The following is a 57671-nucleotide window of genomic DNA, read 5'->3' as shown; positions in this document are numbered from 1 at the left end:
AGCGGCTTGTTTTTGAAGCTTAACAATTCTGTAGGCTCTTTCCTGAATTTCGATATTATTCTTTACAATCTGAAGTTGATTATCTAAAGCCAATAATTCGTAATAAGAATTAGCAATTTCAGCAATAAGATTGGTTACCATAAAGTTTCTACCTTCAATACTCGATAAGTATCGCATAACGGCAGACTTTTTGGCATTGTGCAACTTGTTCCAGATATCTACTTCCCATTGCGCATTCAAGCCAATAGTATATTCGGGTAATGGATCAGGAAAATTTCGCCCTTCTTTTATTTCTAGGTTTTCTTCTACCGCTCCTTCACGGGTATATTTTCCAACTTTATCGATTCCTGCCCCAGCTTTTAGTCCTATAGAAGGTAAATATTCACCTTTTCTAGCCTGAACTTCGCTTTTTGCAATTTGTAATTCCTGAAGCGTAATATTAAGTTCTTGATTATTTTCTAATGCCGTATCGATTAATGCAGACAGATGAGGATCGTTAAAAAAAGACTTCCAATCCATCAAAGCTGAACTTGAAGTATCTGTTTCATTAAAGGTTTTGCTAGCCAGAGAATCCTGGGAATTATGATAATCCCCGGGAACCTCTTTACTAACTGCTTTCTCTGATAATGAAGGTACACACGACGAAACAGTAAGTATAATTCCTGCTGCTGCGCCCAGATAAGAGCAACGTTTATATTTATTTATATTATTCATCATATTCAAAATCTTCAGTTAATGGATTTTCATCTTCGAATTTAATTAGGGATTTTCCTTCGGCTAAACTTCCAAAGATGTAATAAAGGCCAGGAACAATTAACACTCCGAATAAGGTCCCGAAGAGCATACCGCCCAAGGCTGATGCTCCCAGTGTTCTATTTCCTATCGCTCCTGCTCCACTAGCTAGAATTAAAGGAATAAGCCCGGCGATAAAAGCAAACGACGTCATTAAGATTGGTCTAAATCGTACTTTGGCTCCTTCGATAGCAGCATCTAAAATCGACAATCCTTCATGATGCTTCATTACGGCAAATTCGACAATTAACACGGCATTTTTACCCAGCAGACCAACCAGCATAATCAAACCAATTTGTGCATAGATATCATTTTGAAGTCCCATAAACTTCAATAACATAAACGATCCAAACACACCTACGGGCAGAGAAAGTATAACAGATAATGGTATGATAAAACTTTCATATTGCGCTGATAGTACAAAGTATACGAATACCAATACGATAGCGAATATGTAAATAGATTCGTTACCACGTCGTGCCTCATCGTAAGATAATCCTTCCCATGCGATATCGTAGTTTTTAGGAAGAGTTTCTTTGGCCACTTCTTTAATCGCTCCAATAGCTTCTGCAGTGGTATAACCTTCAGCCGGTAATCCACGAATCGCAGCAGAATTATACATATTGAAACGGGTAACCTCGTTAGGACCTTGCAACTTTTTCAGCTTCATAAAAGCCGAATAAGGCACCATTTCTCCGTGATCGTTCTTCACGTACATATTAAGAACATCAGAAGGCAACCTTCTAAATTTAGGATCTGATTGTACATAAACTTTGAAGAATCTGTTATACTTAATAAATCCTTGCTCGTATGTACTACCAATTAGAATATTCAGGTTTTCCATAGCATCGCCGATAGAAACGCCTTTTTGCATCGCAAGCTCGTTATTGAACTCTAATTCGTATTGAGGATAATTTGCAGCGAAGAATGTAAACAGTCCTTTGAGCTCTGGACGCTCTCTTAAATTCTCCATGAATTCCTGATTGATCTTATCGAAATCCTGATAATCGGTCTCTGTATTTTCATCTAACAAACGCATGGAAAAACCTCCTGAAGAACCAAAACCAGGAATTGCTGGCGGCTCAAAGAATTCGATAACTGCACCTAGATCTTTGGATTTCTCTTCCAATTCTTCCATAATTTCAGTTACCGTATGATCACGATCAGACCATTCTTTAAGGTTAATTAAACAGGTACCAGCATTGGATCCTCTACCTTCTGTCATGATCTCGTAACCAGCTAAAGAAGCTACAGATTCGATACCATCTACTTCTTCACAAATCGCCTGAAGTTTCTTAGAAACCTCGTTCGTTCTTTCTAATGTTGCTCCCGGAGGAGTTTGAATAATCGCATAGATCGTTCCCTGATCTTCACTAGGTACAAAACCTGAAGGAAGCACCTGACTTTCTAAAAATATACCGGCACAAAACGCAATTAGAATCGCGAAGGTTAGCCATTTTCTGCTCACCATTCGTTTTAGAACGCTTACATATTTTCCGGTAAGCTTATCAAATCCTGAGTTGAATTTGTCAAGTCCTTTGGTTAAGAAGTTTTGTTTACGCTCTTCCCCATGATGGTTTTTAAGCAGAATCGCACAAAGAACCGGAGTTAAGGTTAGGGCTATAATTGCTGAAATAACAATTGCACTTGCCATAGTAATAGAGAACTGTCTATAGAACGTTCCTACTGGCCCAGACATAAATGAAATTGGTAAAAATACGGAAACCATAACGGCAGTAATTGCGATAATCGCCCCACCAATTTCACCTAAAACCTCTTTTACAGCTACGTATGGTGACATGTCGTGATGCTCATCAAACTTAGCATGCACGGCCTCGACGACGACAATGGCATCATCGACCACAATACCAATGGCGAGCACCAATGCAAATAAAGTAACCAGGTTAATTGAAATTCCGAAAAACTGAATAACAAAAAATGCACCTACTAAAGAAACCGGAACAGCCAAAATTGGGATTAATGTCGATCGCCAATCTCCTAAGAAAATAAATACAACAATGGCCACCAAAATAAACGCATCTCTAAGCGTATCTACTACCTGATCTATCGACGCATCTAAGAACTGAGATACATCGTAACTAAGTTTGTAATCCATTCCAGGAGGAAAATCCTCCTTCATTTTTTCTAATTCACCTTTTACTTCTTCTATAACGTCACTGGCATTACTACCATAACTTTGTTTTAAAACTATTGCTGCAGAAGGGTGACCATCCAGATTTGAATAGATATCGAAAAATTCACTACCCATTTCTACTTTCCCTACATCTTTAAGACGTAAACTTTGTCCTTCAGAATTAGCTCTTATAATTATATTCTCATACTCTTCGGGTTCGTTAAATCGACCTTTATAGGTTAACACATATTCTAAAGATTGCGCCTGTATTCCCGAGCTACGGCCCAAACGACCTGGCCTTCCTACAATACTCTGCTCCTTCATGGCTTCCATTACTTCATCTGTGGAAACATCATAAGCACGCATTCTATCTGGATTCAACCAAACACGCATAGCATATTTACGGCTACCTAAAATTTTAGATCTGGCGATTCCTTTAATCCTATTAATTTCAGGAATCATTTTTACGTTGGCATAGTTGTATAGAAATTTTTCATCCATACTTTCCTTTTTCGAATAAAGGTTAACGTACATCAACATACTTGGCTGGATAGGCGTAATCGTAACTCCTTCCCGCTGTACCAATTCTGGTAGTAAAGGCATTACCTGGTCGACCCTGGTTTTTACTTTTACCACGGCATCGTTAGGATCTGTTCCCGGCTCAAAAATCACCCTTAGGGTTGCTTCACCGGCACTAGTAGCATCTGTTGCCAGATAGCGCATTCCTTGTACACCGTTAATAGAATTCTCTAATGTAATTAATGTTGATTTGACCAAAACATCAGCACTTGCCCCAGGATAAGCCACAAAAATATTTACTGTAGTTGGGGCAATTTGGGGATACTGCGATATTGGCAGTTTTTTTATGGCTAAAGACCCAATAAAGACTATTATTATAGATATAACAATAGCAAAAACAGGTCTATGTATAAAGCGTTTAAACATAGTCTTTTTTAGATTTTACTCAATAATGAGATTGATAATTCTCCAAGAATAAAAAAGCTTAAGCTTTCATTGATTTTGGATAATTTTAATGCAGTATCTTACTCGGCATACAATTGTAAATGATCGATAACTTCTTGAGGATCTTCAAAATCATATTCGATTTCGTCTCCATCTCTTACTTTTCGAAGACCTTCCAAAAGAATTTTATCATCTACAGTCACACCATTATTAACCGCATAAATATGAGGAAGCTCACCTGCTAGAGAAATTTCTCGAGGTTCGATTTTATGATCTTCGTTAACTACGTATACATAATGTTTACTAAGTACTTCGAAAGTTGCTTTTTGAGGAATAAGTAAGGAATTTTTAAAAGGTACTTTAGTAAGTACACTACCCGTTTCCCCATGTCTTAGCAGTCCTTCAGGGTTTGGGAAGTTTGCTCTAAAGGCAATATTACCAGTTTCGTTATTAAATTCACCTTCTATAGTTTCTACAAAACCATCGTGATTATAAATCTGGTTGTTTGCCATTAACAGCTCAACATTCACACTATCATCTTCGTGTATGGCTTGTTTATAATCTAAATATTCAGCTTCAGGAACATTGTAATATACCCACATGTCGCTATTATCAGATAAACTGGTAAGTAGTTCGCCTTCGTCCACCAAACTTCCTAATTTTAAATGAAGTCGATCTACGATTCCATCAAAAGGAGCTCTAATTTCTGTAAAGTCGAGATGAACCTGAGCTAAGGATTGTTCTGCCTGGGCTTTTTCATACTTCGCTTTTGCCATTGCTAACTCGTTAGGAGCAACGACATTACTATCGGCTAATTGCTTCGTATTTTGGTATTCTATTTGCGCAAAATGTGCTTCAGCTTTAGCTTTCTGCAATTCAGCATTGTAAAGTTTAGGCATAATTTTAAACATTAATTGCCCTTTTTTTACAAGCTGACCTTCATCTACATAAATTTTCTCCAGATAACCTCTTTCCTGGGCACGCATTTCGATATTTCGAATAGATTGAATTTGCGCCACGTACTGATTTACAATCAAGGTATCTTTACGAATGGGGCTGGTAACAAGAAACTTTGATTTTTCTTCTTTCTTTTCTTTGTGCGATTCACAACCTATGCTTAAAAACATGGCGCACAGGCTAATAATCATGAGACTTCTACTCATCATAATTTTAAAAATTAAAGTGATAAAAATTAGGGTAAACCTTATGAAAGCCTATAAGAAACCTGAATAGGAATTAATACTTATGGATTAGGCTTAAAATGAAAGATTCCGAATTATAATTAAATTCGGATTTAAAAATCATATTCTAAAAACACAATATCTTACGCAAAGAGATGGGTAAGATAATTGATGAAATTGATTTGAAAAATAAGGTTTACTATCAGAGCGATTGAAGTCGTGATAGGCAGAAAGTACCGTATAAAAAAGAGTAGCCAGGTAATCGCTACTCTCTAAATATTTCTTTGAAGAATCAGCATCTGAATCATTCTGTGCTTCTTCTATTTCTATTTCTTCACTTTCTGAAAATTTTCTCTCTGGAAACGAATTTGACCTGTGATGAATCAAAGCATCGCTATCACCTATATAATCAAAACTTGAATCCTGATCACATGAAAAAGAAATTTCTTCGGAAAAAGAATTACTATCTCCACTTAGCGAATTGGCATGAAGTGAACCATATCCGTTAAGAAGAAGTGCAAAAAATGATATGTACTTAAATAGTAATTTCATTTGAAGCGCCAAAGCTAGAGAAACTTCATCTTAACTACAAGAAGATAGAAAAGAAATTTTAACAGATTACATAAAATTAACAATCAAGTCTTTAGAGTCATTGATTTTTATCAATTCCTCTATGATTTGAACATTTTTATCGGAAAGAGAAATTTATTTATAAAAATAAAACATATTTAAAAGCACTTTCAGTCTTCTACAAATGCACCAAACTTAACTAATCAATCTTATAAACTAATTACGATAAGCATCGTAAATTATAAAAATAGCCTCGTTCTCTGCTGCTTTTATAAGTTGCTTTTCTGTATCTGAAAAACAGTTTTGAATCGTTTTAGAATAAATATTATTAAGAATGGCAGTTGTTTCTGCGATCGCTGCCTCCAGCTGCTGCTGTCGATCTACCGAACTCATTATTTCAGTATTAAGATTTTCTGTTGCTTCCTTTTTGCGATTCGCAACCTCTAAAGCTTTTTCCTTAAAAATTTTAATTTTTGGTTTCATAAACAAGTAATTAAAGTTTTATAAGAACTAAGCACGCTGCGTTTTTATAAAACGAAAAAAGTTGGTCGAAATTAAAATAGATTGGCAGTATAAGTATATAAAGAATCTGCGTAGATCTAAAATAAAAAATCAACCTCGCGCGAAGTTGATTTTTAAAATTTTATAAAAATGGGAATACTCTGGAAAACCTTTAAAAATGGCTTAATTACTCGATTATTTGTCCAAGCAAAAAGAGAAAGAATGTATTTCAAAAATATTAGTTAATTATTCTTGTAAGAATTTTCTTTCAAATAAAATTCTAAATTCGTTTATTTGTACGATAAAATACACTTAATTCAGCTCCAAACATACTAAATCATAAAACGATCATTCTGTAATTGAGAAAATATTCTCTTATCGGCAATTACATATTTAAGATGGCTTTCTAAAGTATGGCGATCCTGACTATCTTTAATATTTGGTATAACATCCTCGTAAAGTGAAGCTAATTCAGTTTGAAGTTCTAATCCACGTTTGATTATGTAGCTCTTTCCTTTAGCTTGTAATTCCGCACACTTAAGTCCGTTTTGTTTTCTTCTATAATTCGCCAATTTATACTGAGCTTTTAGTCCGGTTACATAAGCTTGTTTGTGAAAACATAAGTTTTTAAAAATATTCTTGAAGTACAATTTTTTAGATTCATCTAGCGCCTGAGAATAAAAACAAAATGCGTCTTCTATTTTTTGGTATAATGCATTTATTTTGAAGTCAAGTGGAATTTCTTCTTCCTTAGACTCCATTTTGTTTAAAATTAGTACCTTCTCTTTTGAAGTTTCAATATCCTGATAACTAATTTTAATGGTTCCTAAACCTTCTCCTAGCTCTTTATAGAAATTTCCGCTATCGCAAAATCCGCCATCTGTAGTAAATGCCAGACGTTTTATCTGAGCATTTTGCAATTGCATTAAAGAAAGTTGCTCGTTTGTTTTAATTTGATGTTTTTGGTTGATTTTATTGAGGGCTTCATTAAAAGGAATGCTTCCCCTATTTAAGGTTGAATTCATGGTGGTTAGATTTGATAAGTTTCGATTTCAAATCTACTGCATCACTTTTAAAAAAAATCTTTCTAAAAACACAAGCTTTACTTAAAAAGTGGTTAAAATAATTATGAGGCAAAAGGATGAGAACTCTTAGATTTAAGTTCCAAAATATAGATATCATTAAATAAATTAATCTTTTTCTTTATATTGTTTAAATATTCCATGTCAAATAAAGAATTTATCACCCCAAAATATTCTATAGATAATGAGATGTGTTATTGTAGACGATGAAGAATCACAAGTTTTAATTTGCAAAATGCTTGTTTTAGAGCATAAAGAATTACAATTAGCAGGAACATTTAATAGCGCCCTTACCGCTTTAAAGTTTATAAACGAAGCGAAAAATATTGATCTCATATTTCTCGATATCATGCTTCCCGATATAGATGGTTTTGAGTTGCTATCTATAATGCAGCATTCCTCTCAGGTAATATTAATGTCTTCAGCGAAGGAATTTGCGATCAAGGCTTTTGAATTTGATCCTGTTCTCGATTATTTATTAAAACCTATAGAAAGAGAAAGATTTAACAAGGCTGTGCAAAAAGCCATTGGTAAAAATAGAACAGCCTCAAAAGTACCAAGCAATAGTAAGGGATCATTTTATGTTCAAAGTGAAAAACGACTAATAAAAGTAGTTCCTTCAGAAATTACCTTTTTGGAGGCCAATGGAAACTATGTATGTATTCATTTAGAAAAGCAAAAGATTCTAACATATACAAGCTTAAAAAAAGTCTTCGAAAAATTGCCGTCAGAAAATTTTGTGCAAACGCACCGCTCTTTCATTATTAACAGCGATAAAATTGAAGATATAGCAGATAATAGTGTGCTTATAAATAAAAAGATAATTCCCATTAGTCGTCGCTTCAGAAAAAATGTTCTCAATTTGATTGATGTTTTATAACCGCTTAAATTAAAATGGTGACCTCTTATCTTGAAAAACGACTCATTCGAATAATTTTCTCTTCACGAAATTGATTTCAGACGTAACTTCAACAAAAATTAAGGTTTCATTTATGAATGTTATTAATGAAATAAAAGCCATCAAAATTTCAGGTATTTTAAATGCCTACACTATAAAAAAAATTGAAAATGAACTGATATCTGGAATAGAAGAAGCTGTAGATCATTTAAAAATAGATATTAATCAGGTTACAGAAATCGATGTAACAGCAGCTTTTACTCTTTATACGCTTAAAGAAAAAGCTAAAGACTTGGGTAAATTAATAAGCATTGAAAAAAATGATTGCATTGCTCTAGAAAAACTAAAAGAATATAAATTAGAAAGATTGTTATAGTTGAGGTTACATTGGTTAGATTAGAACCGGGAGCGGTTAATGACGCATAAGTACCGCTTCCGGAACTTTTACTAAATGTATCGTTTTTGAATTTGGATGTTTTTGTTTTTATTTTTCAAAAGTTGATTAGTCATCAATTGCTATAATCAAGCTGGTGACTGCTTAAATGAAAAAAACCTTGAAATAGATTTTCAAGGTTTTTTGTTTTATATAAAAATGATCTTCAATTTTTCTTATTTCGAGATCTCATCAAAACAATATAGAAGATAATGACTGCAAGTACATCTATTATAGCAACAATTAAAGTTATTTTCTCAATAGTACTCATCTTATAAAATTATGGGCTTCAAAATTACTTATAAAACATAAAATCTGAACTAATATTTTATAAATTGATCAAAAAAACTCTATTTGTTAATCAATTTACTATTTAATTTCGATTTACTTTTATATATCGCCGGTATTCGTTTTCTCCAATTGCCTATAATATTTGAATAAAAAAAAACCTTTCAGCAATAAACTGAAAGGTCAAATTTTCATTTTCGCAACAAAGGACTTACTCCACCTCCTGTGATTCTTCTTTTAACGTTTCGACGCTATCCATCATATTAAACTTCTCTAGTTGTTCTTCTTCACCAGTAAAATATGGAAAAACATCTAAGATTGGTGATTCTGTAATTGCTGGGATGCTATAATCGCCCATGGTTTCTTCCATAGCTTTGGTCGTATTCTCAAAAGCCTCCTTTACATCATTTGCCTGAACTAAAAGATAGATATTCGACTTTTTCTCTTTCCCACTTTCTTCATCAAGGGCTATCAACGAAACTTTAGACTTAAACCAACGATCTGAATTATCGAAAGGGTGCACTTCAGCAAAGTTGGCTACTTTAATATTCATAATCTTGAAATCTTCACTAGTAAGCTTTTGCATTTCTTCGGTGATTCTCGATTCGGCTTCAGTGAAAGAAACTGCATCCAATAAGTAAACTTCAGAAACTACTTTTTGCTCTCCTGTATCATGTGTTTTTCTGTATTTCACCTTACACTCGTACCAAATAACGCTCATATTTTAAATTTTAGGAGCGCAAAAATAAAATTTCCCGCATTATACCGAAGCAATCTCTCCAATAGATATCCACAAGTTATAGATTAGAAATCGCAATTTTAGCTAGGCTACTCGTTTCCAGTTTTTTGGAACCGGTCGATAAGAATAATATTGCAAAACTTCTTCTAAAGCTATTTTCAATGCTTTATTTATAGGAAGAATTTTTCTACCCATTCCAAAATCAATTTGTGCCAGACGTAAATAATAATCACTAAAAACAGGAACCGATAGTCCGTTATTTATGGATACAGCAGCTGTGCTAAAATTTTCAGATTGTTTCAATAGCTTGCAGCTTATAAGCTGAAGTTTATTGTTTTTAGCTCTCTGTGCCGCATAACCAAATAATCTACAAACAAGTCCGCGGTGCGCGTATGCAGTACAACGGCCTGTACTATTCTCTAAACTCAGCATTTTATAATTGTGGCAAATTTCTACCGATGTATTACTTAGCGCCTCTAATGTGTCTTCAGTTTTGCCGTCGAGGAAGCACTGTAAGGCCCATGGTAAAAATTCTAAAGGGGATGCCTGGATACCCGGTTTTTCACAGCATTTACCGCATCCGGCACCGCAGCTAAAACCAGCCTGAGCTTGAAAAGTATTAAGCTCTTCTGAAAGGGTTTCGAATAAACTTTCGACTGCCCTTACTTTTTCTTCTAATTTCATTTATAGAGCGAAATTAGCTTAAATAAGAATGCAAAGATCAAATGATATTGCTCGGCATGTTAAAGTTTCAAATTATTAATATCGACTATTTTTTGAGGAAGAGGACACTTTTATTTTATGCTGAAATGGCTCAAAGCGAAAACTTATAGCTGAATTCAGATTGCTTTTATAAGGCTTTCAAGTCTTAAGGCTATTTAATTCTATAAATGAAGCATATTTTTTATATTACATCACCATTGTAATTAAAACTTTTTAATGATGAAGATCTTGAGGCTTATCTATTTATTTTTAGGAATATGCTGTATTAATTATTCCTGTTTGGCACAAGTCGAAGCGCCTACTACTCCACCCGAAGAATCTCCAATGCCAATGAAGCCGGAGATGACAGAAATTTGGGAGCCACAAGTTGAAAAAATTACTCCGGGTAAAAAACCCGGCGATGCACCTTCTGATGCTATTATTCTTTTTGAAGGTGATCATCTAGATCAATGGGTTAGCCAAAACGATTCGACTAAAACAGTACCATGGGCAATTAAAGACGGCTATTTTGAAGTTGTTCCCGGAACCGGAGGTATTCAAACAAAAATGAAATTTGGTGATTTACAGATCCATATTGAATGGAGTGCGCCAGATAAGGTCGAAAACTCAGGACAAGGTCGCGGAAATAGCGGTTTATTTCTTCAGAATAGATATGAGTTGCAAATTTTGGATTCCTACAATAACAGATCATATAGTAACGGACAAGCAGCTAGTATTTATAAAGATACTCCACCATTAGTAAACGCTATGCGTTCGCCAGATCAATGGAATGTATATGATGTGATTTACACGGCACCACGTTTTAGAAACGGAAAATTAGATCAAAAAGCAAGAATTACGGTACTCCATAATGGCGTTGTGGTACAGAATAACACTACCATCCAGGGGCTAACTTATTATATTGGTTTACATAATTACCCTGAAGCTCATGGCGAAGATGTTATCGCGCTACAAGATCACGGAACAAAAGTACAATTTAGGAATATTTGGGTGAGAAGACTTTGATTTTATAGATCGCTGCGTTTTCAGAAGTTAGAAATTAGACCGCTTCGCTGTTAGATGTTAGATGTTAGATGTTAGATGTTAGATGTTAGATGTTAGAAAAATAGCTTCTAAGAAGTTAGGAATACTGGATTAAAATGTTGAGTTTTTAATGCTGAATATTGAATTGACTAAATGTTAGACATTTGCAATACTCTCCATATTGACTGCTATAACAAAGACCTCAGCTATAAACAACAACTTTATATCGGTAATTGCTAATTGTTTACTGTTTATTGAACATCGTCCTTCAACACTTCCCAAACAGTATTCGCTAGAATATGTTGTCCTTCCGCAGTAGGATGGATTCCGTCTTGCTGATTCAAATCTGGATCTCCGGCTACGCCTTCTAATAAAAAAGGAATCAATTCTAAATCGTATTTTTGGGCTAAATCTGGGTATATTTCTTTAAATGTCGATGTATATTCTTCGCCCATATTGGGTGGAATTTGCATTCCGGCTAAAATAATTTTCACCTCAGGATTTTTTGCTTTAGCCTCTTCAATAATTTTTTTAAGATTAGTACGGGTTTCCTCTAACGAGACACCGCGCAAACCATCATTAGCTCCAAGTTCTAAAACCATTATGGATACATTTTGCTTAAATACCCAATCTAATCGATTTAATCCGCTGGCTGTAGTTTCGCCACTTAATCCGGCGTTTACCACGTCATAATTCAAATCTAACGAATCTATTTTTTGCTGAATTAATGCAGGATAAGCTTCAGCCGTATCTAAGCCTAAACCAGCAGTAAGACTTGTTCCAAAAAACAAAATTATAGGAGCTTCTTCAGATTTATTTCCTTCCGAAGTTTTTGCTTCCGTAGAAATTTCTTCCGAAGACGAAGCCGAATCACTTTCACTATTCTTACAAGAATTGAGAAAAATAAGGCTAAAAGCGGCTAATATCAGGATGCTAAGATTGGTTATTTTCATGTTCAATTTTTTCAAAAAAGAAATTTAAACAAGTTTAAGTGATAAATTTCAAAAGGTCTTAAAATCATTTCTTAATTTGTATGCTGAAAGCAAAAAGCCCCACAACATCTAATGGCAAAGATATTAAACGTTACTCATCTAGAGAAAAGCTACGATAGCGGAAGTAAAAAACTGCAAATTTTATACGATATTAATTTTGAAGTTGAAGCTAAAGAAAGTTTCGCCATTGTGGGTCCTTCCGGAAGTGGGAAAACAACTTTACTGGGCCTTTGCGCCGGTTTAGACCGAATTGATAATGGTGATATTGAATTATGCGGAACAAAATTAAGCAGCCTTTCTGAAGATGAATTAGCTTTGCTTAGAAACCAAAAAGTAGGCTTTGTTTTTCAGAATTTTCAGTTATTACCTACACTTACTGCGCTAGAAAATGTGGCGGTTCCACTAGAATTACAAGGGAATAAAAAAGCTACTGAAAAAGCGAAAAGCTTTCTAAAAAAAGTAGGTTTAGATCATAGAATGCATCATTATCCTTCTCAACTTTCTGGTGGCGAGCAACAGCGGGTGGCTTTAGCCAGAGCCTTTTCTAACGATCCCGAAATTCTTTTTGCAGATGAACCTACCGGAAATCTGGATGCCGAAACCGGAGAAAAAGTGATTAAACTTCTGTTTGAATTAAATGCCGAATTGGGAACCACTTTAGTGATTGTTACCCACGATATGGAACTGGCTAAAATGACACAGCATATTTTAGAAATTAAGGGAGGAAAAATAGTTTCTGATCAAAAAACCGGAATTTAATGCAGAATTTTTCAACCCAAAAACCGGGATTTTCGTGGTTATTAAAAATGGCCTGGAGAGATGGCAAAGCTAGTAAACGCAAACTATTTTTGTTTATGGCTTCTATCGTTTTGGGAATCGCAGCGGTAGTTTCTATACAATCTTTTGGCGAAAACCTACAGGATAATATTGCGCTGCAATCTAAAGCTTTAATGGGTGCCGATTTCACTATAGATATGAATCATCCGCCAAACGAACGGGTAACTGAAATCATGGACTCTCTGGGAATTGATGCTCAAGAAATAAGCTTTGCTTCGATGGCAGCTTTTCCAAATAACACCGGCACAAAATTCGTTAGCGTTCGCGGGATTCAAGGTAATTATCCCTTTTATGGAAAACTGGAAACCCAACCACAATCTGCTGCTGAAAAGTATCAAGATCAAAATGCTGCTTTAGTCGATGCTACGGTAATGCTGCAGTTAAATTTATCTGTTGGCGATAGTATTAAAATTGGGGAAATTACGCTGCCTATTTTAGGCGAACTTAAAGAAGCTCCCGGCAGTTCTTCGCTTTTTGGTGCGATTGCTCCTCCTGTGATTATTCCGTTTGAGTATATTGAGAAAAGTGGACTCATACAAACGGGAAGTAGAATTGATTACGAGTATTATTTTAAAGCCGATAAAATCACTAATCTTACAGTTTTAGAAGAAAAAATAGGACCGCAATTAGATAAAGAGGAGGCCGATCTAGATACGCATTTATCCACAAGCGAACGCTTAGGAAAACGTTACAAAAATTTTGGTAAGTTTCTAAATCTAGTGGCGTTTATCGCCCTGCTTTTAGGTTGCGTGGGTATTGCCAGTGCAATAAATATTTATATTAAAGAAAAACTAACTTCGGTAGCGGTTTTAAAATGTTTGGGTGCTTCCCGAAAACAAAGCTTTTTAATTTATTTGATTCAGGTTGCTTTTATCGGACTTTTAAGCGGAATTATAGGGAGTATTCTCGGTGTGATCTTACAATATGCATTCCCTTATATTCTGGAAGGTTTATTACCGATAGAAATCGCTTTATCTATTTCGCTACGAGTAATTTTAGCCGGAATTGTTTTGGGTATTTTAATGTCGGTTTTATTCGCATTATATCCGCTAGTTGGCACGTTATATGTCTCCCCACTTCAGGTTTTACGTGTACAAGAAAATTCGAATTCAAAATCAAGAAAAGCGCTTATTGGAATTTCAATGCTAATCGTGTTATTCTTGTTTTTATTCTCTTTCTGGCTGCTTAAGGATTGGAAATATTCGCTCTCATTTATTGGTGGAGTTCTGGTGACTTTTGCCATTTTAGCCGGTATTGCACAACTATTTATTAATGCAATTCGGAAGTTTTTCCCAGATTCCTGGAGTTTTGTTTCACGGCAATCCTTGCGAAATTTGTTCCGGCCTCAAAACCAAACCCTGATTTTAATTTTAGCAATTGGGATTGGCACTTTTCTTATTAGCACCTTATATTTTACTAAAGACCTTCTTTTAGCACAAGCTACTTTGGATAATACCAATACAAGCGCCAATATGATATTGCTGGATGTACAAAGCAATCAGACAAAGGATATTGCTGAAACTATTAAAAATCAAGATTTGCCGGTTTTAGAAGCGATTCCGATTGTGACGATGCGCGTACAGAATTTAAACGGAAAATCGGTAAATGAAATTCGGGAAGATTCCACTTCAACCATTAATCGTTGGATTTTAAGTCATGAATTTAGAGTGACTTATCGCGATTCTTTAATTGCTTCGGAAAGTATTGAAGGTGGCGAATGGATTCCTGATGTAAAAAACACTGCAACTACTGAAGCTATTCCGATTTCAGTAAGTACTAATTTCGCAGAAGATGCGCAGGTTGAAGTTGGCGACCTTGTGACTTTTAATGTGCAAGGCGTATTAATGAAAACTAAAATTGCCAGTACTCGATTAGTTGATTGGGGACGTATGCAAACCAATTTTTCTATCGTTTTCCCAAATGGCGTTTTAGAGCAAGCACCACAATTTCATGTAATGACCACGCAGGTTCCCGACGCTAAAAAATCTGCCGAAATTCAGCAAATATTAGTAAAAAAGTATCCAAATGTATCGATTTTGGATTTACGACAGGTTCTTGGAGTTATAGAAGGCTTACTGAATAAAATAAGTTGGATTATTAATTTTATGGCATTCTTTAGTATTCTCACGGGAATTATTGTGTTGCTAGGTGCGGTAAGAACCAGTAAATATCAGCGAATTAAAGAAAGTGTGCTGCTAAGAACTATTGGTGCAAAAAGTAACCAAATACTTAAAATTGCAGCCTTAGAATATATTTATTTAGGCGTTTTAGGTAGTTTAAGCGGGATCTTGTTATCGCTAATCAGCAGTTTATTATTAGCCTGGTTGGCTTTTGAAACCACTTTTATTCCATCCTGGATTCCGTTTGGAGTTTTATTCCCGGGAATCACAGTACTGGTTTTAATTATTGGTTTGGCAAATAGCCGAAGTGTCATAAAAAACCCGCCGTTACAGGTGTTACGACGGGAAAGTGTTTAAACCGAAATATGCTTAAAATGAATTGCTTTTTATTCTAAACGTTTTGTTGAATAATTTCCGGTAGGAGCGGTTTCTATCCACTTGCCTTCAATTACTTTTTCCTCATTTGTTCTATTATTCGTTAAATGTAATTGATAAGAAACCTGACGTTTACGGAATTCTATTTCAGTTAAAAATAGCGATTCACCAGCCGGAATTTCCAAAGTTTCCATGGTATCGAAAGCGTGGGGTTTTGGGGTTACCTCAGAAGTATAAATATTCTTTTCTCCATTAAAATAAATTTCACCTTCATAGATACTTGTAGGTACTTCTACCCTAATCGAATCATTTTTCAACCAAATAAAAGCATCATTTTCTTCACTTAAAAATTGAGTATTTCGTTGAATATCGATTCCTCCAAAAGGCGAAAATGATATGCTTTGAGGATTAAGAATATCAAATTTTCGTCTCATCCCATTTCTGAAAAATAATGAATCGCCATCTTCTTGCTGAAGATAATATTCAATTTTATTAAATGTATAACCTTGAGATACTTTTTGATGTACGCTGATTTCTTTTGTTTCCTCGTCAGAAGTTAAAACTAAAGCAAAATCAAAGTCTTGATTTCTACTATTTTCATTTAAATGAATTTTTAGTAAAGTAGGCGTTGATCGAGTAATTGTAAAACCACGATCGGGCCAATTCAACATTATTTTTCCCTGATTTTCCAGCGATAAAACTGTATTTTCTCTTAGGATAGATCCATCTTCCGCATAAATATCTCCATGCATGTTAACATCCCCTTTTTTATTAATAACTTCTGAAATATACCATTCAGCTTGTTTAAATGATACTTCGGCATCGCCTCCTTCTGCTTCCATTTCAATTGAAGTTTTGGAGGGCTGGATTTGTGAAATTTCATTATCATCGTCGCTGCTACAGGAAAATAAGAGAAAACTAAATAGAAAAGTAAGTACTGGTAAACGATTTTGCATGATTGAAATGGAATTTAAAATACAATACTAGAGTATTGAAGTTGATGAATTTTTTATCAGAATGAAAATATTCAAGATATAAATATAACGTTTGAATATAAAAATTATTCTCTAATTCTGTTTTTTCCCGCTTCGATTGGAAAAATCGATAATCTTTAAGCTGAACATTACATTTGTCGTCATCCTTCGCTTGATGCGAGGTCTCTTAATGTTTAGGATTCAAAACCTTTAAGCTAAAATCGAGAGGTTCTTTTTTGAAGAAATTAATAGAAATATGCACAATTTGAATATTTCAGAATTAAATAAAACCTGAGGAGAATGAGATCTTGAAACGAATTGGAGTAAGGAAAAAGAAGATCATAAAAAACCTCTTACTTCAACTGAAATAAGAGGTTTTGATCTATATTTTTTTAAATATTTACGAGCGAAACGGCAAAGCTCGATTAGGATAATCGGTGATTATTCCGTCTACCTTCCATTCTAAAAGCTGCTTCATTGCAGTGGTATCATTCACTGTCCACGGAATTACTTTCATGTCTTGTTGGTGTAAAGAATCTACACTTGCTTCAGAAAGCATATTGTAATCCGGACTGTAAACCGCCGGAACAAAACCTAATTTCTCCATATTCTTATCGATTCCATCTTGATATACCAATGCAGAAAGTCTATATTCCGGATGCGCTTTATGTAAATACTGAAGAATTCTAAAATCGAAACTCTGTAATACAATTCGCTCTTTTGGAATTCCTGAATCTTCGATAGTTTTAATCACTAATTCTGAAAACTCTTTAGGCTCCGGATGGTAGATATTATCGGCACGCGGATCACTCTTTAATTCGATATTGTAAGAAAAATCGCCTGTTTTTTCAGACTTGTAATTTTCAGCCATGTTGAAAACATCTTTTAACAATGGCTTGGTAACGTGTTGCTTTTTCTGCTCTGGAAATTTAGGATTTCCAATACTTCCGCAGTCATATTTTTGAACCTCAGCATACGTATGTTGGTAAATATTAAGGCTCATCGAATCTTTCTCTTTGATAGGTTGCCCAACAGAATCTAAACAAAAGTCACGGTTAAACCACAAATCGTGAGAAACCAACACCTTTTTGTCTTTTGTAGTTACCACATCCATCTCGAGTGTATTTACATCAAGATCTAAGGCTTTTTTAAAAGCAGGAATTGAATTTTCTGGCATTAAACCTCTAGTTCCTCTATGTCCTTCTAGATCGAAAGCATACGTTTTCTCCGAGCTATTTTCAGAAGTAGTTTCTGATGTTGTCGTTTCTTCAGCGGACTTATTCTTGCAAGAAAAAGCGGCTATCGCTAAGGCTATTAATAGTGTTTTCTTCATTATTTAATTTTTTCAGTAATAAATTCTACGCTTTCTTTATATACATTTTCCCAATCGTTAGAACGTAAATCTGAAGCAATCACATGGTTTCCTGCTTCCGGAAAAGCTACTTTTTCTTTTTTTGCATCAGGCGTTCCTAATTCAGCATACATCTTTAACATCGCCGGAACAGAAACGACCTGATCTTGCTCTTCTTCATTTTTATAATAATAACCTAAAAATACCGGGCAAGTAACTTTGCTAAAGGTTTCTGGTTTCATATTCTGCTGAAGCATCTTAATTAAGCCTATATAACCATTTACATGATAATCTGTAGACCAGTATTTTGCTTCTTCTGCAGGACGATCTTGATATTGCACTTCTCCCCCTATCTGGTTGATAAAAAATTCTTTACCACCAGGTTGAGTTATCGCTGCCATTGCCGGATTTTTTAATCCGATAAAAGGGGAATACATAATAACTCCTGCCAAATCTTTTTCTTCTGAAGCTAAAATTAAACTTAACGTACCGCCGGTTGAAGTACTTACTAAAAGTACTTTCTCTCCTATTTTTTTACCAATAGCTAAAGCTTCTTGAGCTGAAGCGATATAGTTCTCTGGGGTTAAGGATTTGAAGGCATCTTTAGAATCAATACCGTGTGACTGTAATCTGGACATATACACATTCCACCCAAATTTTTCAGCCAACTTAGAAACTACTGGTTCGCCTTCTCGGCTACTTGCACCAAAACCGTGTAAATAAACAATAGCTATTGGCGTTTTTTGATACTTATTTTCCCAAATAATATGGGCTTCATTATCAGGCTTTAAATCTTCTATTTTACTCTCTTGAGTAGCGATATACTTGTCTAATTTATTCAAAGAAATATCTTCTAACTGCTGTGCAAATAAAGGTGCTAAATTCAGCAATAGAATTCCTATAAAGAAATACTTTTTCATTTTTATAAAATTAAAATTTAACAGAAGCCTGTACGCCGTAAAAACGTGGTGCTCCTGCAATAAATGTTGGGATACCAAAACCTCCTCCGGTGTTACCACCATCAATCACATATTCTTCATCTAACACATTATTCATAAAAAAGTTTACTTCGTACTTTTTATTGATGATTGTTCCTACTTTAAAGTTTAGCAAACCATAAGCATCTTGAGAAACTCCCGGTTTGTTCGTTTCTTCAAAAAACACTTTTGACTTATAACTGTAGGAAGGACGTATGTATAGATCTAATGATTTTGTAATTGAAGGCTGATAATTAACACCGAGTGAGAATGAATGTTTAGGTGTTAAACGAAAAGTATTCCCTGCCAATTCTTGCTCATTTCCGTTTTCATCTTCATCATCAAAACTAGCATCAATATAACTGTAGTTCGCAAAGAAGTTACTATTTCTAGCAAAAGCATATTGAAAAGCTGTTTCAAAACCATAAGAGGTTGCACTACCACTATCATCTGGATTGGTATTAATACCAGTTTCAGGATCGAAAGTTGTAATTGAAGTTTGGAAGTGGCGGTACTTGTAAGTATACGCATTTACATCAAACTGTAAACGGTTATTCAAAAATAATGATTTCGCTCCAACCTCGTAAGACCAAACACTTTCTGCAGCTAAGGTATTTGATCCTGTTTCATCTATATTGATAACGTTAGGACGTCTACCTCTTGCAATGTTTCCGAATAAAGACAATCGCTTAGAGGCTTCAAAATTAACAGCAAATCTACCTACTGTGGACAAGAAATTTTCACTAGCTTCTAATCTTCCGTTTGTTGGTGCAAAAAGATTATTAGGATAGGTACTAAGTAAAGCTCCTATAAAACTTGGGGTTTCTGCATCTTCTACTTCGTAGCCTGCGTTTATATTTTCCCAAGTTCCACGTAAACCTAAAGTTAAAGAAAGGCTAGGAATTACCGAATACGAAACATCAGCAAAAATATCTCCTGAATAGTTTTTACCATAATTGGTATACGATTCGCTATTTGCTCCGTTTAAAGGTGCTCCAGCTGCATCACCAAACGTACTGGGATCGTTTGGAATATTTGGGAAATATTGAGGTACGCCATCTACCATAAATAAATCTTGATTACCGCTTAAATAACTTAAAATTAATGCACCATAACTTTGTTCGTTGGTAATAAGTGGAGCTGCTTGTGATCCATCTTCAAATAAAAAGTTTCCACCAAAAAATCCGTGAAGTTTATCATCTGCACTAAAGTTGAAACGAACCTCTTGGCTAAATTGTTTTCCCTTTGCTATTTCATGGAAAAATAACGCAGGTGCTGCAGTACCATCAGCATCGAAAGCTTCATCAGAATCAAACTCACGATAAGCTGTAATCGAAGTGAAATCCCAATTTTCATTAATATGATGCTTTAAGTTTGCTGTAATGTCGTAAACAGTACGATCTAAACCTAATTCATTTCCTCGTTCTAAATCTGCAAAATTAGATGGATTTGTATCTCCACCTACCGGCGCATAAGTTCCGCTTTTAAAAGCCGTTCCCGGAGGAGTGTCGTGTTGCCAGTTGGCAATTACATCAAGTGTGGTATTCATCCCGATCATATATTTTAACGATCCTCTAAAAGCTAAAGTCTCTTTTCCGTTTAGATCACCTCCAGAAAGATTATCGATAAATCCATCTCGTTTACTATAAATTCCTGCTAGTCTTACAAATAATTTATCTTTAACTAGTGGAGTATTTACGTAACCTGTAGTTCTAAACTGATTAAAATTACCATAACCTAAAGTTAGCTTACCAGAATTTTCATTTTTTGCAGTATTGTTTATGATATGCATGGCACCAATTTCGGCACCTCTACCAAACAAAGTTCCCTGTGGTCCTTTTAATACTTCTACTCTATCAATATCATAAAGCTCTACGACAGATCCTCTAGATTTACTAATAGATACACCATTTTGAAAAACCGATACTCTAGGTTCTACTCTAGAATCTCCGTTATCACTAGTAATTCCTCTAATTACAATCCCTGGGTTATTCGCACTTTGCAATTGAATTTGTAATCCCGGAACAAATTCTGAAAGCTGATCGAATTCCTGTATATTCTGTTTTTGTAAAAATTCGTTTCCATAAGAAGTAATTGCGATAGGAACATCTTTATTTTTCTGCTCTCTTTTTTGTGCGGTTACAACTAAACCTTCAAGTTCGAAAGCCGACTCTTCTAATTTAAAATTAAGAGTAGTATTGTTATTTAACGTCACTTTTTTAGTCAGCGTACGATATCCTATAAAAGAAACCTTTATCGTATAATTTCCTGCGGCTATAGCTTGAATTTGATAATCTCCTGAATAATCTGATGTTGTTCCTTTTGAAATTTTAGGAATAGTAATATTAGCTCCTGTAATAGGGTCGCCGCCTTCTGTAGTTATTTTCCCCTGAAGTTTTACACCATTTTGGGCATAACTAATACAACAGAAAAAAAGGAATACACATAAAGAATAAAAATTTCGCATAAATTAATTTGGGTTTGTGTTTTTACGGCACAAAATTACCGTACACCCCATTATGCCTGGATTTCCTTAAATTGAATTATATATTATTATAATACCAGCTATGTAAATTTTGTATTATTCAATAACCGTATATCCATTTACAAACGTTTATAAAATTTACGATAATTTAAGCTTCATCTAAAAATTTAAATACAAGGACTAATTGTATAAGCTTAACCAAGCAAACCAACAGAAAAAAGATTACTATATTTAAAAAAGATTTCTTGTAACCTTTAAGAATAAAAAATCGTCAAATTAGAAAATAGAATTTTACCATCAACCAAAATCATCAATCCATGACTAAAACCAACATCTTTACTATTTTTTTAATAATGCTGAATGCTGTGCAACTCTGCGCTCAGGATCAAAAACTTCAGCTAAACGAGCCAATTTCGGAAGAACTAAAAACTTCAGAAAGTACTAAATCCTATCAAATCGCTTTAGATTCCGCCTACTTTGTTTATGGAAAATTAGAACAAAAAACCGTGGACGGCGTAGTAAAACTATATTCTCCGGAAAATAAATTCATTGAAGAATTTGATAAAGACGCTAAAGGACCTGACTTCTTTATGTTTAAAACCAAAGAAAAGGGCAATTACCGACTTGAAGTAGTGCCCTTTAAGAAAGATTCTGGCACATATACCATAGAAATTTTAAAATTAGAACCTGTTGCCAAAACTCCAGAGGGAAAAGTCGATCAGTTATTAATTGGTTATACCGGAAATGTTCCCGGCGCTGAAGTTTTAGTCTTAAAAGAAGGAAAAACACTTTTAGAAAAAGCGTATGGAATGGCTAATCTTAGCTATAATATTCCGTTTAAAACTACTACTCCCACTAATATTGGTTCTACCTCTAAGCAATTTACGGCAATGGCGATTATGTTATTGCAGCAACAAGGTAAACTTAAGCTCGATGATGATGTACGAAAGTATTTTCCTGAATTACCCGAATTCGATCAAAAAGTAACTTTACGAAATCTATTAACCCATACTAATGGATATCGAGAATATTTAAACCTGTTTAGTCTTACGGGTAGCGATCTTACACTTCCTATCAGTGAAGAACAAATTATAAGAAGTATTCAAAATCAATCTGAATTACAAAACGAGCCGGGAACAAAATTCAATTATAATAATACTGCTTTTGTATTACTCAGTTTGGTGGTCGAGCGTGTTACCGATACTCCATTCCCAGAATGGATGAAAAAGAACGTTTTTGAACCTATTAATATGAACGACACGCAAGTTCGATGTGCTAACGACGAAATTATTCCGAATCGTGCCGCTGGTTACAAAATTGGTGATAACGGAATATATGTAGAAGTAGAAGATTTGCAGTACTCTCGGGGAGCAGGCGGAATTTATACAACCCTGCCAGATTTTAAAAAATGGATTAAAAACTTCAAATCTCATCAATTAGGCGGTAAAGAAATTTATGACGCCATGACAACATCATTTGTTCTGAAAGACGGCGATTCTACTCATTATGGATTAGGTCTTTTTATTGAAAGTTATAAAGACAAAATCATGATACACCACGCCGGTGCTGATGCAGCCCATCGATCGATGCTTATGTATTTTCCTGAATTTGATGGCGCAATAATTACGCAAAGTAACAACGCCGCTTTCAATAGTAATTCTATGGCTAAAAAAATCGCTAGTATTTACTTTAAAGAGGATTTTGAAAATACTCCAACTAACGAAATTGGCGATTACAATCTTAAGAAATTCGATAAATTAACCGGGGAATACGCATTAGACGAATCGCCAAACTTTATTCTTTATTTTATGAAAGATGGAAATCGAATTTATACCCAAGCTTCAGGACAGCCAGAAATAGATCTTATTGCAGAATCTGATTCCATTTTTAAAATTGCAGGAGTAGATGCCCGAGTTAAATTTCATCTAAATGAAGACGGAACAGCAGATCATTTAACTTTGATGCAAAACGGCAATCATACCGCAACTAAAATAGCCTCAAATAATCCAGAAGATGAAGAATTTGTTTACGATATAACCAAATTCGATAAACTACTTGGAAAATATGCTTTAGAGGAATCTAAAGCCTTTATTCTAGATTTTATGAGAGACGAAGATCGCATCTATACACAAGCTACCGGGCAACCAGAAATAGATCTTATTGCAGAATCTGATTCGTTATTTAAAATAAAAGGAGTAAATGCTAAGGTTAAATTTCATTTAAACAAAAATGGCACTGCAGATTCTTTAACTTTAATTCAGAATGGAATGCATAAAGCACAAAAAATAAAGATTTCAGAAAATATCGATCTTAAGGATTTTACTGGAAGTTTTTATAGTGCAGAAGTTGAAACGGTATATCATATTCATTTAAAAGATGAAAAATTAGAAATTTCAAGTTTTCTTTTTCCTGAAAACATTAAAATTGAATATACTACAGAAGATACATTTTCTGGCGGATATCCTATTGAATTATTAAAGTTCCTACGGAATACTGACAATGAAATTATAGGTTTTGAAATAGACAACGGAAGAACAAGTGGTGTAAAATTCGCTAAAATGAATAAAGATTTTTTAATCGAATAAACTGAATAATTCAGCGATTTTCACCAAAAACTATAAAAAGGGGGATATTCCCCCTTTTCCATTCTTAAATTTATCTTAAATTCACACTTCTAATTAAACAATCAAATCTATTCATGAAAAAGATTTCTGGTAGAGATATAAAATTCGCATTAGCTGGATTTTTATGCTATTTCGCACTAAATGTAGTTTTAGATTTTAAGGAAAATAAAACCGCATTTGTAGAAGGTTATAGCAGTGGTAAAGATTATTTTATGGATCATAAAAAATAAAAATGAAAGCTTTTTTAAAGAATAATAAATCCATTCTTTACTTGGGCATTTTGCTTCTGTTGTATCTACTTCTTATATTTTCAAATTTTCAGGATGTTAAGCGGAAAAGCTTTTTACACGACGATATTTCTAATCAACCTGCAAAAGAGAAAATAGAAAACGAAGTTGCCATTCAGCATTAATTATTTTCCAAATTTGATTGTCTTTTAAAAAACCGTCTAGAAATAGGCAATATCATTAATCCCGCTAAAAGAAATAATAAAAATGCTACTTTCAATCCTAATAATTCTGCTAGATATCCTACTAGCGGTGGTCCCAATAACATTCCAGTAACGCTGTAAGTTGTCACGATCGAGATTGCCATGCCGGGACTATATTTTGGAGATTCTCCAGCCAATCCCATCGTCATAGGCATTACTGCTGCGATACCTAAACCTACAATACTAAAACCTATTAAGGCAGGCCAAAAGTACGGAAATAAGACCACGGTTAGAACACCGCAAACTACCATGGTAGAACTAATAATATAGGTTTTTGGCATTCCTATTTTTTCTATAATCAAATCGGAACAAAAACGCGAAATCGCCATAAATACCATAAAAGTAAGGTAGCCTAAAGTAAAAATTTCTTCGCCTACTACTTCTTTAAAATAAACACCGCTCCAATCAAACATTCCGCCTTCGCATAAAGATGCACAGAAAACCATTAGGCCCAATATAAAAATATAGCCATCAGGTTTACCCAATTTAAGTTTACTACCGCCTGTTGTTTTGTCTCCCTGCAATAAAAAGCTAAAACTGCTTCCTATACACACTAAACTGATTACCGCAACAATACTTAAATGTATAGGCATATCTACCGCATATTTTACCATGATGGTAGATAATGCCACTCCTACAATCCCTCCGCAGCTCCAGGCGGCATGAAAGGAACCTATGATCTTACGCAAATAAGATTTTTGCAGGCTTATAGATTGAGTATTCATAGAAATATTCATAATTCGCATCGCAAATGCAAAAAAGAACATACAAACCATCAACGTATAAATATTAGTAGACCAACCAATTCCCGATAAGGCCAATGAAATAAGAACGATCCCGGCAAAAAGCGGACTTCTACTATCAAACTTAGAAACTAACCAACCAGAAATTGGTAACCCTATAATATTACCAAACGGCATTACCAAAAGTAAACTCCCTAGCTGAGCTTCACTAAGATCGTACATTTCTTTGATCGACGGAATTCGCGATGCCCAGGTAGAAAATGAAATTCCACTGATAAAAAAACATATACTTAATGCGATGCGCTGTTTGTGTTTTATTTCCATGCTTCTATTAAAAAACGCAAATATCTAAAATTGAAATAGAATAATCCCAATATTCATCTCCAATTGCTTAAAAAGGAATCATTTAAATTAATGATCTCAGAAATAATTTTCGAGAAATTGAGGAAAAATAATTCAACCTGACAAATATCATATTTTATGCTCTCCTTCTGCGGTAATTTTGGTGTATAATTTAAATCCTCTTAGTTATGACACTTTATGCAAAATTAAACGAAGAATTTAGTCAGAATTTCTTAGGGTATTCAGCCATAGGAATGATTGTTTCAACATGTTTGGGAGGAATTGCAATTATGACCACTTTACAACATGGTCATGAGCTTTTCCAAATGTTTTTAGTTTTTATTAGTGTTGCTATATGTAGTGCTCACAACGCATCAATATTGACAGTGCAAAAACCATCTGTTGTTTTTCACTTATTCACATCGAGCGTTTTGATAAATATCTTACTAATTATAGGAAATAGCATATAATTATGCAGTCTTTGGTAAATAAATATAACGTAGCCGGTCCAAGGTACACAAGCTATCCTACCGTACCATATTGGGATGATACTTCCTTTTCTTTAAAAGAATGGAAAGAATGCCTAAAAAGAAGTTATGTAGAAAGTAAACAAAACGGGATTAGCCTCTACATACATCTTCCCTATTGCGAAAGCATGTGTACCTTTTGTGGCTGCAATAAAAGGATTACCAAAAATCATCTGGTTGAAATTCCTTATATAAAATCGCTTCTAATAGAATGGGATTTGTATGTTTCGCTTTTTGAAGAAACACCTAAAATTTCTGAATTACATCTTGGGGGCGGTACGCCAACATTTTTTTCTTCGGAAAACTTACAATTACTTTTAGAAGGTTTATTTAAAGATCCTGCTGAAAGAGCCAGTGCTAAACTGAGTTTTGAAGGTCATCCAAATAACACCACAAAAAATCACCTTCAGGTTTTATCGAATCTTGGTTTTTCAAGAGTTAGTTACGGCGTTCAGGATTACAACTTAAGCGTTCAAAAAGCAATAAACCGCGTTCAACCATTTGAGAATGTTCAAAAAGTAACAACACTGGCTAGAGAAAGTGGTTTTACTTCAGTTGGTCACGACATTATTTTCGGTTTGCCTTTCCAAACTACCAAAGATATCGAGAATACGATTAATCTTACTAAAAAATTAATGCCAGAGCGCATTGCCTTCTATAGCTATGCACATGTCCCTTGGATTAAAGGAAATGGCCAACGTGGATTTAAAGATGAAGATCTACCTTCTCCTGAAGAAAAAAAGAAACAGTTTGAACTGGGCAAAAAAATGCTGCTGGAAGCTGGTTATGTAGAAATAGGAATGGATCATTTTGCGCTGCCGGAAGACGAATTAGCTCGTGGATTACAGCAGAAGCATATTCACCGAAACTTTATGGGATATACAACCGAAACAACTCAACTGATGATAGGTTTAGGTGTATCTGCGATTGGAGATTCCTGGTACGCTTTTGGGCAAAACACCAAAAATATTGAAGAATATAAAAGCCTGGTAGAAGGTGGTATTTTCCCCATCTATCGCGGTCATATTTTAAGTCCCGAAGACCTTACTATAAGACGTCACATTCTTAACCTAATGTGCAAATTCGAGACAAGCTGGGAAGATCAACACATGTATTTTCCTGAACTCCCCGATGTGATTATAAAATTAGCAGAAATGCAGGAGGACGGACTCTTAAAAATCCTGAATAGCAAAATTGAAATTACAGAAAAAGGAAGAGCTTTTGTTCGTAATGTCTGCATGGCCTTCGACTTAAGATTACAACGTAAAAAACCTGATATTAAACTCTTTTCTATGACAATTTAAATTCTGTCTTCTTTTTAATAAGGCTTTCTAATACAACTATACACTGCTCCATAAGATTTCGGGGATTTTCTGAGAGGCAGGTAGGCAAGTTGTTGCGGAAAGCCTTTTTTCTTTTTACTGAAAATAGAATAACCAGATACCTACTCTTTTTTAAAAATCCTTATTTTTATACCAAATTTCTATAGACTATGCCTACATGGATACAGGCAGGATTATGGGGACTATTTTCTGGTAGCGCATTAATCCTAGGATCAATAATTGGTTATTTTTTCAACCTGAAGCAAAAAACGATTGCCATAGTTATGGCCTTTGGTGCGGGAGTACTAATTTCTGCCCTATCGTTAGAGCTTATGGACGAAGCTTATAATCAAAGTGGATTACTCCCTAGTTCGATAGGTTTTATTGGTGGCGCTCTTATTTACTATTTCGCAAATTCAGTATTAGAAAAAAGCGGAGCTAAACATCGTAAACGCTCGCAGTCGCAACAATCGTCTGAAGAAGAAAAAGAAGGTAGCGGTGTAGCAATAGCGCTAGGCGCCCTATTAGATGGAATTCCAGAGTCAATTGCCATAGGCATCAGTATTTTAGAAGGTGGTGCGGTAAGTATTGCTACGGTTATCGCCATTTTCATTTCCAATCTACCGGAAGGTTTATCCAGCTCTTCTGGAATGAAGAAAGCAGGACGATCAAAAGTTTTTATTTTCGGGATCTGGATTGGTATCGCAATTCTATCTTCAATTGCATCGATTTTAGGCTATTCTTTATTTAGTGAATTTCCTCCCGCAGTAAATGGTGCTACGCTGGCAATCGCAGCTGGAGCAATACTGAATATGATCTCTACAACGATGATTCCTGAAGCTTTTCAAAAAGCCCATGGCATGATTGGTTTGATCACCGTTCTAGGATTTTTATGTTCATTTTTGTTATCCCATGCGATTTAAGTTCTTGCTTCAAAGCTGCTATTTAACATAAAATTACTATTTTTTAGACCTCATCGCACTTAGCTTTCAGCTTTTGGTATACACTTTATACAAGTTCTGATTCTAAGATTTTATATTTCAAATCCAAAGCAATACTTGCTGCATCTAAAGCCAATAAACTATAACTTAACCGAAAAAAGGGAAGGCTCATGACACTCAATTTTAGCATCTACTTTGTCTTTAGCCACCGCAGGAGAGAGATAAGGAATATTTAAACCAGAACCACGCAAAATAAATAAAAGACCTGTTAAAACAACGAATATCGGTATTAGCTTGCGTATTCTTTCTCGGGTTTTAATACTTCCCGAAAGTTTACTCGACAACACTACAGCCGCCGTCATTAATGGTATGGTTCCAACACCGAAAAAAACCATGTATAAAGCTCCAAAACCGGCATTAGCTTCAGCAATTGCACCAAGCATCGCCATGTAAACGAGTCCGCATGGTAAAAATCCATTCAGCATCCCTATTGAAAGAAACGTATCTGGAGATTTCTTCTTTAAACCGGCTCCTATTTTTGATTTTAGCCGACTTATAATTCTGAAAAAAGGAGTTCCTATTTTATTTAATTTCATACTTCCGAAGGAAATAATCACCGTTAAAATCATCAAAATTCCAATTCCTATAGATAGTTTTTGTTGTGCTGCGAATAAATTTAAGCCTTTCCCTAAAAGTCCGAATAACGATCCTATAGCAGCATAAGATAATATTCTACCAAAATGATAAAGAAATAACTGAAAAAACATCAGCGGTTTTTTATCACGACTTAAAGGCAATAGAAAAGCGATGGGACCACACATCCCAATGCAATGAAAACTACCTAAAAGTCCGAATAAAAATGCACTGAAAAACATCTAATATGTAATTGATTTTTTAAATAAAATTTCTTTTTCTTGATATGTCATTTCTACGGAAATATCCCAACGCCCTGCTACTAACTGATCGTCTGGAATCACTATTTTCCCTTCGTTTAATTTCAAAGGAATCGTAAAATCTAGTTTTTTATTTGAAGGTCGATATAGATGAATATTCCCTTCAATTTCTTCTGAAGTTTGCGGAAAATAAAGCGTGTAGCCATCAGTTGTTTTGTTTCCGGTAATCGCTTCAGAAAATAAATTTAGATTTTTTTCAGCATCAATTTCTTGCTGAAAGTGTAATTCTTTTCCGTAGTAATCTTCTACCACGAGATCATACTCATACTTTGTATCGGTACTCATTTTAATCACAAAAAATAAGATAAAGCTTACAAAGCAGCACATTCCTATTACAAGTCCTGTTCCCCAATTAAATTTCATAATTCTGTCTTTTTATCTGTAACTACGTGGACCAAGGAAATTGGTTGTGGTAGTTTCTATTAATTCTTTATTACTGTAAACACCAATCTTAAGTTTTTCCTTCTCTCCTTTTAAAGAAGCCGCTGGAATTTCGATAAATAGTGTTCCCTCTGCAAAACCCCTTTTTGGTACAATTAAACTTTCACTTTTAACTAAACGAACTTCACCTTTATGGGAGATTAGCTTTAGCTGAACATCATTTATATCTTCTGAAGTTTTATTAACGAGTTTAAAAGTGAATACGTTACTGATTCGATTATTTTCCTGGTGTTCGTAAAGCTGACCTGGTAAGCGAAGCACTCTGGCCTCCACATCATTTCTTAAAAATAGCATTCCGGTTAAAACTCCTATCAAAATCACTAAAATTGCGGTATAGCCTTTTAATCTTGGTGTAAATTTAAATTTGACTTTTTTCTCTATATTTTCTTCACTAGCATAGCGAATTAAACCTTTTGGTAAGTCTACCGCTTCCATCATAGAGTTGCAGGCATCGATACATGCGGTGCAGTTTACACACTCTAACTGGGTTCCATTACGAATATCAATCCCGGTAGGACAAACATGTACACATTGCATACAATCGATACAATCCCCTTTTCCAGATGCTGCGCGATCTTCACGCTTTTTAAATTTTGCTCTACCTTTTTCTTTTTCGCCACGTTTATGATCGTAAGCAACAAGAATCGATTTATTATCCAGCAATGTTCCTTGTAACCTGCCGTAAGGGCAAACAATTACACATACTTGTTCTCTAAACCATGCAAAAATAAAATAAAAAACTCCGGTAAAAATTAGTAGCGATATAAAGGTATTTAAGTTTTCTGAAGGACCTTCTGTTACATATTCCAATAAGACATCACTACCAATAAGATAAGCGAGAAATATGTTGGCTATCAAAAATGAAATCACAAAAAATATAGTCCATTTTAGTCCTTTTTTTCTAATTTTTTCGGCATTCCAAGGCTGTTTAGAAAGGCGCATTTGTTTACCACGATCGCCTTCTATCCAGTATTCGATGCGTCTAAAAACCATCTCCATAAAAATGGTCTGTGGGCAGATCCATCCGCAAAATATCCTTCCGAAGGCCACAGTAAATAGAATCACGAAGACCACCCCTATAATCATCATGATCACCACTAAGTAGAAGTCCTGCGGCCAAAAAGGATATCCAAAGAAGTTGAAACGACGTTCCAACACATTGAAGAGCAAAAATTGATTTCCGTTAATTTTGATAAACGGTGCTGAGAAAAGAAATATCAATAAGACATAACTTACCAGCTTTCTATATTTGTAAAATTTACCAGAAGGTTTTTTAGGGAAAATCCATTCCCTTTTGCCTTCCTGGTTAACAGTACCTAAAGAATCTCTAAAATTATTTTCGGGGGAATTACTCATAACAAATACTTACTTAAGTAAGATTTTGAATAGCGCCAGTAGTTAATTACTGGCGCTTGTATTAATTATTCATCTTCATCCATCTCTACCGCTCCATCTTCCATAATAATTTCTACTGAAGTGGAATCGGCTTTGGTCACTTCAACTTCGTCTACAGGTGCATTTTCATCAATCCATAAATCCCCCTGAGGTTCTTTAGGATCGGCTGGTGTACTACCATGCAGACTGAGCACATAACTGGCTACCTGCGCAATTTCGCCGGGTTTTAGATCGGTTTTCCAAGAAACCATTCCTTTACCGGGGCGCCCACCTTCAGAAATTGTATTGAAAACATTTTTTATACCGCCGCCTAAAATCCAGTAATCGTCAGTAAGGTTAGGGCCTATACCTCCTCCGGCATCTTCTTTGTGACATGCTATACAGTTTCCTGCAAAAATCGATGCTCCGGCTTTGATGTCTTCTTCACCAGTTAGTAGCTCGACAGTATTTACATCGATAAGATCTTTAGCTGTCTTTTTATATTCTTCTATGGCTTTTTTTGCTGAAGCTACTTCAGCAATATATTCCTCGTGTTGATCTGGCGCATCAAAAACATGATATCTTACCAAATAAACAGCTGCAAAAACCATGGAAGCATAAAATCCATACAACCACCATGGCGGAAGATTGTTATCTAATTCCTGAATACCATCATAATTATGATCTAGAATAATTTCTTCTTCCTCTTCAACCGGTTTACTATCGTTCATCTTCTTCCAGAACGATTTTAGCTTCGCAAATCGGTTTTTCTTTTTTAAGGATTGCTGGTGTAGGTAGCGCTGTTGAGCTTCCGGAGTTAAACTTCTAAAAAGTACCGATGTAATACTTGCAAGAACCACTTCCATAGCAATACCAAATACCATTAAAATCCCGAGCACCGCCCAGATTACAGGATATTCCATAAAGGCCCATTCTTCTGAAGACTCTACAGTAACCTGCAGAAATATAAACGCGAAAATGGTAATTGCTAAAACTCTTAAATATGATGCCGTATTTCTCATGATAGCTCGTTATTATCTTCCTCTAGCGGAATGTTACTAACCTGGTTTATATGTTCTTTTTTTGCAGTAATTACCCAGGCAAAAAGACCTACAAAAAAGATGAAGAAGATCAATAACGACACCATAGGATAGACTGCTACGCCATCGATACTTTCAAGATTTCCTTTTATAAATTTTAGCATGATTTAGATTTTAATATTGTACCTGCTATTAGTTAATTTTAAATATGAATGAGAGTTAGCGAACACCAGCTTCTAATCCGCTTTCAGATTGACCTATAATTTCTGCTTCCTGATCTTTATCTACATTCTTAACTTTGATGTCTGTTCCCAGTCTTTGTAGATACGCAATTAGTGCTACGATTTCTCTATTTCGCATTTCTACGAATTCTTCATCATTCTCTTTAGCATAAGCTTTATCTGCTTCGTAGGTTTTCGCAAAATCTGGATCACTATATAAGTTTTCTTCTATTGCTTTACCCTGTTCGCTCATCCATTGTTGCGCTCTTTCGATCTCTGCTTGAGTATAAGGAACTCCTAAACTTACCATCGCTTCCATTTTATCTTCTGTAGAAGACTTATCCAATTCTCTATTGAGTAACCATTTATATGATGGCATAATAGAACCTGACGAGGTACTTTGTGGATCATAAAGGTGATTTAGATGCCAGTTATCAGAATACTTTCCTCCTACTCTAAATAGATCGGGACCAGTTCGTTTACTACCCCATAAGAAAGGATGATCGTATACATATTCTCCAGATTTTGAATATTCTCCATAACGTTCTACTTCACTACGGAAAGGACGAATCATTTGAGAGTGGCAGCTAACGCAACCTTCACGTATATAAAGATCTCTACCCTCTAATTCTAAAGGAGTATATGGTTTTACACTTGAAATTACCGGTACGTAATCATCAACCATAAGCGACGGTATAATTTGTACCATCCCACCGATTAAAATTGCGATAGTAGCGAAAATGGTCAATTGCACAGGTCTTCTTTCTAACCACGTATGATAACCTTCTTTGCTCGTTCTCTTATTGGTTATTTTAGTTAATGGTGCTGCTTCAACAAGCTCATCGGTAACTTTGCTTCCCTGGCGTGCAGTTTTGGCAACATTGTATAAAGCGATAAAGGCACCAGCAATATACAAACTACCACCTATCGCACGCATCCAGTACATTGGAATAATCTCGGTAAGAGTTTCCAGGAAGTTACCGTAAGTTAGCGTTCCATCAGGATTAAATTGTTTCCACATAGAAGCCTGTACAAAACCTGCAACATACATTGGTAAAGCATACATGATAATACCTAACGTACCTACCCAAAAATGAACGTTTGCCAGTTTTGTAGACCATAGTTTAGTTTTGAATAATCTTGGTACCAACCAATAGATCATACCAAAAGTTAAGAAACCATTCCATGCTAAAGCTCCCACGTGAACGTGAGCAATTACCCAGTCACTAAAATGCGCTATCGCGTTTACATTTTTAAGCGAAAGCATTGGACCTTCGAAAGTTGCCATACCATAACCGGTAATAGCTACTACCATAAATTTTAAAACAGGATCTGTTCTTACCTTATCCCAGGCTCCACGAAGGGTTAATAATCCATTGATCATTCCTCCCCAAGATGGTGCCAATAACATAATTGAAAAAGCTACACCAAGATTTTGTGCCCAATCTGGCAAAGCTGAATATAACAAGTGGTGAGGTCCCGCCCAGATATAAATAAAGATCAAAGACCAAAAGTGTACGATAGACAATCGATAAGAATATACTGGTCTATTCGCTGCTTTAGGAACAAAATAGTACATTAAGCCTAAAAACGGTGTGGTTAAGAAAAATGCAACCGCATTATGCCCGTACCACCATTGCACTAATGCATCCTGAACACCGGCGTATGCTGAATAACTTTTTAAAGCACTTACCGGAATCTCTACACTGTTTACAATATGCAATACTGCTACCGTTACAAAAGTGGCCAGATAAAACCAAATGGCTACATAAAGGTGACGCTGGCGACGTTTAAAAATCGTACCGATCAAGTTAGCGCCAAAGGCAACCCAAACAAGTGCGATTGCAATATCGATAGGCCATTCAAGTTCAGCGTATTCTTTAGAAGTAGTGTAGCCTAAAGGCAACGTAATGGCTGCTGCTACGATGATAGCCTGCCAGCCCCAAAAGTTAAAATTACTAAGGGCATCGCTCCACATTCTAGCTTTAAGCAAACGCTGACTAGAATAATAAACTCCGGCGAAAATGGCATTACCCACAAAGGCAAATATTACGGCATTGGTGTGCAATGGCCTTAAACGCCCAAAACTTAGCCATGAAATACCGTCGGTAACGTTAGGAAATAAAAACATAAAGGCTAGTAAGAGCCCCACAGTCATTCCTATTATACCCCAAAAAATGGTCGCATTAATAAATTTCCTTACGACCTTATTATCGTAATAAAACTGCTCTTTTTCCATAAGATTATAAAAGATTATTTATCGGTGATTTTAGAAGTTTCCTTATTTTCTACAACCTCATCTTCAAAAAGCATTCTTACAGATGGTGTATATGTATCATCGTATTGCCCATTTTTTACTGAAATAATAAAGGCAATAAAAAATACGATGGCTACCACTACGCTAATACTTAGCAAAACATAGATGATGTTCATGAATCTTAATTTTTTGTAAAATTATCGCTAGTATGGCTTGGATAAAATGACATTTATCAGGTTTTAGCTGAAATTGGATTTTGGATCTATTTATTCCTGTTTTTTTTGAATATTCTTTGCTGAAATCTGCGTTGCGATCGTAGTAAAAGCCACAATGCTAATAGAACTTAGCGGCATTAAGATCGCAGCCACAATCGGTGAAAGATGACCGGTAATAGCAAAACCAAGACCTATAAGATTATAAAAAAGAGAAAATAGAAAACTCATTTTTATAATTCTATGACCACTTTTTGAAAGACTAAAAAACTGACTAATTTTCCCGAATACGGAAGCATCTAAAATCGCATCGCAGGCTGGTGAAAAAACATTGATATTTTCTGAAATTACGATCCCAACATCACTCTGTTTTAAGGCCCCGGCATCATTTAAGCCATCGCCAATCATCATCACCGATTTTCCTTCTTGCTGAAGTTTTTTTATAAACTGCAATTTGTCTTGTGGCTTTTGATTAAAACTCATTTTGGTGCTTAGCGGTAGTAATTTTTCAAGTGTGGCGCGCTCACCATCGTTATCACCAGACAAGACAAACAGGTCTTTATCTTTACCGAGTTCTAGAAATAGCTCTTTAATCTCTTTACGATATTCATTTTTTAAAATATACCGGCCTTTATATAGATTATTGGTACTAATATGAACTGTAGTTTGGTTAAGCTGATCTGATGCTGCTTCAGTATTTTCAGCAACATATTTAAAGGCACCGACTTTTATCGAATTTTGATTGGAAACAGCTTCCATTCCTTTCCCTACTTCTTCAGTAAAGTGATCTAAGGTTTTAATATCGTTCTGCTCTAAAATCTCGTAAAGTGAGCGGCTAAGCGGATGGTTGGAAGCTCGAAGCGTACTATTCAGCAAAGATTTTTCTTCTTCAGAAAGTGAAATACCCTCGTAAGTCACCAAATTCTTTTTTGTTGAAGTAAGCGTACCAGTCTTATCGAAAACCACCGCATCGATATCGGCCATTTTTTCAATAATATTAGCTTCTTTTAAGTAGAATTTTTGCTGTCCAAAAACACGAAGTAAATTTCCTAAAGTAAAAGGTGCTGCAAGTGCTAACGCACAAGGACAGGCTATGATTAGAACGGCTGTAAACACTTGCGCTACCATCGAAGAATCAATAAAATACCAAACGATCGCAGCTATTATCGAAATACTTAAAATTGCTTTGGTAAAGTACCCGCTAATCTTATTGGTTAAATCCTGAAAGGAGCTTTTAAAATCTTTATCGAAAACTTCATTATTCCATAATTGGGTTAGGTAAGATTGCTCTACCGCTTTGATAACTTCAACTTGTAGCAAACCTGCAGTTTGTTTTCCGCCGGCATAAATTTTTTCTCCTTTATTGATAGTTACAGGAATAGCCTCTCCTGTTACAAAGCTATAATCGATAAGCGCCTCACCATCTACTAATTTGGCATCGACCGGAATTAATTCATTATTCCGAATAAGGATCTCATCTCCTTTTCGAAGCTTATAAACTTCTACCTGCTCTTCATTTTGATTTTCGGTATTTGGATGATTAATTCTCGTAACTCCGATTGGGAAATAGGATTTATAATCTCGCTCGAATGAGAGATAAGAATAAGTTTTTTGCTGAAAAAACCTTCCCAACAAAAGAAAGAAAACCAAACCTGTAAGACTATCAAAAAAACCAGTACCAAGATCGAAGAAAACTTCAAACGCACTTCTTATAAATAATACCGTTATCCCTAGAGCTATTGGTACATCTATATTTAAAATTCCCGATTTTAGTCCTTTAAAAGCCGATACAAAATAGCCACTGGCAGAATAAAAAACTACAGGAATACTAAATGCAAACATTAGCCAGCGAAACACATATTTAAACTGGTCGAGCCAAAATTCTTTAACTTCAAAATACTCCGGAAAAGATAAAAACATCACATTTCCAAAAGCAAAACCTGCAACACCAAGTTTATAAATTAAGCTTCGATCAATTTTACGTTCTTTTTTATCTCCGTCAGAAAGTGAAATATAGGGTTCGTAGCCAAGATTACACAAAAGCATTATGAGCTGATGAAGACTAATTTTTTCTGAAGAGAAATGAATTCGGACTGTTTTTTCAGGAAAATTAACCTGTGCATTTTTCACACCAGAATGTAATTTTGAAAGATGCTCCAAAACCCAAATACATGAACTACAATGAATTTCTGGAATTAGAAGATTGATGATACAAACCTGCTCGCTTTTAAACTCCAGCAGTTTTTCGGTAATCTCTTCATTTCTGAGAAAATCGAATTTACCAGATTGAGTTTTGGGAGAAATTCCTGGCCGATCATCTAATTGATAATAATAATCAAGATCGTTGCTGCTTAAAATCTCGTAGACCGTTTTACAGCCGTTACAGCAAAAATCCTTATTATCGAAAACAAGAGCGTCACTTTTGCAAGCTTCACCACAGTGGTAACATGATTTCATAATTTTGCAAAACTTAATCGTATTGCAAAGATTGCTTACTAATAGAAATTAAAATATGATAAATGTCAGTTGGTATAAATCATTACCTTTGCAGTAATAAAATTATTTCAACCAAAAACTGATCGCTTTCTTATGAAAACCCCTGAAAAAACTAGATGTGAAAATTGTATTGTTAGACAGTTTAATGCATTAAAAGCGTTCAGTAAAGAAGAATTAAAAACGATCTCTGACAATAAAGTTTCTCGAGAATTTAAAAAAGGAGATCAGATTTTTAATGAAGGAGAAAAGTTAAGCGGTGTTTTTTGTGTTAGAGATGGCGCTTCTAAATTATCTAAGCTTAGTGAAAATGGCAAACATCAAATTGTTAAAATCGCTAAAAAAGGAGAAATTTTGGGGCAACGCTCGGTAGTTTCAGATGAACAAACTAATCTTAGTGCTACTGCGTTGAATGATACTTCGATGTGTTATATCCCAAAACAATTAATTATCGATAAGATAAATGAGAATCCTGAGTTCACCAGAAACTTATTAAAAGTGATGGCATCAGACCTTAGGGAATCAGATAATTTTATTGTGAATATGTCTCAGCACAATGTAAAACAGCGAATAGCTGAAGCTTTATTATATCTTGAAGCTAATTTTGGAACTGATGATGAAGGCTTTTTAGCGGTAAATCTTACCAGAGAAGATCTTGCAAATGTTGTGGGTACCGCAACAGAAAGTTGTATTCGATTGGTAGCTGAACTGAAGAAAGAGAATTATATTGCTACTAAAGGGAAAAAAACCAAAATTGAAGATAAAAAAGGTTTTGAAGATATGATTAGCGGATTTTAATCTTTCTTTTTACCGGCGTTGGAAAGTCCGGCTCTAGTCATTTCGCCCCAACTTTTTTTGCCAATAATCAAATCCCAATTTCCGCGAACGGCGGCCCACATTACAAAAGGATGATAAATTAAAGGTTCTAGAAAAGCAGTACCAATTAATTGAAAAATGTATTTCGGCTTTTTGTATTGCTGAAAACTATATTCTTCAAAAAACAAAGCAGTTACCGAGAATAAAACTGCAAAAGCATAAACGACACCAAGAAAGGTTAAGAAAAAGTTCCAGCTAATTAATCCGAACCACAATAGCAGTAAAAAAAAGATCGTTCCTGAAAATTCTATTAATGGAGCCATCCATTCAAAAAATAACCAAAATGGCGTAGAAAGTAATCCCAGAACGCCATATTTAGGATTAAAAATCATCTTTTTATGAATCATTAGTGTTTCAGCGGTACCACGCGTCCAACGATTACGCTGGCGTTTTAATATTTCCCAACTTTGCGGAACCTCTGTCCAGCATAGAGGATCTGGAACAAAACCCACTTTATAAGGTATTTTCTTTTCTCGCATCATTCGTCGCATACGAACCAGAAGCTCCATGTCTTCGCCTACCGTATTATGATTATAACCACCAGCTTCTATCGCTAGTTGTTTATCGAACATCCCAAAAGCACCAGAAATAAGTAACAAACCATCCACCCGAGACCATGCCATACGTCCCATTAAAAATGCTCTAAAATATTCTATAACCTGCACTCTGGCTACAAATTTATTGGGTAAGCGAACATCGATAATCCTACCGTCTTCAATCACACAATCATTAGCAACTCTAATTACTCCTCCCGACGCGATCACCTTTTTACTATTATTTAAAAAAGGTTTTACAAGTTTCAGCATCGCATCATGTTCCAAAATGCAGTCTACATCGATACAACATATCATATCGTAAGAACAAACATTGATACCAGTATTTAAAGCGTCTGCTTTCCCCCCATTCTCTTTATCGATGACCAATAAATTTTTGAACGCTGTATTTTTAGATTTATATACACCTCTTATAGTTTTACTTTTTATGTAATAATGGAAAAAGTAGTCCTGTTTTTCAAGGTCGTATTCATCTTTTAAACGTTGGAGAGTATCATCTTTGCTTCCATCATTTATTATAACAATTTCGAAGCTGGGATAGTTAATTGTTAAAAGCGATCTTACGTTTTCTACTATATTGAGCCCTTCATTATAAGCAGGTGCTAAAATGGATACCGAAGGTAATTCTGAAGCCTGAAGCAATGCAATTTCATCTTCATAATTATTAGAACGTTTATAATCTCTAATTTCGAAAATAGAAAATACCGCTGAAAAAAGATAACCCAGACTTATAAGAATACCGTAGACCAAAAAAAGCCAGCTGGCGATGTCTGCAATGTCATCGAAAGTAATATTCATTTAGAGCAATCTTGCTTTTTCTTCTTCGTATAGATTGTAAATATTCTTTTTTTCTTCAGGTTTAAAATATTCTAATAGATTGTAATATATTATTTTGAGTTCCCATTCAGAATCCCCAATTTTATCTGCTACCTGAAGTAAATTATCGTAATTTCCCAATCGTTTTATCGCTTCTAAGATAGTCTTTTTTACAGAATGGCTTTCATCTTTAAACTTTTCGAGCAACAGATCAACTACTTCTATGTATTCTAAAGTATAAAAACATCTGATGGCTTCTTTTCTAACACTTTCAGCATCATGATCTAATAATGGCAAAAGTGCGGGAATATTTTCAAATTGATTAAATTTTGCAATCATTCTAATTGCAAATTCTACAACACTGTCGAGACCTGAATTTAACCATTTAGAAAAATCGGGGATCTCTCCATGATATTCGTTTCTTAAAGCATCTTCAATGTAAATTTCTTCCCAAATCGTCAGAGGTTTTTTAAGATGATCCATAAATAATAGCGGTTCTTTTTCTGCAAGCTTAATAAAATATAATTGTGCTTGCTGTCTAACCTCATCTTTTTTATGATTTAGCAAGGGTTTTATGGTTTGGAGCTCGATATCAATAAGCATTTCTGAAAGACTATAAATCGCTCTGGATTTGGTATACCAAGCCCCGCGAGATAGCTGCTTTATACAAAACTTGTCCAGCTTCCATTTGATAAAGAGTTCGCGAAGCTGTTCCGCAGATTCTCCTTTAATATTGCTGTGAAAAAGAAGAATTTCTTTAATAGCCACCTTAATCTCTAAGGAAGAACTTAAATACTTTTGCTCGAAATGATCTAACTCTATTCTATGATTAAATTCTTCATCGAATAAATAAGAGTTGAGAATATCCTGAAGCAATAATTGTTGCGCTTTTTTCTTACTTACTCTAAAGTTTTTATATAAACGAAGGAGTAAAATGAAACCTACAAAGATGATGGTGAAAATCAGAAAAATGAAAGTCATCAAAATATTGACCTTTATCACAAAGGGAAGACCATCGGGAAAATACCGAAAAATCCATTGAAGATCTATAAATTGAATAACTGCCATAAATGAAAAGATCACAAAGCAATTACCTTGCAACTACCTACATAATATTAGGAAAGAAGACGTTTTACTCTTAAAGATAGTTCGTTTGGGCTAAATGGTTTTGTTATAAAATCTTCCACGCCCATATTAAACGCGTCCATAATAATATTTTCCTGAGTTGATGTTGATAATACAATTATAGGTACCGCTGGCAAATTTTCTTTCACATAAGCAATAAGCTCGTTTCCTGTGACAAATGGAAGATTAAGATCTGTTAAAATAAGATCGTATGTATCATCTTTTAAAAGTTTCATAGCTTCTCTTCCGTCGGGTGCGATGATCACATCATACCCATCTTTGGTAAGCTTAAATTGAAGAGATTTAATGACCATTAAGTTGTCTTCAATAACTAAAATCTTCTTCATCCATGTGGGTTTAGGTTGGGGTAATCCTTTTTAATAGACTTCTGAATCTTCAAAAATTCAGCATGTAATTGCTCAATCACTTTCTCCAAATCATCATCTTCCGCCTCATAAGTTATTTGATCACAAAGCTCTACACCTTTATGATTTTCAACCATTGAAAAAGATGGTTTTATTTTATGTGCGATTTGACGAATTTCTTCAAAAGCATTTATTTTCGATTGAATATACAATGCTTCAATATCATTCACAACAGAATTTAAGAAAAGTTGCAAAGATTCTTCTATAAATTGCGGATTATTACCTGACACCTCTTTTAGATAACCTATAGAATAGCAACAGCTATCAATATTTAATTGCTTACCTATACCAATATCCTTTAACAGTACCTCAATTTCTTCTCCCAATACAAAGTAGCGATCTATCGCTATATTGGCCTGAGAATCCAATTTGTGAGGGTTAGCTGAATCTTGCAAGACGACACAATATGGGCTTTTATTCAATTCAGAATTGATATAGTTAATGGTTTGGTAGGCATTTAATGGAATACTATTTTCTTCTACTAATACTGCCAATACTTCTTTACTCTCTATTTTCTTGATCGCTTCAAAACCTGTCGAAGCATATATGCAATCGTAACCTTCTTTTGTTAGACGAAGATAAATTGATTCAATACTATCATAATTCTTATGTACAATTAAAATCAATTTTGAACTTTGTAAACCTTTATTCATTTTTCAATATCCTATAACTGTTCTTGCGAAGAACAATTTTTAAATCTTAATTAAGTAATTAAATTAGATTGTTTAGCTTGTTAATCTCTGCTTCTATTTTTTCTTCTAACTTTAAAATAATAGATTCTTTAAATTGAGATAGCTCTTCTAAACTAGTAGAAAGATACTCTAATTTATAAAAACAACAATTTTGGCAGGAACCCTTTAGCTTATGGCCTAGCTTGTTAATCGCCTCTAAATCGCGATTAATTATTTGCCGTCTTAACTGCGCAGGGAATTCCTTTAATCCCTGCTTTACGATCTCCATTAATTGATCGTAGGTATTTTGATCATTATCAAACTTATCGAGAAGTTTATCTTTATCAAAAGACTGGATATCATCTTCTTTGCCAGACTTTTCGTTTTTGCTAAGTAAAAATTTACCTATAACCGCTTTTATAGTTTCAAAAACTACTGGTTTTGTGATATAATCGTCCATTCCAGAATCAAGACATCTTTCTCTTTCTCCTTTAATCGTTCGTGCGGTTAGCGCAATAATTGGGATATGACTAGCATTATTTCTTTCTTCCTCTATTTTTCTAATCTCTTGTGAAGCTTCGAAGCCGCTCATCATCGGCATTTGGATATCCATAAAAATGATATCTATTTGATTTACCTTATAAAATGAAACCGCATCGAGACCATTTTCAACTTCAAATATCTCAGCATTAGGTATTGCTTTTTTTAAGATCGTTTTTGCGAGAAATGTGTTCACGGGATTATCCTCTGCAATTAAAATTCTGAATTTATCTTCAAAATTCTTTTCTCCTTCAAGCTCTTTCTGATTTTCTACAGTATCCTTAATCGGAGCTTCAATCTGATTTAGCATATTGTATAATTGACCAATTTTAATAGGTTTAGTACTATTAAACTGGACATCTAGTTCTTTACAACGTTTGCTAAGTTTTTCCTCTTCTGCAGAGCTATGCAATAATATTATTGGTAAGCATTCTGAATTTATTTTAAGTTCATTTCTTACATGCGTGATTAGCTCTATCCCCGTCATGTAAGGCATATTATAATCGATAATAGCCAATTGATAGTTATTTTCTTTCTCCAGTACAGTAAGTGCTTCTATCGCATTAGAAACAACTTTACAGTCTATAGCTTCAATCGCTAACATCTCCTGAAGTATCAACTGGTTGTTAGTATTGTCATCTACAACCAAAACATTTTTAATTTTGTCGAGATTAGTTTTCAAAAGCGATCCTCCTGCTTCAGATTCAAAATCTACTTTAAAAGAGAACGTACTTCCTACGCCTAATTCACTATCTAGGTTAAGTCGGCTATCCATTAAACCTAATAATTTATTAGAGATGGTTAAACCTAATCCCGTACCTCCGTATTTACGGGTTGTACTGGCATCCTCCTGATCAAAAGCTTTAAAAATTTTCTGAAGATTTTGCGGTGCAATTCCTATCCCTGTATCTCGAACATAAAACTTATAGGTTCGCTTATTATCCTGATTTTTTTCATCTGCTTCGATTCTCAATTCGATCTCACCATTGCTGGTAAATTTTACAGCATTACCTAAAAGATTAATCAAAATTTGTCGAATTCTAACGGGATCTCCAAATATAAATCGATCAACATCAGGACTAATATTAAGCAGCACTTCCAAACCTTTTTCGTGAGCTTTATGTTTTACTACATCTACCGTTTGACCGCATAATTCGATGAGATTTACTTTCTCTACATTCAGTTCTAGTTTCCCGGCTTCAATCTTAGAAAAATCAAGAATATCATTGATTAAATCCAACAATGTATTTGCTGAATTATATACCGTTTCCATGTACTGTTTCTGGCTGTCATTCAATTCAGTTTTCATCAACAAGTCAGTAAAACCAATTACGCCGTTTAAAGGTGTTCTAATTTCATGACTCATATTAGCTAGAAACTCCGATTTAGATTTACTAGCAGCTTCAGCTTTCAGTTTGGCATCTACCAAGGTATTTTCCATTTCTTTTCGCTGCGTAATATCCTGGATAGTTGTTAGTATAATATCGCTTCCATCGGCATCTTTAATTTTAGCCCCGTTTACCAATGCAGGATAAACTGTACCATCTTTTTTAATAAAGTCTTTCTCAAAAGGCGCTACCTTCCCATTTAATGCAATTTTTTCGAACTTATCTTTAACCAGATCTGCATATTCCTTTGGTGTTATCTTTTCAGCTGGCAATCCAACAAACTCTTTTTTAGTATATCCTGAAGATTTTAATAAAGAATTATTAGCATCAACAAACTTTCCTGTCTTCAGATCAATCAAACCTATACCAACTGGTGAGAGCTCGTATAATGATCTAAATCGGGCTTCGTTTCTTTTAATTCTGCGTTCCGCTATTTTTCGATCGGTGATATCGCTTTGCGTACCAATCATTCGTAATGGAGAATTATCCTCGGTCCATTCTATAATTTTACCGCGATCTAATATCCATCTATACTTGCCACTTTTATCTCTTACTCTTTTTTCTATATGATATACAGATGTCACACCATCAAAATAGTCTCGCAATGCTTTTTCAGATTTTTCGCGATCATCAGGATGAATTCGTGTATCCCACTTTTCTGCATCAGAAAGATCTTCGTGTTCCTCGAAACCAAGCATATTTTTTGCACGCTTTGATAAGAATTGCGTATTGCTATCTATCTCCCAATCCCAAATACCATCGCCAGAGCCTTCTAAAGCAAATTGCCAGCGCTGTTCACTTTGTTTCAATTCTTCCTGAATATTTTTAAGCTTAGAGATATCTGTAGCGACCCCAACATAACCACTAATTTCACCTTCAGAGTTTTTTATGGCGGTTATAACAAGCTGTACTGGGAAACGTTCTCCGTTTTTTCTAATATAAGTCCACTCGAGCGACTCGTAATCTTTTATCTTAGGACCCGTAATAAATATATCAAATCCCTTTATTTCTCTATTATATTTTTCAGTTAGTTCTATTCCTCGCTCTTCAACTTCGTTTGGATCGTGTAGAATAAAAATCTTTTCTTTGTTAATAATATCCTCTGCGCTATAGTCAAAAAAGTTTTCAGCTCCTCGATTAAATTTTTTTATTAAGCCATTGGTATCCGTTTCAATTATGGATACTTGAGTGGTGGCATCCATTAAATTTTGCATATCCCTAAACGCCATATTAATGTTATCCTGAGCTTGTTTTTTAGCTGTGATATCATTTATCTGAGATATAAAGTATAATGGCTTACCATACTCGTCTTTCTGTAAAGAGACTGTTAGTAACCCCCAAATTAAACTTCCGTCTTTATGGATATATCTTTTTTCTATATTGTAAGTCTGGATCTCTGATTTTAGTAGCTTTTCCAGTAGGCCAATATCTTTGTTTAAATCTTCTGGATAGGTAACATCCATAAAAGACATTTGCATTAATTCGTCTTTGGAATAACCAATCATCTTACTAAGATTACGATTCACATTGATCCATTGGCCATCTAGATCGACCAAAGCCATTCCGTTTGGAGAATAATCGAAAGCACTTTTAAACTGTGAAGCATTTTTATAGGATTTGGCTTCAAGTTCTTTCCTGGCATTTATATCTTCAACCTGAGTAATTATTAATCTGGGGGAACCATCATCTGCTCTTAAAATAGAAGTATGGATTTGTGCCCAAAATAGGCTACCGTCTTTCCTGTAAAACCTGCACTCATTTTTATAATTATCGAACTCCCCTAAAAGCAATTTCTTCCTTTGGGTGAAAGCTGAATCATAATCATCTTCATAGATAACGTCCGCTAGTGATCTTTTATAAACTTCTTCTAATGGCAAATCCTGTAAACCAAAAATATTTAAAGCAGCAGAATTTACATGAGTAACTTCATTATTTTCTGGTTTAACCAATATTATACCTAAAGGAGAGGCATCAAAAATATTCTTGAATCTTGATTGGGATAGAAGCAATTCAGCATCTTGATTTTTCTGCTTTGTAATATCCTGAAATACACCATATACTCTAACAGTTTTTCCTGCTTCCTTTTCAGCGCTGCCAAAAACTTTCACCCAAATCTCATTCCCTTTGGCTGTTATAATCTGAAAATCATCGATAAAAGAACCTCCTTCTTCTATAGCTTTGCCAAATACTCGGTTAATCCGTTCTCTATTTTCACCTTCTTTATAAAAACCTATACCGCCTTCCAAAGTGGGGACATATCCATCTTTCACTTCGTGAATATCATGTGTGACCTTAGTCCAAAAAACATTTTCGTTTATAAGATCGACCATCCATCCTCCTACTCTAGCGATTTCATTAGTTTTATCGTAAACCTCTTTTAACTTCTTTAGGTAGCTATTTTCGTCGTGAAGACTTAAATACTCTTCTTTAAAGGGAATATATTGTTGTAAAATAAAAACATAATCAGATTCATCATTATCTAAGCTACACCGCAATTTTTTAAAATGAAATCGCCATTTTTTGGTTTCAGTTTTTGAACTATAGAAATCGATGTGATCCTCTTTTTTATCGGATGTAATAAAGCGTTCTGTAAACTGGCAAAAATCTGTATCCTTACTTTTTAATCGGCAAATATTATCGAAATCGAGCACCTTTTTATTGCTTGGCACCATTTCAGAATTTCCCCAGATAGTATTATCTGAGCCATCTACAAACCAAATGCATTCGAAAATGTGCTCTCCAAACCAACTTAACAGGTTTGGATTTTGTGCAACTAATTTTTCAAAATTAGACTGTAGATTTTTAAAATTTAATGACATATAAGATTATACTGTATTAAGTATTTTACACTTCACCGGATAAATAGGAGTTACATCCTCTTCTAATTTACAATAATATTCGTTTTTGGAGATAGAAAAGCTAAAATCTATAAAAAAATAACATTTTTATAGATCATAATAGGAGCTATTCCTTTTTGATATTTAAATTTCCAGACCATTATTTTAAATAACCAACCGATTTTTTAATTTATTATCTCTCAGTAAATCAGATAATTTCACAAAATATTTAACTTTTGTAAATCAATTACAATAAGGTTGGATTCAGAAAAAATAAAACTTCAATAAGTATTCTAAAATGATAACTACGTGATGAAAAAAAATTAAGAATTTTCTTACAAAAATTAATCTAAAATTGAGCTTTCAATATAATTCAAGGTCAGTTTGCCTAATAAAAAAACCTATTCAAGAGAAAACAAGCTAGAAATTGTGCTATCTGTGTTAAATAATTCTTTAAGAAAGCGCATTCCCAAGAAACTAACACGGCAAATACTTAATTTCGCAAACTATACAGCTGCTAGGCATTTTTTAAATATGGCAGATGTCTCTATGCTAAATGAAAAATATGAAAAAAGAAGACTCCCAAGAAGAAAAGATAAAAGAAAAAGAAGAGCAAGAGAAAAATAAAGAGCAGGAAAAGATACAGGAGAACATTGATAAGGAGCTAAAGGATTCTACATCGGTCTCGGGTGACAGCACAAAATCCCATGGTGAGATTTTAAAGCAACAAATCATTGAAGGCCAGGAAACATACAATCGTAATCCTCGTAGTATTCTGCTAAGCTCAATAACTGCCGGTTTAGAAATTGGTTTTAGTTATCTGTTATTATGTAGTTTATATTCTTTTTTTATCGAAAGTGTATCAGAAAGTACCGTCTACAAGCTTATGGCGCTGGTTTATCCGGTAGGATTCATATTGGTGATTTTAGGACAGTCTATTTTATTCACCGAGCAAACTTCGCTATTAACTCTACCTGTTTTAAACAACAAAAGAAGTGTTAGAAGTCTATTTAAAATTTGGGGTATAGTGATCTCTGGGAATCTTTTAGGAGGCTATATTATGGCCATTATCATGGTTTGGATAGGTCCTAAACTCGAAATTTTTGAGCATTCTGCCATCGAGAAGATTGCAGAACATGTTACAGATTATAACGGAATTGTAATTTTTATTAGTGCAATATTGGCGGGTTGGTTAATGGGACTACTTTCCTGGTTAATCACTTCCTCGCGTGATGGTATGAGCCGTATTATTTTAATTTTCATCGTAACTGCAACAATGTCTTTTACGGGCTTGCATCACAGCATTATTGGAAGTGTAGAGGTTTTTGCAGGGATGTTAGTGTCTTCTAAAATTGTATTTCTTGATTACCTTAAATTTCAATCTTTTGCTTTAATAGGAAACTGTATAGGAGGCGGAGTCTTCGTAGCGCTTTTAAAATATCGCGCATTTGTATATAATATTGATATGGAACGTAGAAATTATTAATTATGGATACAAAAAAATTTAAAATAGGTTGGATTGGCTTAGGCAAAATGGGAGTTCCCATGGCCAAGCAGGTTCTTAAAGCCGGCTATCCGGTTCGTGTTTATAATAGATCTTCAGAAAAAAATAAAAAATTAGAAACTGAAGGCGCTACCTCTGCAGAAAGCATCAAAGAGTTGGTAGACGAAACTGAAGTGATTTTTATTATGGTTTCTGATAATGATGCTGTAAAAGACGTTTTTAATCAGGCAGATGGAATTCTTTCTTCGGAAATCGCTAATAAGATCTTTATTAACGCAAGCACTATTGCTCCTGAAGTAAGTGTAGAAATTTCGAAACAAATCGAAGTAAAAGGAGGGTTTTATCTGGATGCTCCCGTTTCAGGAAGTGTAAAACAGGCAGAAGAAATGACGCTTGTAAGTATCGTTGGTGGTTCGAAGGAGATATTCGAAAAAACAGCATCCTTATTAAAATCTTATTCTAAAAAAGCAATTTACGTAGGTGAAAATGGTGTCGGAAATTCAGCAAAATTAGCTGTAAACACCTATCTGGGAATTGTAACCCAGGGTCTAGCCGAGATTATCCAGTTTTCAAAAACTAAAAATGTTGAGACTGCAGATTTAATGGATATCATTAATAATAGTGCATTGGGAAGTACTTTTGGTAAGATGAAAGGAGAATCTGCTATGAAAGAAAATTTCGAAGCAGCCTTTACTCTTGCCCATCTCACTAAAGATCTTAGACTTGCTCAACAAAGTGGATTTAATAAACCTTTAGGCAATGCGGCCTATAAAACATTTAGTGATGCTGAAGCAGAACTAGGCGAAGAAGATGTTATTGCGATAATTAAGAAACTATAATTTAAATTGCACTAGGATTGCAAAAATCCTAGTGTAGTTTTATCATATGTCACACCACCACCATCATCACCACAACCAATCAGGTAAAAATCTTAAGATTGCTTTTTTCCTAAACTTAGGATTTACAGTTTTAGAATTTTTTGGAGGATTTTATGTAAATAGTATCGCCATAATTTCAGATGCGGTTCATGATCTTGGTGATAGTTTGTCTTTAGGCACAGCATGGTATCTTGATAAAAAATCTAAAAAGCAAGCCGATAATAAATACAGTTTTGGTTACAAGCGATTTTCGTTATTAGGAGCATTAATTAATAGTATCGTTCTAATTGCAGGTTCTATTTATGTAATTTCTGAAGCGGTTGGCCGTTTGTTCGATCCTCAGCCTTCAGATGCGCAAGGAATGATCGTCTTTGCAATTATTGGCGTTTTAGTGAACGGTTATGCTGCGTGGAAATTAAGTGGCGGTAATAGTTTAAATGAAAAAACGGTATCCTGGCATCTTGTGGAAGATGTTTTAGGTTGGGTAGCAGTGCTAATCGTTGCCATAGTTCTTAACTTTACCGATAACGAATATTTAGATCCCGCACTCTCAATTCTAATTACGCTATATATTCTTTATAACGTAATATTACGCTTAAAAGAAACCTTATTTATTTTTCTACAAGGTGTACCCGATGATATTGACCCTCAAAGGATCGAAGATGATATTTTAAAAGTTCAGAATATTGAATCTTTGCATCATATGCATATTTGGTCGCTAGAAGGAGAAAGTCATGTTTTTACAGCTCACCTCAAATTAAAAAATATCAATAGTTTTACAGATTTGCTTCATCTAAAAAAACAAGTGAAACACATCCTTAAAGACTATCATTTTGATCATTATACCATAGAGACTGAAATGGATACTGAAAGTTGTGATCTACTGCAAAAAGAAAATGAACATGAGCATCACCATCATGAATAAGTGTTTTTAAAAAGCCATCAAATAATGACCAATATTATGTGCTATATTCAAGATTATAGATTCTTTTTCTCTTTTTAGCACTTCTAAAAAATACACTTCCGGCCTTAGTTTTACAATCTGAATTCGACACTAAATTCTTCAACAAATTGAAAAGATCCTCTGCTTATCATTCAAAAATTAAGTAGATGTTTCTTGAGGTTAGGGTTCACTAGAACTAAGAGTCTTTGTATATTTCAGAATCCAAAATCGCTCACATAAATTTATGAAAAGAAAAATTAGAAATAGCTTAGGAATAGCAGCTATCGTATTGTTTGCTGCTTGTAAAAATGATTCCAAAATGAACGAAGATTCTATGAAAAATAATACCATTCTTGCTGAATGGACTGGCCCTTATCAAGGTGTACCGGCATTTAATAAAATGAAAGTCGAAATGCTGAAACCTGCAATTTTAGAAGGGATGCAACAGCATCTTGAAGAAATTGACAGTATTGCTAATAATCCTGAAGCACCAACTTTTGAAAATACGATTATTCCGTTTGAAAAATCTGGAGAAGCGCTAGATCGCGCGTTTACTTACTACGGAATCTTCAGTAGTAATTTGTCTTCGCCTGAATTTAGAGAAATCCAGACCGAGTTATCTCCAAAAATCTCTGAATACAGTTCTAAGATTTCACAAAATGAAGCGCTTTTTAAAAGAATTAAATCGGTTTATGACCAATCTCAGGAAACGAAATTAGATTCAGCTGAGCAACGAACCATCGACCTTATTTACAAGGAGTTTGAAATGGAAGGCGCCAATCTTTCCGAAGAAGATAAAAAGCGTTATGCTGAAATCAACAAAGAGTTATCTGAATTATACACTCAATTCTCTAATAACGTCTTAGCCGACGAGGAAGGTTATGTTACTTATCTAGACAGCACTCAGCTTAGCGGATTGCCAGAAAGTTATGTAAAATCTGCCGCCAGCGCTGCCAAAGAAAGAGATCATAAAGGCGAATATGCAGTAACCAATACCCGATCGTCGATGGATCCTTTCTTAATCTATTCAGACAATCGGAAACTTAGAGAGAAAGTTTGGCGCACCTACTACTCCCGCGGGAATAATGGCGATGAGTTTGATAATAACAAGGTGATCAAGGAAATTCTTAAACTTCGCGACGAGCGTATTGCCCTTTTAGGTTATGATAATTATGCACAATGGCGTTTGCAGGATCGCATGGCAAAAACACCTAAAAAAGCGATGGAATTAATGGAAGCCGTTTGGCCTGCTGCTTTAGGTCGTGTAGAAGAGGAAGTAAAAGATATGCAGGAATTTGCCAAAAAGGAAGGCAAAGACATTACTATAGAGCCATGGGATTATCGTTATTACATGGAAAAAGTGAGAAAAGAAAAATACGATCTTGATAGCGAAGAAGTAAAACAATACCTGCAACTCGACAATCTTAAAAAAGCAATTTTTTATGTAGCGGGAGAACTATTTAATTTCGATTTCACGCCGGTAGACACCAGTTATGTATCTGTTTTTCATCCAGATGTCACGGTTTACGAGGTAAACGATAAATCAAATGGAGAAGTAATTGGATTGTGGTATTTAGATCCTTACGCTCGTCCCGGTAAGCGCTCTGGTGCTTGGGCTACGACATATCGTAGTACTAACGAATTAATGGGAAATAAACCTGTTTTGGCCTCTAATAATTCAAATTTTGTAAAACCAGCTAAAGGAGAACCTACCCTTGTAAGTTGGGATGATGCTGAAACATTTTTCCATGAATTTGGACATGCGTTACACTTTCTTTCCGCAGATATAAAATATCCAAAATTGAATAGCGGTGTAAGAGATTATACTGAATTTCAGTCGCAATTATTAGAACGTTGGTTATCTACAGATGAAGTAATTAATCAGTTTTTGAGACATTATGAAACCAACGAGCCAATGCCTGAAGAATTAGTGAAAAAGGTTAAAAAAGCGGCTACATTTAATCAAGGCTTTGGAACGACAGAATTCTTAGCTTCTGCCTTAATGGATATGAAATATCATACCACGGATCCTTCAGAAATTACAGACGTTCAAGAGTTCGAAAAAGAACAATTAGATGAGCTTGGGTTGCCTGAAGAAATTCCTATGCGTCACCGCTCTACTCAATTCGGGCATATTTTCTCTGGAGAAGGTTATGCTGCTGGATATTACGGATATTTATGGGCCGATGTATTAACTGCCGATGCTGCTGAAGCTTTTGCTGAAGCGCCAAATGGCTTCTATGACAAAGAAACCGCACACAAACTGGTGAAGTTTTTATTCGCTCCTAGAAATGCTATGGATCCTGCGGAAGCTTACAAAAAATTTAGAGGTAGAAATGCGAATATCGATGCGCTAATGCGAGATCGCGGATTTCCTATTCCTAAAAAATAAGTAGTAAAATTTTCAGATTTTGAGTGCTTTAAAAGACATTTAGAACTTTATAAAAACTGATTTTTCAATAATTGATAGCGCGTATCAACGATACTGTTATCTGAAAATAAAATCGGGAACTTAAAAGCAATATTATGCATTTAAGTTCCCGATTTTTTATTAGCCTAACTTTCTAAAGTATCTCCTTATTCCTTTATCGCATCTGATAATTCTTCAGGAGAAGGAGCATCTAATTGGTTATTTCGGTACAAGTAAACCGTTTCTTTAATTTGATAATTTGCAAAAGCATTTACCCATTCGGTTTTTGCTTCCTGGTGCAAACGTTGCGCATCTAATAAGTCGGATAAATTATTTAATCCACTATTATAATTATCACGTTGCATATCTAAATTCTCTTCAGCATAATCTAAATTTTCTTTAGCATAATCAATTTGTTTGTAAGCATCAATCAAATCGTACCAGCTTTTCATAATGCCGATTTTAATTTGATCTTGTCCTTTTTTTAATTGATTTACAGCAATTTTCTCTTGAATTTTCTGCTGTTTTATTTGTTGCTTTTCTTTTCCCCACCAAGCTGAAATAGGAATACGAACCGCTCCAAAAGCTAAAGCTTGAATATCTGAATCTATATCAGCATTAAAAGTTCCGTATTTGTTAGCATTTACACCTACTGAAATTTGAGGAAGTCTATTTGCTTCAGCCATTTTGGTTTGTAATTTTGAGGCCTGAATTTGTTCATCTAATAACTTATAATTAGTATTTTCTGAAACATTTACGGTATTCTCGTACTTCATTTCTGGCGGAACCACTTGATGTAAACTATCTATAGCCACCATTGTGGTATCGTAACCTAAACCTGTATATAAAGCTAAATCTAGTAAGGCTAATTTTCGGGTATTCGATAATTTGCTCTCCTTCAATAAAATTTTACTTCGATTTACTTTTACTTTTAGTAACTGATTTTTAGCAATTAATCCGGCATCTAATAAATCTTGTTGTTGTTTTAATAATTCAGCTAAATAAATTTTAGCGGCAGTAATTACTTTTTGTTGTTCTTGTAACTGCACCAGTTGCCAGTATTTTTTTTCTGTAGTAATAATCACAGAATCGATAGACTGTTCCGCTCGAATTTGATTGGCTCTAACCTGAACTTCAGCTAACTTATTCGCGTTTTTCACTTTTCCGCCGGCAAAAACAACTTCAGAAGCGGTTGCAGAAGCTAAATACACATTATCGATTTCTGGTATTCCTAATAATGCAATCGGATCTATAAAATTATCGAACGCATACACCGTTCCGCCTAAAGCTTCTACCGTAGGAAAATAATTGGCGATTGCTTCTTGTTTTTGAGCAGCTGCTTTTTCAATACGTAAATTGCCATTTTTAATATCGTGGCTGTACTGTAAAGCTGCTTTTTTTGCCTTTTCTAGCGTAATGTAATTTTCTTGTGCATTTGCTGTAATTGCTACAGTTAGCATTAAAAAAATACCAAGCTTTTTTATGTAATTTGAAAAATTAGTTTTCATTTCTTTTCAATTTGAATATTAAGCTTCTGAGGTTTTATTTTCATCTTCTTTTCTAAAGAACAGCCAGTATAAAACAGGCAGTACATAAAGTGTAAGTACCATTGAAATCATAAGTCCAAAAGCAATTACAGTTCCTAAAGGTCCCCATAAACTAGATCTACTAAGAATCATCGGGATTACACCAACCGCAGCAGCAGAAGAGGTTAAAAAGATAGGTCGCATTCTTCGTTGTGCCGCCATAATAGCAGCATCTTTTACGCTGTAATTTTCTTGATCACGAAGTTCATCTGCAAAATCAATTAAAATAATTCCGTTTCTAACTACAATTCCGCATAAAGCCAAAATACCTAAGAATGAAGTAAATCCAAACGGATATTGCAATAGCATTAATCCTAAAGCTGCACCTAAAATACTTAGCGGCATGGTAATAAAACTTAAAGTTGCGTGTTTTATAGCTTTAAAGTGCCAGATAAGAATTAAGAAGATAAGCAGCACACTAATAGATAATGAAATTCCCATAGGAACAAGATTTTCCTGCTGCATTTCAAACTCACCACCATAATCTACCCGAATGGTATCGGGAATATTAAGATTGTTAATTTTAGGGCGAAGTTTTTCTAACACCACATTCGCTACCGCACCTTTTGTGATGTCTACGCGTACCGTTAAACAACGCATCCCGTTACGGTGAGTAATTTGTTCTTCTTCCCAGCCCGCGTTCACATTGGCTACCTGACGAAGCGGAACCATACTTTGTGTTTTAGCTGAAAGTATAGAAAGTTCTCTTAAATCATTAACGGTTTGTGCGTTGTTATTTTCGGCTTTAATTTTTACTTGTATAGCATAATCACCATCATACACTTTGGTTGCATTTAAACCTTCCATATACATGGCAACGGTATTTGCAATATTCTCTTTGCTTAAACCAACTTGTGCGGCTTCATCTTTTTTAATATCGATATTAATGGTGGTTTGTTTCTCTCCAAAATTGGTTCTAGACCAAATCGTTTCGGGAGTTTCTCGCGCTAAGTTAATAATGCTATCACCGTAGGTTCGTAATTCTGCAATATCGTTTCCAAAAAGCCGAACTTCGATGGGAGCCGGTTTATTGACCATATTTAGCTGTTTCATTCGTAAATAAGCATTAGGAAACATATTGGCATAATGCTTATCATAATCTTTTAAAACTTCTTCCGTAGCATCTTCAGAAGCGGTCGTAATTAGAATTTGTGCATAATTTTTAGCTGGCAGATTTGGCGCATAAACCATATGGAATCTAGGCGAACTTTCTCCGATAAAGCTGGTATAATTCAGTACACGTTCGTCGTCTTTTAAAACATTAGTTTCAAAATTTTTAACCACTTTAGCTGTTTCATCTAAATTGCTTCCTTTGGCTAGATAAACTTCTACCGCAAATTGATTTCTTTCGATAATCGGAAACAATTCTTGCGTTAAGCCTGCAAATAAAATGAAGCCTAAAACTACTGAAGCAATCCCAACACCCAAAGATATTTTATAATGTTTTACTGCTTTTTTGATACTAGAATTAAAGAAACCTTGTAAGCGATCTAACATTGATTTCTTCTTCTTTTTATCATCTTTATCTTTATCGTGAAGTCCTTTTTTTATAAAAATAGTATTGAAAAAAGGCACGATTAATACCGAAATGGCTAGCGATAAAAACAGCGCAATCATAATGGTGAAAGGGAACGTACTTAAAAAGTCTTTTGCCGTACCACTTAAGAAAAATACAAGCGGTAAAAAGGTGGCGGTTATCGCTAAGGTTGCCGTAAATACAGAAGGAAATAATTCTAATGCGCTGTGGTAGGCCGCTTCCCAAACCGATTCGCCTTCATCTAATTTTTCAACGTGATTATCAATAATCACAATGGGGTCGTCTACCACAATACCCAATACAATAATTAATGCAGCTAAGGTCACGGTATTTAATTCCATACCCAACATATACATTACCGCTAAAGTTGCAGAAATAGTGATTGGAATGGTTGCAGCCGCTACAGAAGCCACTCGAAATGGCAGTAAAAATAGTGCCACCAAGATTACCCCGACTAAGGCAAAACCAAACTCTTTCATAAAATGCCCAATAGCGCTATGAACAACATCGGGTTGATCGGCTATTTTATGAATTTCAATATCTTCCGGCAGCTGTTGTTCGATATTATTTAAGCGTTCTTCAATTTCTTTTCCGAACTGAACTATATTATTTCCTTTAGCCATTTCTAAAGTAATAATCATGGTTTTTGTACCATTGGAAGTTGTAAAAGCATCCGGATCTTCATATTCTCGTTTTACTTCTGCAACATCTTTTATTCTGATAACACTTCCGTTGTCTCCCGTACGTACAATTTGGTTGGCAATATCTATTTCGTCTTTAATAAAGGTGTCGATATGAATAGGACGATCGAATTCTGATTCTTCTAAAGTACCGCCCGGATTTATCGAACCTTGATTTTGCAAGCTCTGCATGAGCATTCCCGGACTTATACCGTAAGTAGCCAATTTATTTTGATTGGCATATACTGCAATTTGTTCGGTTAAACCACCATCGTGACTAATTTTAGCAACATTTTCAAGCTGACGTAAATTATCTTCAATATCTTCTACGTGACGTTGTAAATCTTTATAAGGTCGGGTAGGCGATTGTACCGCTAAAATCATAGCAGCCGTGTTACCAAACTCGCTATTCACTATAATTCCGCGAACGCCTTTGGGCAATTTTTGCTGCTGAAAAATGAGTAATCCATTTTTCAGTTTATTCCAGAATTGTTCAGTAGCATCTTCATCTACGCGATTAGCTACTTCAACATACATATACATTTTTCCGTCCTGGGAATACGAGTAGGTTTTGGTTTTATCTACTTCATTAAAACTGAAAAGGTATTCTTCCACTTTAGTGGTTAATTCTTCTTCTACTTCTTCTGAATTTGCTCCCGGATAATACCCGATAAGTAAACCTTGACGAATGGTAAAATCTGGAAATTCGTTACGAGGCATTTTAAACAAACCAAGAATCCCAATAATTACCAAGAGTGCAGCAACCGCTAGGGGAAACGATTTGTTATGCATAGCCCATTTTATAACAGAACTATTTTCTTTTTTCATAATCTAAACGAATTTTAAACTTATTTACTAAGTTTTATTGGGGTATTATCGGTTAACTTGTGGTAGCCTGAAGTAATAACTTGATCTGATTTTTTTAAACCTTTAGTAATGGCGATTCCATTTTTATAAAGCTTGCCTAGAGTTACTACTTTTCGTTTTGCTTTTCCGTCTTCGGCCACATAAACAAAATATTCATTAATTTCTGTTACCGAAACCACCTGAACCGGCAATACAATTTGTGAAGTGCTGTTAGATTGGTTTTCTTTAAAATCTATAAAAGCCGCACAAGACATGCCGGGTTTAATATTTTTATCTGGATTAGGAATTGTTATTTGAGCAATATAAACAGGGTTTTGCTGATTAGACTGAATGGAAATTTCTGTAATTTCACCTTCCACTAATTTATTATCTAAAGCATCAATTTCTACCTTGGCACTGTCTCCAGTTTTTAGCTGATTTACTTCACCATCAGGAATTGGGATAACCGCTTTCACTTTTTCAATATCTAATAATTGATACACAGGGCGCCCCGGGCTCGCTAAATCGCCACTTTCCATAATTTTAGCACCAATATATCCACTGGTAGGTGCATATAATTTACTGTGTTTTACATTTTGATACACCGCATTTGCAGCCGCTTTAGCTTGTTGGTATT

General features: G+C 34.8%; 47 protein-coding genes (2 of these 47 running past the window's edge). 17 read left to right on the top strand and 30 right to left on the bottom strand.

Annotated elements, in window-relative coordinates; genetic code table 11:
- The 6 genes from QWY91_RS02410 to QWY91_RS02385 form a co-directional block, all read right to left on the bottom strand.
- A protein-coding gene (locus tag QWY91_RS02410; RefSeq protein ID WP_290231351.1) for a TolC family protein crosses the window boundary here: on the bottom strand, nt 1-717 show its beginning. Its footprint begins 765 nt before the window's first position; the window shows 717 of its 1482 coding nt (coding positions 1-717); the start codon lies at nt 715-717; its stop codon lies beyond the left edge, outside the window.
- Nucleotides 707-3871: an efflux RND transporter permease subunit gene (locus tag QWY91_RS02405; RefSeq protein ID WP_290231349.1), complete on the bottom strand. Its 3165-nt coding sequence runs from the start codon at nt 3869-3871 to the stop codon at nt 707-709. Before QWY91_RS02405 ends, QWY91_RS02410 begins: the two co-directional genes overlap by 11 nt.
- Nucleotides 3872-3969: 98 nt before the next feature.
- The gene (locus tag QWY91_RS02400; RefSeq protein WP_290237050.1) at nt 3970-5052 is read right to left on the bottom strand and encodes an efflux RND transporter periplasmic adaptor subunit; all 1083 of its coding nucleotides are present in this window, start codon (nt 5050-5052) and stop codon (nt 3970-3972) included.
- Nucleotides 5053-5190: 138 nt separating this feature from the next.
- Nucleotides 5191-5622: a hypothetical protein gene (locus tag QWY91_RS02395; protein ID WP_290231347.1), complete on the bottom strand. Its 432-nt coding sequence runs from the start codon at nt 5620-5622 to the stop codon at nt 5191-5193.
- A 234-nt stretch (nt 5623-5856) separates the two neighbouring features.
- The gene (locus tag QWY91_RS02390) at nt 5857-6123 is read right to left on the bottom strand and encodes a hypothetical protein (RefSeq protein ID WP_290231345.1); all 267 of its coding nucleotides are present in this window, start codon (nt 6121-6123) and stop codon (nt 5857-5859) included.
- A gap of 350 nt (nt 6124-6473) precedes the next feature.
- A complete protein-coding gene (locus QWY91_RS02385) occupies nt 6474-7166 on the bottom strand; it encodes a hypothetical protein (protein WP_290231343.1) in 693 nt (230 codons plus the stop codon).
- A 241-nt stretch (nt 7167-7407) separates the two neighbouring features.
- Between QWY91_RS02385 and QWY91_RS02380 the strand changes: the two genes are divergently transcribed.
- Nucleotides 7408-8103: a LytR/AlgR family response regulator transcription factor gene (locus tag QWY91_RS02380; RefSeq protein ID WP_290231341.1), complete on the top strand. Its 696-nt coding sequence runs from the start codon at nt 7408-7410 to the stop codon at nt 8101-8103.
- Between the two features lie 112 nt (nt 8104-8215).
- Nucleotides 8216-8497 (top strand): STAS domain-containing protein, encoded by a 282-nt coding sequence (locus QWY91_RS02375; RefSeq protein WP_290231339.1) that lies wholly within the window; start codon nt 8216-8218, stop codon nt 8495-8497.
- A 556-nt stretch (nt 8498-9053) separates the two neighbouring features.
- Here the strand turns inward: QWY91_RS02375 and QWY91_RS02370 are convergent.
- Nucleotides 9054-9563, bottom strand: coding sequence for a DUF4494 domain-containing protein (locus QWY91_RS02370; protein WP_290231337.1), 510 nt, complete (start codon nt 9561-9563; stop codon nt 9054-9056).
- A gap of 102 nt (nt 9564-9665) precedes the next feature.
- Entirely contained in the window at nt 9666-10265 is a 600-nt protein-coding gene (locus QWY91_RS02365; protein ID WP_290231335.1) for a YkgJ family cysteine cluster protein, read from the bottom strand.
- A 255-nt stretch (nt 10266-10520) separates the two neighbouring features.
- Here QWY91_RS02365 and QWY91_RS02360 point away from each other — a divergent pair, with 255 nt between their 5' ends.
- The gene (locus QWY91_RS02360; protein ID WP_290231333.1) at nt 10521-11309 is read left to right on the top strand and encodes a 3-keto-disaccharide hydrolase; all 789 of its coding nucleotides are present in this window, start codon (nt 10521-10523) and stop codon (nt 11307-11309) included.
- A gap of 269 nt (nt 11310-11578) precedes the next feature.
- Here QWY91_RS02360 and QWY91_RS02355 read toward each other — a convergent pair whose 3' ends face one another.
- Nucleotides 11579-12280 carry an arylesterase gene (locus QWY91_RS02355; RefSeq protein ID WP_290231331.1) on the bottom strand — a complete coding sequence of 234 codons (702 nt, stop codon included), beginning with the start codon at nt 12278-12280 and terminating at the stop codon, nt 11579-11581.
- Between the two features lie 111 nt (nt 12281-12391).
- On the opposite strand from QWY91_RS02355, the gene QWY91_RS02350 reads away from it, so the two are divergent.
- Nucleotides 12392-13078, top strand: coding sequence for an ABC transporter ATP-binding protein (locus QWY91_RS02350; RefSeq protein ID WP_290231329.1), 687 nt, complete (start codon nt 12392-12394; stop codon nt 13076-13078).
- The gene (locus QWY91_RS02345) at nt 13078-15633 is read left to right on the top strand and encodes an ABC transporter permease (protein ID WP_290231327.1); all 2556 of its coding nucleotides are present in this window, start codon (nt 13078-13080) and stop codon (nt 15631-15633) included. Before QWY91_RS02350 ends, QWY91_RS02345 begins: the two co-directional genes overlap by 1 nt.
- Before the next feature lie 29 nt (nt 15634-15662).
- On the opposite strand, the gene QWY91_RS02340 is transcribed toward QWY91_RS02345, so the two are convergent.
- The 4 genes from QWY91_RS02340 to QWY91_RS02325 all read right to left on the bottom strand — a co-directional run bounded on the left by QWY91_RS02340 (nt 15663) and on the right by QWY91_RS02325 (nt 21420).
- Entirely contained in the window at nt 15663-16607 is a 945-nt protein-coding gene (locus QWY91_RS02340) for a hypothetical protein (RefSeq protein WP_290231325.1), read from the bottom strand.
- A gap of 418 nt (nt 16608-17025) precedes the next feature.
- Nucleotides 17026-17958 carry a glycerophosphodiester phosphodiesterase family protein gene (locus tag QWY91_RS02335; RefSeq protein WP_290231324.1) on the bottom strand — a complete coding sequence of 311 codons (933 nt, stop codon included), beginning with the start codon at nt 17956-17958 and terminating at the stop codon, nt 17026-17028.
- Nucleotides 17958-18896, bottom strand: a complete 939-nt coding sequence (locus QWY91_RS02330; protein WP_290231322.1) for an alpha/beta hydrolase — start codon at nt 18894-18896, stop codon at nt 17958-17960. Before QWY91_RS02330 ends, QWY91_RS02335 begins: the two co-directional genes overlap by 1 nt.
- 10 nt (nt 18897-18906) lie before the next feature.
- Nucleotides 18907-21420 (bottom strand): TonB-dependent receptor, encoded by a 2514-nt coding sequence (locus QWY91_RS02325; RefSeq protein WP_290231320.1) that lies wholly within the window; start codon nt 21418-21420, stop codon nt 18907-18909.
- Nucleotides 21421-21755: 335 nt separating this feature from the next.
- On the opposite strand from QWY91_RS02325, the gene QWY91_RS02320 reads away from it, so the two are divergent.
- The 3 genes from QWY91_RS02320 (at nt 21756) to QWY91_RS02310 (ending at nt 24474) form a co-directional block, all read left to right on the top strand.
- Nucleotides 21756-24023: a serine hydrolase domain-containing protein gene (locus QWY91_RS02320; protein WP_290231318.1), complete on the top strand. Its 2268-nt coding sequence runs from the start codon at nt 21756-21758 to the stop codon at nt 24021-24023.
- Between the two features lie 113 nt (nt 24024-24136).
- Nucleotides 24137-24292: a hypothetical protein gene (locus tag QWY91_RS02315; protein ID WP_290231316.1), complete on the top strand. Its 156-nt coding sequence runs from the start codon at nt 24137-24139 to the stop codon at nt 24290-24292.
- 2 nt (nt 24293-24294) lie between these two features.
- The gene (locus QWY91_RS02310; protein ID WP_290231315.1) at nt 24295-24474 is read left to right on the top strand and encodes a hypothetical protein; all 180 of its coding nucleotides are present in this window, start codon (nt 24295-24297) and stop codon (nt 24472-24474) included.
- Here the strand turns inward: QWY91_RS02310 and QWY91_RS02305 are convergent.
- Nucleotides 24471-25619: an MFS transporter gene (locus QWY91_RS02305; protein ID WP_290231313.1), complete on the bottom strand. Its 1149-nt coding sequence runs from the start codon at nt 25617-25619 to the stop codon at nt 24471-24473. The two genes, QWY91_RS02310 and QWY91_RS02305, sit on opposite strands and share 4 nt — an antisense overlap.
- 206 nt (nt 25620-25825) lie before the next feature.
- On the opposite strand from QWY91_RS02305, the gene QWY91_RS02300 reads away from it, so the two are divergent.
- The 3 genes from QWY91_RS02300 to QWY91_RS02290 all read left to right on the top strand — a co-directional run bounded on the left by QWY91_RS02300 (nt 25826) and on the right by QWY91_RS02290 (nt 28409).
- The gene (locus tag QWY91_RS02300) at nt 25826-26107 is read left to right on the top strand and encodes a hypothetical protein (RefSeq protein ID WP_290231311.1); all 282 of its coding nucleotides are present in this window, start codon (nt 25826-25828) and stop codon (nt 26105-26107) included.
- Nucleotides 26107-27468, top strand: a complete 1362-nt coding sequence (gene hemN / locus QWY91_RS02295; RefSeq protein WP_290237049.1) for an oxygen-independent coproporphyrinogen III oxidase — start codon at nt 26107-26109, stop codon at nt 27466-27468. Before QWY91_RS02300 ends, hemN begins: the two co-directional genes overlap by 1 nt.
- 188 nt (nt 27469-27656) lie before the next feature.
- On the top strand, nt 27657-28409 hold the full coding sequence (locus QWY91_RS02290; RefSeq protein WP_290231309.1) for a ZIP family metal transporter: 753 nt from the start codon (nt 27657-27659) through the stop codon (nt 28407-28409).
- 158 nt (nt 28410-28567) lie between these two features.
- Here QWY91_RS02290 and QWY91_RS02285 read toward each other — a convergent pair whose 3' ends face one another.
- From QWY91_RS02285 to QWY91_RS02250, 8 genes are all read right to left on the bottom strand, one after another.
- Nucleotides 28568-29302, bottom strand: coding sequence for a sulfite exporter TauE/SafE family protein (locus QWY91_RS02285; RefSeq protein ID WP_290231307.1), 735 nt, complete (start codon nt 29300-29302; stop codon nt 28568-28570).
- Nucleotides 29303-29743, bottom strand: a complete 441-nt coding sequence (locus tag QWY91_RS02280; protein ID WP_290231306.1) for a FixH family protein — start codon at nt 29741-29743, stop codon at nt 29303-29305. It abuts the gene before it with no gap.
- A 12-nt stretch (nt 29744-29755) separates the two neighbouring features.
- Nucleotides 29756-31177 (bottom strand): cytochrome c oxidase accessory protein CcoG, encoded by a 1422-nt coding sequence (gene ccoG, locus QWY91_RS02275; RefSeq protein ID WP_290231304.1) that lies wholly within the window; start codon nt 31175-31177, stop codon nt 29756-29758.
- Between the two features lie 65 nt (nt 31178-31242).
- The gene (locus QWY91_RS02270; protein ID WP_290231302.1) at nt 31243-32217 is read right to left on the bottom strand and encodes a cbb3-type cytochrome c oxidase N-terminal domain-containing protein; all 975 of its coding nucleotides are present in this window, start codon (nt 32215-32217) and stop codon (nt 31243-31245) included.
- Nucleotides 32214-32399 (bottom strand): CcoQ/FixQ family Cbb3-type cytochrome c oxidase assembly chaperone, encoded by a 186-nt coding sequence (locus QWY91_RS02265; RefSeq protein WP_290231301.1) that lies wholly within the window; start codon nt 32397-32399, stop codon nt 32214-32216. The genes QWY91_RS02270 and QWY91_RS02265 overlap by 4 nt, the downstream gene beginning before the upstream one ends.
- A 55-nt stretch (nt 32400-32454) precedes the next feature.
- Nucleotides 32455-34695 carry a cytochrome-c oxidase, cbb3-type subunit I gene (gene ccoN, locus QWY91_RS02260; protein ID WP_290231299.1) on the bottom strand — a complete coding sequence of 747 codons (2241 nt, stop codon included), beginning with the start codon at nt 34693-34695 and terminating at the stop codon, nt 32455-32457.
- 14 nt (nt 34696-34709) lie between these two features.
- Entirely contained in the window at nt 34710-34889 is a 180-nt protein-coding gene (ccoS, locus tag QWY91_RS02255; RefSeq protein WP_290231298.1) for a cbb3-type cytochrome oxidase assembly protein CcoS, read from the bottom strand.
- Nucleotides 34890-34979: 90 nt separating this feature from the next.
- On the bottom strand, nt 34980-37382 hold the full coding sequence (locus tag QWY91_RS02250) for a heavy metal translocating P-type ATPase (RefSeq protein ID WP_290231296.1): 2403 nt from the start codon (nt 37380-37382) through the stop codon (nt 34980-34982).
- Between the two features lie 132 nt (nt 37383-37514).
- Between QWY91_RS02250 and QWY91_RS02245 the strand changes: the two genes are divergently transcribed.
- Nucleotides 37515-38216, top strand: coding sequence for a Crp/Fnr family transcriptional regulator (locus QWY91_RS02245; RefSeq protein ID WP_290231294.1), 702 nt, complete (start codon nt 37515-37517; stop codon nt 38214-38216).
- On the opposite strand, the gene QWY91_RS02240 is transcribed toward QWY91_RS02245, so the two are convergent.
- From QWY91_RS02240 to QWY91_RS02220, 5 genes are read right to left on the bottom strand one after another with little or no spacing between them, the layout of a single operon-like run.
- Nucleotides 38213-39646 carry a glycosyltransferase family 2 protein gene (locus QWY91_RS02240; protein ID WP_290231292.1) on the bottom strand — a complete coding sequence of 478 codons (1434 nt, stop codon included), beginning with the start codon at nt 39644-39646 and terminating at the stop codon, nt 38213-38215. The two genes, QWY91_RS02245 and QWY91_RS02240, sit on opposite strands and share 4 nt — an antisense overlap.
- Nucleotides 39647-40732, bottom strand: a complete 1086-nt coding sequence (locus tag QWY91_RS02235; protein WP_290231290.1) for a HEAT repeat domain-containing protein — start codon at nt 40730-40732, stop codon at nt 39647-39649.
- A gap of 47 nt (nt 40733-40779) precedes the next feature.
- Nucleotides 40780-41136 (bottom strand): response regulator transcription factor, encoded by a 357-nt coding sequence (locus QWY91_RS02230; RefSeq protein ID WP_290231288.1) that lies wholly within the window; start codon nt 41134-41136, stop codon nt 40780-40782.
- A complete protein-coding gene (locus QWY91_RS02225) occupies nt 41133-41867 on the bottom strand; it encodes an Hpt domain-containing protein (protein ID WP_290231286.1) in 735 nt (244 codons plus the stop codon). The genes QWY91_RS02230 and QWY91_RS02225 overlap by 4 nt, the downstream gene beginning before the upstream one ends.
- Before the next feature lie 58 nt (nt 41868-41925).
- Nucleotides 41926-46632, bottom strand: a complete 4707-nt coding sequence (locus QWY91_RS02220; protein ID WP_290231284.1) for a PAS domain S-box protein — start codon at nt 46630-46632, stop codon at nt 41926-41928.
- Between the two features lie 402 nt (nt 46633-47034).
- Between QWY91_RS02220 and QWY91_RS02215 the strand changes: the two genes are divergently transcribed.
- The 5 genes from QWY91_RS02215 to QWY91_RS02195 all read left to right on the top strand — a co-directional run bounded on the left by QWY91_RS02215 (nt 47035) and on the right by QWY91_RS02195 (nt 52367).
- The gene (locus QWY91_RS02215) at nt 47035-47277 is read left to right on the top strand and encodes a hypothetical protein (RefSeq protein WP_290231283.1); all 243 of its coding nucleotides are present in this window, start codon (nt 47035-47037) and stop codon (nt 47275-47277) included.
- Nucleotides 47216-48136 (top strand): formate/nitrite transporter family protein, encoded by a 921-nt coding sequence (locus tag QWY91_RS02210; protein ID WP_290231281.1) that lies wholly within the window; start codon nt 47216-47218, stop codon nt 48134-48136. Before QWY91_RS02215 ends, QWY91_RS02210 begins: the two co-directional genes overlap by 62 nt.
- 2 nt (nt 48137-48138) lie before the next feature.
- The gene (locus QWY91_RS02205) at nt 48139-48993 is read left to right on the top strand and encodes an NAD(P)-dependent oxidoreductase (protein ID WP_290231279.1); all 855 of its coding nucleotides are present in this window, start codon (nt 48139-48141) and stop codon (nt 48991-48993) included.
- A gap of 46 nt (nt 48994-49039) precedes the next feature.
- Nucleotides 49040-49957: a cation diffusion facilitator family transporter gene (locus tag QWY91_RS02200; protein ID WP_290231277.1), complete on the top strand. Its 918-nt coding sequence runs from the start codon at nt 49040-49042 to the stop codon at nt 49955-49957.
- Between the two features lie 262 nt (nt 49958-50219).
- Nucleotides 50220-52367: a M3 family metallopeptidase gene (locus QWY91_RS02195; RefSeq protein WP_290231274.1), complete on the top strand. Its 2148-nt coding sequence runs from the start codon at nt 50220-50222 to the stop codon at nt 52365-52367.
- Between the two features lie 185 nt (nt 52368-52552).
- On the opposite strand, the gene QWY91_RS02190 is transcribed toward QWY91_RS02195, so the two are convergent.
- The 3 genes in view from QWY91_RS02190 to QWY91_RS02180 are tightly spaced (at most 20 nt apart) and all read right to left on the bottom strand, a layout consistent with a single transcriptional unit that may run on beyond the window.
- Complete coding sequence (locus tag QWY91_RS02190) at nt 52553-53893, bottom strand: TolC family protein (RefSeq protein ID WP_290231272.1); 1341 nt, start codon at nt 53891-53893, stop codon at nt 52553-52555.
- A gap of 18 nt (nt 53894-53911) precedes the next feature.
- Nucleotides 53912-57016: an efflux RND transporter permease subunit gene (locus QWY91_RS02185; protein WP_290231270.1), complete on the bottom strand. Its 3105-nt coding sequence runs from the start codon at nt 57014-57016 to the stop codon at nt 53912-53914.
- Nucleotides 57017-57036: 20 nt separating this feature from the next.
- Nucleotides 57037-57671: the 3' portion of an efflux RND transporter periplasmic adaptor subunit gene (locus tag QWY91_RS02180; protein WP_290231269.1), read on the bottom strand. 412 nt of this gene lie beyond the right edge of the window; 635 of the gene's 1047 nt are visible here — the last part of the coding sequence; the start codon falls outside the window, past its right edge; the stop codon is at nt 57037-57039.

Origin of the sequence: Zunongwangia endophytica (assembly GCF_030409505.1) — a bacterium.
In the GTDB taxonomy this organism is placed as follows: Bacteria; Bacteroidota; Bacteroidia; order Flavobacteriales; family Flavobacteriaceae; genus Zunongwangia; species Zunongwangia endophytica.
The sequence above is the reverse complement of the archived record's forward strand: the minus strand, read 5'-3'. Positions and strand labels throughout refer to the sequence as shown.

Excerpts from the sequence above, each read along its gene's own strand:
- QWY91_RS02405 (WP_290231349.1), bottom strand. The coding sequence starts at position 3,871 with ATGTTTAAACGCTTTATACATAGACCTGTTTTTGCTATTGTTATATCT.
- QWY91_RS02400 (WP_290237050.1), bottom strand. The coding sequence starts at position 5,052 with ATGAGTAGAAGTCTCATGATTATTAGCCTGTGCGCCATGTTTTTAAGC.
- QWY91_RS02395 (WP_290231347.1), bottom strand. The coding sequence starts at position 5,622 with ATGAAATTACTATTTAAGTACATATCATTTTTTGCACTTCTTCTTAAC.
- QWY91_RS02390 (WP_290231345.1), bottom strand. The coding sequence starts at position 6,123 with ATGAAACCAAAAATTAAAATTTTTAAGGAAAAAGCTTTAGAGGTTGCG.
- QWY91_RS02385 (WP_290231343.1), bottom strand. The coding sequence starts at position 7,166 with ATGAATTCAACCTTAAATAGGGGAAGCATTCCTTTTAATGAAGCCCTC.
- QWY91_RS02380 (WP_290231341.1), top strand. The coding sequence starts at position 7,408 with ATGAGATGTGTTATTGTAGACGATGAAGAATCACAAGTTTTAATTTGC.
- QWY91_RS02375 (WP_290231339.1), top strand. The coding sequence starts at position 8,216 with ATGAATGTTATTAATGAAATAAAAGCCATCAAAATTTCAGGTATTTTA.
- QWY91_RS02370 (WP_290231337.1), bottom strand. The coding sequence starts at position 9,563 with ATGAGCGTTATTTGGTACGAGTGTAAGGTGAAATACAGAAAAACACAT.
- QWY91_RS02365 (WP_290231335.1), bottom strand. The coding sequence starts at position 10,265 with ATGAAATTAGAAGAAAAAGTAAGGGCAGTCGAAAGTTTATTCGAAACC.
- QWY91_RS02360 (WP_290231333.1), top strand. The coding sequence starts at position 10,521 with ATGATGAAGATCTTGAGGCTTATCTATTTATTTTTAGGAATATGCTGT.
- QWY91_RS02355 (WP_290231331.1), bottom strand. The coding sequence starts at position 12,280 with ATGAAAATAACCAATCTTAGCATCCTGATATTAGCCGCTTTTAGCCTT.
- QWY91_RS02350 (WP_290231329.1), top strand. The coding sequence starts at position 12,392 with ATGGCAAAGATATTAAACGTTACTCATCTAGAGAAAAGCTACGATAGC.
- QWY91_RS02345 (WP_290231327.1), top strand. The coding sequence starts at position 13,078 with ATGCAGAATTTTTCAACCCAAAAACCGGGATTTTCGTGGTTATTAAAA.
- QWY91_RS02340 (WP_290231325.1), bottom strand. The coding sequence starts at position 16,607 with ATGCAAAATCGTTTACCAGTACTTACTTTTCTATTTAGTTTTCTCTTA.
- QWY91_RS02335 (WP_290231324.1), bottom strand. The coding sequence starts at position 17,958 with ATGAAGAAAACACTATTAATAGCCTTAGCGATAGCCGCTTTTTCTTGC.
- QWY91_RS02330 (WP_290231322.1), bottom strand. The coding sequence starts at position 18,896 with ATGAAAAAGTATTTCTTTATAGGAATTCTATTGCTGAATTTAGCACCT.
- QWY91_RS02325 (WP_290231320.1), bottom strand. The coding sequence starts at position 21,420 with ATGCGAAATTTTTATTCTTTATGTGTATTCCTTTTTTTCTGTTGTATT.
- QWY91_RS02320 (WP_290231318.1), top strand. The coding sequence starts at position 21,756 with ATGACTAAAACCAACATCTTTACTATTTTTTTAATAATGCTGAATGCT.
- QWY91_RS02315 (WP_290231316.1), top strand. The coding sequence starts at position 24,137 with ATGAAAAAGATTTCTGGTAGAGATATAAAATTCGCATTAGCTGGATTT.
- QWY91_RS02310 (WP_290231315.1), top strand. The coding sequence starts at position 24,295 with ATGAAAGCTTTTTTAAAGAATAATAAATCCATTCTTTACTTGGGCATT.
- QWY91_RS02305 (WP_290231313.1), bottom strand. The coding sequence starts at position 25,619 with ATGGAAATAAAACACAAACAGCGCATCGCATTAAGTATATGTTTTTTT.
- QWY91_RS02300 (WP_290231311.1), top strand. The coding sequence starts at position 25,826 with ATGACACTTTATGCAAAATTAAACGAAGAATTTAGTCAGAATTTCTTA.
- QWY91_RS02290 (WP_290231309.1), top strand. The coding sequence starts at position 27,657 with ATGCCTACATGGATACAGGCAGGATTATGGGGACTATTTTCTGGTAGC.
- QWY91_RS02285 (WP_290231307.1), bottom strand. The coding sequence starts at position 29,302 with ATGTTTTTCAGTGCATTTTTATTCGGACTTTTAGGTAGTTTTCATTGC.
- QWY91_RS02280 (WP_290231306.1), bottom strand. The coding sequence starts at position 29,743 with ATGAAATTTAATTGGGGAACAGGACTTGTAATAGGAATGTGCTGCTTT.
- ccoG (WP_290231304.1), bottom strand. The coding sequence starts at position 31,177 with ATGAGTAATTCCCCCGAAAATAATTTTAGAGATTCTTTAGGTACTGTT.
- QWY91_RS02270 (WP_290231302.1), bottom strand. The coding sequence starts at position 32,217 with ATGAGAAATACGGCATCATATTTAAGAGTTTTAGCAATTACCATTTTC.
- QWY91_RS02265 (WP_290231301.1), bottom strand. The coding sequence starts at position 32,399 with ATGCTAAAATTTATAAAAGGAAATCTTGAAAGTATCGATGGCGTAGCA.
- ccoN (WP_290231299.1), bottom strand. The coding sequence starts at position 34,695 with ATGGAAAAAGAGCAGTTTTATTACGATAATAAGGTCGTAAGGAAATTT.
- ccoS (WP_290231298.1), bottom strand. The coding sequence starts at position 34,889 with ATGAACATCATCTATGTTTTGCTAAGTATTAGCGTAGTGGTAGCCATC.
- QWY91_RS02250 (WP_290231296.1), bottom strand. The coding sequence starts at position 37,382 with ATGAAATCATGTTACCACTGTGGTGAAGCTTGCAAAAGTGACGCTCTT.
- QWY91_RS02245 (WP_290231294.1), top strand. The coding sequence starts at position 37,515 with ATGAAAACCCCTGAAAAAACTAGATGTGAAAATTGTATTGTTAGACAG.
- QWY91_RS02240 (WP_290231292.1), bottom strand. The coding sequence starts at position 39,646 with ATGAATATTACTTTCGATGACATTGCAGACATCGCCAGCTGGCTTTTT.
- QWY91_RS02235 (WP_290231290.1), bottom strand. The coding sequence starts at position 40,732 with ATGGCAGTTATTCAATTTATAGATCTTCAATGGATTTTTCGGTATTTT.
- QWY91_RS02230 (WP_290231288.1), bottom strand. The coding sequence starts at position 41,136 with ATGAAGAAGATTTTAGTTATTGAAGACAACTTAATGGTCATTAAATCT.
- QWY91_RS02225 (WP_290231286.1), bottom strand. The coding sequence starts at position 41,867 with ATGAATAAAGGTTTACAAAGTTCAAAATTGATTTTAATTGTACATAAG.
- QWY91_RS02220 (WP_290231284.1), bottom strand. The coding sequence starts at position 46,632 with ATGTCATTAAATTTTAAAAATCTACAGTCTAATTTTGAAAAATTAGTT.
- QWY91_RS02210 (WP_290231281.1), top strand. The coding sequence starts at position 47,216 with ATGAAAAAAGAAGACTCCCAAGAAGAAAAGATAAAAGAAAAAGAAGAG.
- QWY91_RS02205 (WP_290231279.1), top strand. The coding sequence starts at position 48,139 with ATGGATACAAAAAAATTTAAAATAGGTTGGATTGGCTTAGGCAAAATG.
- QWY91_RS02200 (WP_290231277.1), top strand. The coding sequence starts at position 49,040 with ATGTCACACCACCACCATCATCACCACAACCAATCAGGTAAAAATCTT.
- QWY91_RS02195 (WP_290231274.1), top strand. The coding sequence starts at position 50,220 with ATGAAAAGAAAAATTAGAAATAGCTTAGGAATAGCAGCTATCGTATTG.
- QWY91_RS02190 (WP_290231272.1), bottom strand. The coding sequence starts at position 53,893 with ATGAAAACTAATTTTTCAAATTACATAAAAAAGCTTGGTATTTTTTTA.
- QWY91_RS02185 (WP_290231270.1), bottom strand. The coding sequence starts at position 57,016 with ATGAAAAAAGAAAATAGTTCTGTTATAAAATGGGCTATGCATAACAAA.